44 protein-coding genes and 1 pseudogene (1 of these 45 only partly in view) are annotated in these 57,671 nt (G+C 58.3%); 29 read left to right on the top strand and 16 right to left on the bottom strand.

Annotation, left to right across the window (positions count from 1 at the left end; all coding sequences use genetic code 11):
• Together LOY70_RS17940 and LOY70_RS17935 are read right to left on the bottom strand one after the other, a co-directional pair.
• Window positions 1-7,281, bottom strand: the 5' portion of a protein-coding gene (locus tag LOY70_RS17940) for a non-ribosomal peptide synthetase (RefSeq protein ID WP_265028721.1). The gene continues 1,656 nt to the left of window position 1, outside the view; 7,281 of the gene's 8,937 nt are visible here — the first part of the coding sequence; its start codon is at window positions 7,279-7,281; its stop codon lies off the left edge, out of view.
• Between the two features lies 1 nt (window position 7,282).
• Window positions 7,283-8,266 (bottom strand): TauD/TfdA family dioxygenase, encoded by a 984-nt coding sequence (locus tag LOY70_RS17935; RefSeq protein WP_123343345.1) that lies wholly within the window; start codon window positions 8,264-8,266, stop codon window positions 7,283-7,285.
• Window positions 8,267-8,466: 200 nt separating this feature from the next.
• Between LOY70_RS17935 and LOY70_RS17930 the strand changes: the two genes are divergently transcribed.
• From LOY70_RS17930 to LOY70_RS17880, 11 genes are all read left to right on the top strand, one after another.
• Window positions 8,467-8,682, top strand: coding sequence for an MbtH family protein (locus LOY70_RS17930; protein WP_265028720.1), 216 nt, complete (start codon window positions 8,467-8,469; stop codon window positions 8,680-8,682).
• A 23-nt stretch (window positions 8,683-8,705) separates the two neighbouring features.
• Window positions 8,706-10,106 carry a diaminobutyrate--2-oxoglutarate transaminase gene (locus LOY70_RS17925; RefSeq protein ID WP_265028719.1) on the top strand — a complete coding sequence of 467 codons (1,401 nt, stop codon included), beginning with the start codon at window positions 8,706-8,708 and terminating at the stop codon, window positions 10,104-10,106.
• A 265-nt stretch (window positions 10,107-10,371) separates the two neighbouring features.
• Window positions 10,372-11,160: an alpha/beta fold hydrolase gene (locus LOY70_RS17920; RefSeq protein WP_265028718.1), complete on the top strand. Its 789-nt coding sequence runs from the start codon at window positions 10,372-10,374 to the stop codon at window positions 11,158-11,160.
• Between the two features lie 62 nt (window positions 11,161-11,222).
• Window positions 11,223-11,624, top strand: coding sequence for a PaaI family thioesterase (locus LOY70_RS17915; protein ID WP_265028717.1), 402 nt, complete (start codon window positions 11,223-11,225; stop codon window positions 11,622-11,624).
• 84 nt (window positions 11,625-11,708) lie between these two features.
• Window positions 11,709-12,698 (top strand): acyl-CoA desaturase, encoded by a 990-nt coding sequence (locus LOY70_RS17910; RefSeq protein ID WP_265028716.1) that lies wholly within the window; start codon window positions 11,709-11,711, stop codon window positions 12,696-12,698.
• Window positions 12,699-12,715: 17 nt separating this feature from the next.
• Window positions 12,716-12,991: an acyl carrier protein gene (locus tag LOY70_RS17905; RefSeq protein ID WP_265028715.1), complete on the top strand. Its 276-nt coding sequence runs from the start codon at window positions 12,716-12,718 to the stop codon at window positions 12,989-12,991.
• A complete protein-coding gene (locus LOY70_RS17900) occupies window positions 12,988-13,851 on the top strand; it encodes a class I SAM-dependent methyltransferase (protein WP_265028714.1) in 864 nt (287 codons plus the stop codon). Before LOY70_RS17905 ends, LOY70_RS17900 begins: the two co-directional genes overlap by 4 nt.
• A 25-nt stretch (window positions 13,852-13,876) precedes the next feature.
• Window positions 13,877-15,127: a cytochrome P450 gene (locus tag LOY70_RS17895; RefSeq protein WP_265028713.1), complete on the top strand. Its 1,251-nt coding sequence runs from the start codon at window positions 13,877-13,879 to the stop codon at window positions 15,125-15,127.
• A 20-nt stretch (window positions 15,128-15,147) separates the two neighbouring features.
• On the top strand, window positions 15,148-15,879 hold the full coding sequence (locus LOY70_RS17890; RefSeq protein WP_265028712.1) for a thioesterase II family protein: 732 nt from the start codon (window positions 15,148-15,150) through the stop codon (window positions 15,877-15,879).
• Complete coding sequence (locus LOY70_RS17885; protein WP_265028711.1) at window positions 15,861-17,555, top strand: fatty acyl-AMP ligase; 1,695 nt, start codon at window positions 15,861-15,863, stop codon at window positions 17,553-17,555. Before LOY70_RS17890 ends, LOY70_RS17885 begins: the two co-directional genes overlap by 19 nt.
• A 36-nt stretch (window positions 17,556-17,591) precedes the next feature.
• A complete protein-coding gene (locus LOY70_RS17880) occupies window positions 17,592-18,035 on the top strand; it encodes a PaaI family thioesterase (RefSeq protein WP_123413524.1) in 444 nt (147 codons plus the stop codon).
• 196 nt (window positions 18,036-18,231) lie between these two features.
• On the opposite strand, the gene rtcR is transcribed toward LOY70_RS17880, so the two are convergent.
• Complete coding sequence (gene rtcR / locus LOY70_RS17875) at window positions 18,232-19,860, bottom strand: RNA repair transcriptional activator RtcR (protein WP_265028710.1); 1,629 nt, start codon at window positions 19,858-19,860, stop codon at window positions 18,232-18,234.
• A gap of 204 nt (window positions 19,861-20,064) precedes the next feature.
• Here rtcR and LOY70_RS17870 point away from each other — a divergent pair, with 204 nt between their 5' ends.
• Both LOY70_RS17870 and rtcA read left to right on the top strand, forming a co-directional pair.
• Window positions 20,065-21,291 carry an RtcB family protein gene (locus LOY70_RS17870; RefSeq protein WP_265028709.1) on the top strand — a complete coding sequence of 409 codons (1,227 nt, stop codon included), beginning with the start codon at window positions 20,065-20,067 and terminating at the stop codon, window positions 21,289-21,291.
• A 4-nt stretch (window positions 21,292-21,295) separates the two neighbouring features.
• Window positions 21,296-22,327, top strand: coding sequence for an RNA 3'-terminal phosphate cyclase (gene rtcA / locus LOY70_RS17865; RefSeq protein WP_265028708.1), 1,032 nt, complete (start codon window positions 21,296-21,298; stop codon window positions 22,325-22,327).
• Between the two features lie 87 nt (window positions 22,328-22,414).
• Here rtcA and LOY70_RS17860 read toward each other — a convergent pair whose 3' ends face one another.
• Window positions 22,415-23,212: an AraC family transcriptional regulator gene (locus LOY70_RS17860; protein WP_265028707.1), complete on the bottom strand. Its 798-nt coding sequence runs from the start codon at window positions 23,210-23,212 to the stop codon at window positions 22,415-22,417.
• A 146-nt stretch (window positions 23,213-23,358) separates the two neighbouring features.
• On the opposite strand from LOY70_RS17860, the gene LOY70_RS17855 reads away from it, so the two are divergent.
• The 3 genes from LOY70_RS17855 to LOY70_RS17845 are packed head-to-tail and all read left to right on the top strand — an operon-like array spanning window position 23,359 to window position 26,432.
• Complete coding sequence (locus LOY70_RS17855; protein ID WP_265028706.1) at window positions 23,359-23,547, top strand: DUF1656 domain-containing protein; 189 nt, start codon at window positions 23,359-23,361, stop codon at window positions 23,545-23,547.
• A 12-nt stretch (window positions 23,548-23,559) separates the two neighbouring features.
• Entirely contained in the window at window positions 23,560-24,468 is a 909-nt protein-coding gene (locus tag LOY70_RS17850) for an HlyD family secretion protein (RefSeq protein ID WP_265028705.1), read from the top strand.
• Window positions 24,468-26,432, top strand: a complete 1,965-nt coding sequence (locus LOY70_RS17845) for an FUSC family protein (protein ID WP_265028704.1) — start codon at window positions 24,468-24,470, stop codon at window positions 26,430-26,432. Before LOY70_RS17850 ends, LOY70_RS17845 begins: the two co-directional genes overlap by 1 nt.
• A 17-nt stretch (window positions 26,433-26,449) precedes the next feature.
• On the opposite strand, the gene LOY70_RS17840 is transcribed toward LOY70_RS17845, so the two are convergent.
• On the bottom strand, window positions 26,450-27,697 hold the full coding sequence (locus LOY70_RS17840) for an MFS transporter (RefSeq protein WP_265028703.1): 1,248 nt from the start codon (window positions 27,695-27,697) through the stop codon (window positions 26,450-26,452).
• Window positions 27,698-27,797: 100 nt separating this feature from the next.
• Between LOY70_RS17840 and LOY70_RS17835 the strand changes: the two genes are divergently transcribed.
• Entirely contained in the window at window positions 27,798-28,775 is a 978-nt protein-coding gene (locus LOY70_RS17835; protein ID WP_265028702.1) for an AraC family transcriptional regulator, read from the top strand.
• Between the two features lie 226 nt (window positions 28,776-29,001).
• A complete protein-coding gene (gene treS, locus LOY70_RS17830) occupies window positions 29,002-31,068 on the top strand; it encodes a maltose alpha-D-glucosyltransferase (protein ID WP_265038108.1) in 2,067 nt (688 codons plus the stop codon).
• A 47-nt stretch (window positions 31,069-31,115) separates the two neighbouring features.
• Here the strand turns inward: treS and LOY70_RS17825 are convergent, their stop codons facing one another.
• Window positions 31,116-32,411, bottom strand: coding sequence for an MFS transporter (locus LOY70_RS17825; protein WP_320110204.1), 1,296 nt, complete (start codon window positions 32,409-32,411; stop codon window positions 31,116-31,118).
• A gap of 303 nt (window positions 32,412-32,714) precedes the next feature.
• On the opposite strand from LOY70_RS17825, the gene LOY70_RS17820 reads away from it, so the two are divergent.
• Window positions 32,715-33,842: an MFS transporter gene (locus LOY70_RS17820; protein ID WP_256572656.1), complete on the top strand. Its 1,128-nt coding sequence runs from the start codon at window positions 32,715-32,717 to the stop codon at window positions 33,840-33,842.
• A gap of 54 nt (window positions 33,843-33,896) precedes the next feature.
• Entirely contained in the window at window positions 33,897-34,997 is a 1,101-nt protein-coding gene (locus LOY70_RS17815; protein ID WP_320110186.1) for a LacI family DNA-binding transcriptional regulator, read from the top strand.
• 62 nt (window positions 34,998-35,059) lie between these two features.
• Here the strand turns inward: LOY70_RS17815 and LOY70_RS17810 are convergent, their stop codons facing one another.
• From LOY70_RS17810 to LOY70_RS17800, 3 genes are read right to left on the bottom strand one after another with little or no spacing between them, the layout of a single operon-like run.
• Complete coding sequence (locus LOY70_RS17810; RefSeq protein ID WP_265028699.1) at window positions 35,060-36,670, bottom strand: GMC oxidoreductase; 1,611 nt, start codon at window positions 36,668-36,670, stop codon at window positions 35,060-35,062.
• Between the two features lie 17 nt (window positions 36,671-36,687).
• Window positions 36,688-38,475, bottom strand: coding sequence for a thiamine pyrophosphate-binding protein (locus LOY70_RS17805; RefSeq protein WP_265028698.1), 1,788 nt, complete (start codon window positions 38,473-38,475; stop codon window positions 36,688-36,690).
• Window positions 38,472-39,197 (bottom strand): ThuA domain-containing protein, encoded by a 726-nt coding sequence (locus LOY70_RS17800; protein WP_265028697.1) that lies wholly within the window; start codon window positions 39,195-39,197, stop codon window positions 38,472-38,474. The genes LOY70_RS17805 and LOY70_RS17800 overlap by 4 nt, the downstream gene beginning before the upstream one ends.
• A 396-nt stretch (window positions 39,198-39,593) precedes the next feature.
• Here LOY70_RS17800 and hisD point away from each other — a divergent pair, with 396 nt between their 5' ends.
• From hisD to LOY70_RS30225, 3 genes and pseudogenes are all read left to right on the top strand, one after another.
• Window positions 39,594-40,877 carry a histidinol dehydrogenase gene (gene hisD, locus LOY70_RS17795; protein ID WP_265028696.1) on the top strand — a complete coding sequence of 428 codons (1,284 nt, stop codon included), beginning with the start codon at window positions 39,594-39,596 and terminating at the stop codon, window positions 40,875-40,877.
• Window positions 40,878-41,053: 176 nt separating this feature from the next.
• Window positions 41,054-42,310, top strand: a pseudogene (locus tag LOY70_RS30230) (HAMP domain-containing protein); the annotation flags it as partial.
• A 102-nt stretch (window positions 42,311-42,412) separates the two neighbouring features.
• Window positions 42,413-43,168, top strand: coding sequence for a methyl-accepting chemotaxis protein (locus LOY70_RS30225; protein WP_413776654.1), 756 nt, complete (start codon window positions 42,413-42,415; stop codon window positions 43,166-43,168).
• A 141-nt stretch (window positions 43,169-43,309) separates the two neighbouring features.
• Here LOY70_RS30225 and LOY70_RS17785 read toward each other — a convergent pair whose 3' ends face one another.
• The 4 genes from LOY70_RS17785 to LOY70_RS17770 all read right to left on the bottom strand — a co-directional run bounded on the left by LOY70_RS17785 (window position 43,310) and on the right by LOY70_RS17770 (window position 47,699).
• Window positions 43,310-44,389: an ABC transporter ATP-binding protein gene (locus LOY70_RS17785; protein ID WP_265028694.1), complete on the bottom strand. Its 1,080-nt coding sequence runs from the start codon at window positions 44,387-44,389 to the stop codon at window positions 43,310-43,312.
• A gap of 5 nt (window positions 44,390-44,394) precedes the next feature.
• The gene (locus tag LOY70_RS17780) at window positions 44,395-45,186 is read right to left on the bottom strand and encodes an ABC transporter permease (RefSeq protein WP_092147976.1); all 792 of its coding nucleotides are present in this window, start codon (window positions 45,184-45,186) and stop codon (window positions 44,395-44,397) included.
• A 31-nt stretch (window positions 45,187-45,217) separates the two neighbouring features.
• Window positions 45,218-46,153, bottom strand: a complete 936-nt coding sequence (locus LOY70_RS17775; protein ID WP_265028693.1) for an ABC transporter permease — start codon at window positions 46,151-46,153, stop codon at window positions 45,218-45,220.
• A gap of 205 nt (window positions 46,154-46,358) precedes the next feature.
• A complete protein-coding gene (locus LOY70_RS17770) occupies window positions 46,359-47,699 on the bottom strand; it encodes an ABC transporter substrate-binding protein (RefSeq protein WP_265028692.1) in 1,341 nt (446 codons plus the stop codon).
• A 414-nt stretch (window positions 47,700-48,113) separates the two neighbouring features.
• Here LOY70_RS17770 and LOY70_RS17765 point away from each other — a divergent pair, with 414 nt between their 5' ends.
• Both LOY70_RS17765 and LOY70_RS17760 read left to right on the top strand, forming a co-directional pair.
• The gene (locus LOY70_RS17765) at window positions 48,114-49,319 is read left to right on the top strand and encodes a thiamine pyrophosphate-dependent enzyme (RefSeq protein WP_265028691.1); all 1,206 of its coding nucleotides are present in this window, start codon (window positions 48,114-48,116) and stop codon (window positions 49,317-49,319) included.
• A 49-nt stretch (window positions 49,320-49,368) separates the two neighbouring features.
• Complete coding sequence (locus LOY70_RS17760) at window positions 49,369-49,590, top strand: twin-arginine translocase TatA/TatE family subunit (RefSeq protein WP_265038104.1); 222 nt, start codon at window positions 49,369-49,371, stop codon at window positions 49,588-49,590.
• A gap of 28 nt (window positions 49,591-49,618) precedes the next feature.
• Here the strand turns inward: LOY70_RS17760 and LOY70_RS17755 are convergent, their stop codons facing one another.
• Window positions 49,619-50,485, bottom strand: coding sequence for a helix-turn-helix domain-containing protein (locus LOY70_RS17755; RefSeq protein WP_265028690.1), 867 nt, complete (start codon window positions 50,483-50,485; stop codon window positions 49,619-49,621).
• 659 nt (window positions 50,486-51,144) lie between these two features.
• Between LOY70_RS17755 and LOY70_RS17750 the strand changes: the two genes are divergently transcribed.
• From LOY70_RS17750 to LOY70_RS17735, 4 genes are all read left to right on the top strand, one after another.
• A complete protein-coding gene (locus LOY70_RS17750; RefSeq protein ID WP_265028689.1) occupies window positions 51,145-52,194 on the top strand; it encodes a glycoside hydrolase family 3 N-terminal domain-containing protein in 1,050 nt (349 codons plus the stop codon).
• Window positions 52,181-53,203, top strand: coding sequence for a glycoside hydrolase family 3 N-terminal domain-containing protein (locus LOY70_RS17745; RefSeq protein WP_265028688.1), 1,023 nt, complete (start codon window positions 52,181-52,183; stop codon window positions 53,201-53,203). Before LOY70_RS17750 ends, LOY70_RS17745 begins: the two co-directional genes overlap by 14 nt.
• 16 nt (window positions 53,204-53,219) lie before the next feature.
• The gene (locus LOY70_RS17740) at window positions 53,220-54,104 is read left to right on the top strand and encodes a sugar phosphate isomerase/epimerase family protein (protein ID WP_265028687.1); all 885 of its coding nucleotides are present in this window, start codon (window positions 53,220-53,222) and stop codon (window positions 54,102-54,104) included.
• A 68-nt stretch (window positions 54,105-54,172) separates the two neighbouring features.
• Window positions 54,173-55,759 (top strand): GMC family oxidoreductase, encoded by a 1,587-nt coding sequence (locus tag LOY70_RS17735; protein ID WP_265028686.1) that lies wholly within the window; start codon window positions 54,173-54,175, stop codon window positions 55,757-55,759.
• A gap of 420 nt (window positions 55,760-56,179) precedes the next feature.
• On the opposite strand, the gene LOY70_RS17730 is transcribed toward LOY70_RS17735, so the two are convergent.
• On the bottom strand, window positions 56,180-56,572 hold the full coding sequence (locus LOY70_RS17730) for an ester cyclase (RefSeq protein ID WP_265028685.1): 393 nt from the start codon (window positions 56,570-56,572) through the stop codon (window positions 56,180-56,182).
• Between the two features lie 259 nt (window positions 56,573-56,831).
• Complete coding sequence (locus LOY70_RS17725) at window positions 56,832-57,602, bottom strand: alpha/beta fold hydrolase (protein WP_265028684.1); 771 nt, start codon at window positions 57,600-57,602, stop codon at window positions 56,832-56,834.
• Window positions 57,603-57,671: the final 69 nt, after the last annotated feature.

The following is a 57,671-nucleotide window of genomic DNA, read 5'->3' as shown; positions in this document are numbered from 1 at the left end:
CAGCACCATGTACAGGGTGACCCCTTCGGCCAGGGCCAGTGCCTCGAGACGTGCCAGCAGCGGCGCGGGTATTTCCAGGGCCTTGGCGGCGCCCCGCGCATCGGCTTGGGCCGGGCGCGGCCAATCGGTCGGCAGCGCGAGGACCTGCGGCGCTCCGCGCAATTGCTCCTGCCAGAAGCCCACTGCTTTATCGAGGCCTGGACCTTGCAGGCACTCACGCTGCCAGTGCGCATAGTCGGCGTATTGCACCGGCAACGGCGTCAGTTGCGCACGCATGCCGGTATGGAGCGCGGTATAGACATGGCTCAGCTCATTGATCAGTACGCCGACCGACCAGCCGTCGGCGACCATATGATGCAGGCTCAGGAACAACAGATGCTGACGCTCGTCGAGCTTGAGTACTCGCGCCCGGATCAAGGGTGCCTGTGCCAGATCGAAGGGAAGGCGCAGGTTGTCCAGGCTCTCCTGGTCGGCCACGGCCTGGCGTTGCTCGGCGTCGAGGTGGGAGACATCGCGCAGCGGCAACTCCATGTCGAGGTGCGCTGCGATCAACGAAACCGGTTCGCCGTTGATGTCCGAATAGGCGGTGCGCAGGACCTCGTGACGGTTCAGCAGCACATTGAACGTGGCGCGCAGGACGCTGATGTCCAGCGAACCTTGCAGGCTGAGGGTGGCGGCCATGTTGTAGGCCGCGGAGGGTCCGTGCAGGCGATCGATCATCCACAGGCGGTGCTGGCTCAGGGACAGGGGCATGTGCGCCTGGCGCTCGATGGGTCGCAGCTCGGGCGCGCTGGCGGTCTTGGCCGGTTGAGTCGAGAGAACGTCCAGGCACTGCGCCTGTTGCCACAGCAGCGGCGCATCGAAAACACTGCGCAGCGCCAGTTCCAGGCCGCAACGTTGGCGAATGCGGGCGATCAGGCGGGTCGCCAGGAGTGAATGCCCACCGGCTTCAAAGAAGTGACTGTTGCGCCCCAGCGCCTGGGGCGGCAGCAGCGTCGCCCATAGCTCGGCCAGCAAGTGTTCGTTGGCGCTGCGCGGGGGATCGACCTCGGCGTTGTGCAGCGTGGGAGCCGGCAAGGCCTTGCGATCGATTTTGCCATTGGCGTTCTGTGGCCAGCTGTCCATCCGCACCCACAGGGAGGGCACCATGTAAGCGGGTAAACCCTCCACGACGAACTGCGCCAACGCGGCATCGGTGAGTGCGTGTCCGTGACGACCCTGCCAGTAGCCCACCAGCATCTCGCTGCTGCCCAGCCGTTGCAGGCTGACCATGGCGCGAAGGATGTCCGGATGACGCTCCAGATGCGCTTCGATTTCCCCAGGTTCGATGCGGAAGCCGCGCAGTTTGAGCTGGAAATCCTTGCGTCCGAAATACTGCAACACGCCGTCATCGCCCCAGCGCGCCAGATCGCCGCTCAGGTAAAGACGACTGCCGGCCTCGCCGAACGGGTTGGGAATGAAGCTGGCGGCGGTGCGCGACGGGTCCGCCAGATAGCCGCGACTGACGCCGATGCCGCCGATGGCCAACTCTCCGACGACGCCGTTGGGCAGTGGTTGCAGGTCGTGGCCCAGGACGTACAGTTCGGCATTGGCGGTGGGCCGGCCGATCGCGACGCTGGTCCCTTGATCGGGTGCGGTGCGCAAGGGCTGGAAGGCCACGTCATCCGAACACTCTGCCGGACCATAGGCGTTCATCAGGGGAATGTGCGGGTAATGGCTGAACCATTGCTGCGTGGTTGCCACCGGCAGGGCTTCGCCGGTGGGCAGTACCCAGCGCAAATCCGGCAATGGCACCGGTTGGTCGGCCTGGCTTTCCAGCATCGCCTGCAACAACGCCGGGACTGGTTCGAACAGGCTGACCTGGCGCGTACGAAGGACTTGGAGCAATGCCTGGGGATCACGTACGACGCTGTCGCCGATGATCTCCACGCAAGCACCGAACAGCGGGGCGGTGAGTGCTTGCCAGACAGAAATGTCAAAGCAGGCCGGTGCGGTCTGGGCAATCACATCGTTCGGGTTCAGACCCAGGGGTTCCAGCTTGGCCAGCATGTTGTTGAGCATGCCGGCGCGCGTGACCATCACGCCTTTGGGCTGACCGGTGGAGCCCGAGGTGAACAGCACGTAGGCCAATTGGTCCTGACGTGCCGCTTGATGCGGCAGGCGCCCGAGGCTGCTCATTTCCACCAGGTCGCTCGGCGAGGCGTGCTTGCCTTGGTAGACCGAGATCAGGCGCTCTGCGTAATCGGCGGTGCAGATCACCAACGGCTGCTGCAGCCGCGCCAGTACCTGCTGCCAGCGTGCCGGCGGCTGGGACGGTTCCAGCGCTAGCCAGGCACAGCCTGCGCGCAGGGTCGCGACCATCAGGCACAACCAATCGAGGCCCCGGTCGGCGAGCAAGGCGATCGGCTGGTCAGGTTGCGCGCCCAATGCCTGAAGGCCGCGAGCCAGGACTTCCGAGCGTTGCCAGAGTTGGGCATAAGTCAGGCACTGATCAGCACAACGTGCAACCAAGCGCTCGGGGTGGAGGGCGACTTGCATGGCCACCCGTTGCTCCCAGGTGTCGTCAAGGCTGTAGTCGGCCCGATGGGTGCCCCAGTCAAGCAGGCGGGCACGCTCGTCCGTGGTCAGGATCGACAACTGTTCGAGACGGGTGTCCGGTGCGGTGTCCATGGCGAGCAGGAGCCGCCGCAGATCATTGATCAGCGCCTGCAGCGATTCGACCGGCAGGCGTCGGGCGTCGGCGCTGAAAAGCACCTCCAGGCGGCGTCCGGGCAAGGCTTCGACCGTGAGGCCGTAGCTGGTCTGTTCGAGGTTATCCATGACCTTGAGCGTCAAATCGCCCGATTGCAGTTGCCGTTCGCCCAGGGCCGGCAGGTTCTGGAACACCAGCAATGTATCGAACAGCCCAGCGCCCCGTGGGTGCTGCTGGAGGATTTCGGCCAGTGGCGTTTGCTCATGCTCGCGCATGGCGACGCTGATCGCCTGGACCTGATGCAGGTAGTCGCCCAGGGTCAATCCGGAGTCGACCTGCAAACGCAGTGGCAGCGTGTTGATGAACACGCCGAGCATCTGCCCTGCGTCCGGCAGGTCGCCCGGGCGTCCGCTGCTGGTGACACCGAACATGACATCCGGCTGGTTGTTATGGCGCGCCAGCAGCAGGCCCCAGGCCGCTTGTATCAGCGTATTGAGGGTGACCCGGTTGTTTTTCCCCAGTGCGTTCAGCCGGGTGGTCTGGGCTTCGTCCAGTTGCAGGCCGGCAGTGTAGTAGTGCGCGGCCGCCGCGCTTTCGGCGACGGCCAGGGCGGGCAGGGAGCCGGCGCCTTCGAAGCCTGCCAGGCGCTGCTGCCAGTAAGCCTGGCTCTGTGTGTCCGGTTGCGCGGCAAGCCAGTCGATGTAGTCGCGATAAGGCGGGCGACGGATGACCGCCAGGCCGTTGTAGCGGGCCAGTATTTCCTCCATCAACATCACCGAACTCCAGCCATCGGCGATCAGGTGATGGCGGCTCCACACCAGCCAGGTGCGGTGTTCGTCCAGCCGGATGAGGGCGATGCGTTGCAAGGGAGGACGCTGCGGATCGAAGCCCTGGGCACGGTCGGCCTGGCAATAATCGGCCATGGCCTGCTGGCGCTGGGGTTCGTCGAGGGTGCTCCAGTCCAGTTGTCGTACCGGCAAGTGCAGGTCGCGATAAACCCCTTGCATCGGTTCCTCCAGGCCTTGCCAGAGGATCCCGGTCCGCATCAGCGGATGCGCGGCGAAAGTATCGCGCCATGCCGCCAGGTAGCGCTCGGGGTCCAGCGGGCCTTGGAGCTCGGCTTGCAGTTGATTGACATAAACGCCGTTGCCATCTTCCAGCAGGCTATGGAACAGCAGCCCTTTTTGCAGCGGCGACAGTGGATAGGCATCTTCCAGCTCGGTCCCGGCCAGGACGTCGAGGGCTTTGCGCTCGACTGGGCTGAGGGCGAATACCGCCGGTGGGTTTTTCCCCGGCACTTGCGGGGCCGCAGCGGCCAATGGCGGTTCGCGGCGACTGAGCAGGCTGGCCAGCGCTTCGATGCGCGGGTGGGCGAAAAGCTCTTTCGGGCTGAATCGCAGGCCTTGCTTACGCGCCTTTGCAATCAACTGCAGGGCGATGATCGAGTCCCCGCCGACGGCGAAGAAATCATCGTCCCGGGCCAGGTCAGGGCGTTGCAGCACCTCGGTCCAGAGGGCGAGCAATTGCGCTTCCAGGTCCCTGAGTGGCGACTCCAGCGTGGCGGCCAGTCGTGCAATGGTGGGGTGCGCGAAGAAATGTTTCGGAGTGAACTTGAGTTGCGCCTTGCGCGCGCCGGCAATTAATTGCAGCGCCAGGATCGAGTCGCCACCCAAGGCAAAGAAGTCGTCATGGATCGACAGCGAGGGTTTGCCCAGTACCTTGCACCACAGCGTCATCAACAGCGCTTCAACTGGATCGCGAGGCGCAACCTCAAGCGTTTCTTGTCGCGCGCTCTGTTGTGGCGAGGGCAAGTTGTGTCGGTCGACTTTGCCGTTTGCAAGGCGCGGCAGTTCGCTCAGTTCGACGTACAGGCTCGGTAGCATCGGCTCGGGCAGTTGCTCGGCCAGTTGCCGACGCAGCTGTTCGCGATCCAGCCCGGTGTCCGGCACCAGATAGGCAATCAGTTTTACCGCCTCCTGGTCGCCGAGTGTCCTCGCCACCACGACGGCCTCGCGCACGCCGTCACAGGCCTTGAGGCAGGCTTCGATTTCCCCTGGCTCGACGCGAAACCCACGAATCTTGACTTGATCATCGATGCGGCCAAGGAATTCCACGGCACCGGAAGGCAGCAGCCGCGCGCGGTCACCGGTGCGATACAGGCGTTCGCCCGCGCCGCTGAACGGGTTGGGGATGAAACGCTGTGCTGTGAGACCTGGCTGCCCCAGATAGCCATCGGCAACACCCGGGCCACCGATGTAGAGCTCGCCGGCGTTGCCCAGTGGCATCGGATGCAGATAGCGATCGAGCACGTGTATATCGACATTGGCCAGTGGCGCGCCAATCGGTGCGAAACCGGAAAGGCTCTCCTCGGCGTCGTTCACAGGTTGGGTCAGGCAACCGACGGTGGTTTCGGTGGGGCCGTAATGGTTGATGATCCGGCAGCTTGGCCGCAACGCTTGCAGGCGCTTGACCAGTGTCAGGTCCAGGCCTTCACCGCCCAGCACCAGGCATTGGCGCGGGAGCAGGCGTTCTGGGGCGGCAACCGCGAGCAGGGCGTTGAGGTGCGAAGGCACGATTTTCAGGCAATCGACTGGCGCGGCGGCCAGGCTCTGCGCCAGTTCTTCAGGGTCAGCGGCCAGTTGCTCATCGATCAGGCGCAGGGTCCGGCCGGTCAGCAGCGCGCCAAACCAGGCGGTGTAGCCCAGGTCCGCAGCCACACTGGCCAAGGCCGTCAGGCTGGCGCCTTCGCTCAGCGCAAGACTGCGCATCACCCCATCGACGTAGTGAATCAGGTTGCCCTGGGTGACGCCCACGGCTTTGGGCGTGCCTGTGGAGCCGGAGGTATAGATCAGGTAGGCCAGTTGCCGAGGGTGGGCGGACCGCGGACTGATCGGCGCGCTGCCCGTGCCTTGGGTCAGGCAACGCAGGCTTTGCTCGGGGCCGATCACTACGCTGGCGGCGCTGTTATCCAGCAACTGCTGGCGGCGTGACTCAGGCAGCGCCGGGTCCAGGCATAGATAAGCCGCGCCCAGTTTCCAACTGGCCAGCATGGCCGTCATCAACGCGCGGCCCCGCGGCAGGGCCAGCGCGACAATCTGGCCAGGGCCTGTTCCGGCGCTACGCAACTGTTGAGCCAGCGCTTCGGCTGCCTGGTCCAGTTGGACGTAGGTCTGCGAGCCGTTGGCGTCGCTCAGGGCGATTCGATCAGGGTGTGTGCGTACGTGATGTTCGAAGGCTTCGACAGCGGTTGCAAAGGCAGGCTGGCTGTTCGGGCCCTGGCAGCTGGACGCCGCGGACGGTGGGCAGGCCGGCAGGTCGCTGACCCGTGCGTCGGGGAACTGCCGGGCCTGGCCGGCAAACCAGACGAAATCTTCGGCCAGGCGGGCGATACGTCGCGCATCGAACAGGTCAGTGCGAAAACGCCATTGCGCGAGCAACTGGACGCCATCGTCCTGCCAGCGCAGATTGAGGTCGTTGGCCGCGCCGCGTTGGGTGAACAGGTGTTCTTGCACGCTGTATTCAGCGAACTGGTCATCGCGGCGGCTGGGCATGTAGGTCAGCATGCAGCGAAACAATGGGCCGTTGCCGAGATGTTCCTGCATGCGCACCGATGGATAACGGCGATGGCGCAAGCCTTCACGCATTTGTTGCGCGACGTCGCGCAAGCAATCGGCCAGGGTCGGGTTGTGCTCGAAGCGCGCGCGTAGCGGCAGGCTGTTGAGGGTAAACCCCATCAGGTTCTTGTATTTGGCTTTGTGTCGATCCATGGTCGGCGTGCCGATCAGGAAGTCGTCCTGATCGCTGCAGCGATGCAGGAACACCTGGAAAAGCCCGGCCAGCAGCACAAACAGGCTGACGTTATGGGCGTCGGCCATCGCTCGCAAATGGCTGCTCTGGCGCTCATCGAGCAGGCATTCGAATTCGTCGCCTTCGTAGTTGGACGTGCGTGAGCGAGGGCGGTCCGGTGTCAGTTCCAGGGCCGAGGGCGCCCCGCTGAGTTGCCCTTGCCAGTAACTGGCCAGGGCGGCGAGTTTGCTCTCTTCGAGCATCCCGCGGTGGTCGTTCAACCACTCGAAATACAGCCCTGGTTCTGGCAGGGTCAGCGGTTCGCCCGTGGTTTGGGCATGGTAGGCGGCGAAGGTCAGCTTGAGCATCCATTCAACGCTGAGGAAGTCGCCGCTGATGTGATGCGCCGCCATGCATAAATAAAGTCGCCCCTGATTGCGCAGCAAGCGCAGGCGACAGACGTCTGCCGAGGCGAGATCGAATGGCTGGTCGGCATGCTGTTCGATCCACGCCTTGACCCCCGCCGCGTCGAGGTCGTCGAGGCACTCCCAGGTTGCATTGACCCTGATCTGCTCGGGGCGCGACATCCACAGTTGCCCCTCGACTTCCCGATAGCCGCAATGCAGCGTTTCGCAGTGTTCGACGATGCGTGCAAAGGCGGCGCACAGCGCTGCGGGGTCCAGGTCTGCTCGCAGCTCGCGCGCGGCAACCATGTTGTAGGCATGACTGCTCGGGTTGAGCTGGTGGAACTGCCATAGGGCCTGTTGGCCGGGGCTGGCCAGCTGCAAGAGGGTGGACGTCATGTCAGTTTTGCTCCTGGGCAGGTTCGGCCATGGCGACGATCACTTGTCGAGGCCCTTTGAAGCTGGCGCGCCCATGGGCAACCAGCATGTTGTCGAGCATCAGTACGTCGCCTTTTTCCCAGGGGAAATAGACGCTGTTCTCAGCCAGCACCCCGCGAATTTCCTCCAGGGCGCTTTCTTCCAGCTCGCTGCCGTCGCCGTAATAGACATTACGGGGCAGATCGAGCGGATCATCGTCGACCACCGCCATGAGGCTTTCACGGATCGCCGGGGCAAGATTGGACACGTGGAACAGGTGTGCCTGGTTGAACCAGACCCACGCCTGGGTCTTAGGATGACGGGCAACGGCCTGGCAGATCTGGCGGGTGCGCAATTCGCCGTCGTCCTTCCATTCGAACGCAATGCGATTGGCCCGGCAGTAGGCTTCAGCCACTGCGCGGTCCTCGGTGTTGAAGGCCTGCTCCCAGGACAAATCCAGGCCGTTGCCATAATTGCGCACGTACATCAGCCGTTTCTCGGTGAAGCGCTGACGCAAGGCGGGATCGAGCTGCTGGAAGATGCGACGGCTGTCGGCGATAGGCGTTTCGCCCCCTTCGACACTCGGCTGGACGCAATGGAACCAGATTTTCATGGGCCATTGCAGGGTGTAGGACTGCTCGTTGTGCAGGGGAATGGTTTGATGGGCGGGGTATTCGGTCGATGTGTAGACGCCTGGCTCGATCGCTTTGCGCGGGGTCGAGCCGAACTCATACGTCAGCAACTCATGGCCGAAACCGCGGGCAAGCGCCTGGAAGGCATGTTCCCCGAGCACATCGAACCCGCGCAGAAGCAGGGCACCGGCCTCGTGCAATTGATCCTCGACCAGCCCGTGAAGCTCGCTTAGGCAACGTGTGCGATCAAGCGGCTCAACCAGCAATGGCAACGTTTTGTGCACCAGAAGTGGGCGCACGGATAACCCTGATGACTGCTCGACGTCCCGTCCCATCTCTCGCTCCCTCATTTTTTGGTCATGTGTCGAAACGCCACTTTGTAGTGCGTTTATTGGAGGTGAGAAATACTATCCGATACCCGAGGCAGGTGTTAATAATATTTATTAACATTCGCATTATTAGTTTTTGGCTGCCAGAATCATCCGCTCTCGCAGGCCTCAGGCTATTGGCTAACGCTCGTACAAGGAGATGAAAAATGAGTTGGGATAACCCTGAAAGCGGTTTTGTCGTGGTGGTCAATCACGAGGAGCAGTATTCGATCTGGCCGGATTACAAGGCATTGCCCGAGGGCTGGCGTGCGGCCGGCCACCAGGGAAACAAGGCCCAGTGCCTGGCCTGGATCGAGGAGCAGTGGACGGACATGCGTCCACTCAGTTTGCGTACGGCCCTGCAAGCCTCCCCACAGCGCTGACCCTCGCCTATAAGGACATTCGCATGGAAAGTCTTCATCGCTGGACCGAGTCCGGCTCGATTTTTACCCTCGAGCATTTCCGCCGGCAGCCACGGCGTGAATTCACGCCGGACGATTTGCTTGAACGTCAGGCCGCACGCGAATCCAATGCGCGCTCTTATCCACGACGTATTCCTTTGGCCCTCAAGGAGGCCCACGGGCTCTACGTGCAGGACACGCGCGGCCAGGTGTTCATGGACTGTCTGGCCGGAGCCGGGACGCTGGCGCTCGGTCACAACCATCCGGTGACCATCGACGCGATGCGAGCGACACTCGATTCCGGTTTGCCCTTGCACACACTCGACCTGACCACACCGGTCAAGGATGCGTTTGTCGAGGCGCTGTTCGCGGCATTGCCGCCGGCATTCGCAGCACAAGCACGCATCCAATTCTGTGGGCCGACCGGGGCGGACGGGATTGAAGCGGCCCTCAAGCTCGCGAAGATCGCGACGGGTCGTAAAGGCATCTTCAGTTTTTCCGGTGGTTATCACGGCATGACCCAGGGCGCATTGAGCTTGATGGGCAACCTGGGGCCCAAGCAATTGCCCGGCTCGCTGATGGCGGACGTGCAGGTGTTGCCGTATCCCTATGATTACCGCTGCCCATTCGGTATCGGCGGCGAGGCGGGGATCGATGCGGGGCTGAACTACATCGAGCAATTATTGACGGACCCTGAGTCTGGAGTCCTTCCACCCGCCGCAGTGGTGGTGGAGGTGGTGCAAGGGGAAGGCGGTGTGATTCCGGCGCCGGCGCGCTGGCTTCAAGGTTTGCGCAAGCTGACCCAGCAACACGGTGTCGCGTTGATCGTCGACGAGGTCCAGACCGGCTTGGGCCGTACCGGACGGATGTTCGCGTTTGAACACGCGGGAATCGAGCCCGACATCCTGGTCCTTTCCAAAGCCATCGGTGGTGGTCTTCCTCTGGCGGTCATGGTCTACCGTGAAGCCTTGGACCTCTGGAAGCCTGGGGCCCATGCCGGTACTTTCCGCGGCAACCAGATGGCCATGGCCGCGGGCACCGCGACGTTACGCTACCTCCAGGAACAAGGCCTGGCGACCCACGCCGAGGCCATGGGCGAACGCTTGATGACTCAACTTCGGCAGCTGCAACGTGACTACCCGTGCATCGGGCAGGTTCGCGGACGTGGCCTGATGGTGGGCGTCGAAATCGTCTCGACGGCGACCGAGGGCGCACGTGTCGCACCGGCCAACGGCGTCATGGCGAAGGCTATCCAGCAGCAATGCCTGCGAGAGGGCGTCATTATTGAGTTGGGTGGGCGTCATGGGGCTGTCGTGCGGTTCTTGCCACCGTTGACGATCCAGGCGGCGGAGATCGATCTGCTGGTGGAGAAGTTCCAGATCGCGTTGGAGCATGCGCTGAGTTGATGGGCGCTGGGTCGGATAACACCGGTGCAAAGCCGGTGCTGTCCGATCGGGTGCTGGGCCCATTAATTGTCCAACCGTTTGCCCCATTGCAGCCCCTGGTTGATGCGTTGCGCAACGCAATGCTCGGACAACAACCCATTGCTCAGTAACCACGACTGCCACCCCTCTGTAGTTTCCTCGTCAGGAAACAAGTAATCCATCCAATTTGACAGGTGCGATTTCTAGGCTATTGTCAGCCGACACGTCGAATATCATGGAAGATAAAATGACCATCGCACTGATAAATGGAAGGCCGATCAGCTTTACAGACACTCTGGATGGCGATGTAGCAATAGTGCTTTCTCATGGTCTGTTCATGGATCAAAGCATGTTTGATGCTCAGGTTCGCGTTTTACGTGAGCACTATCGAGTCATCACGTGGGACCAACGAGGGCATGGACAAAATACCCCCATCACTGAGCCTTTCAGTCTCTGGGACAGTGCAGACGATCTCTCCGCTTTACTGGTCTACCTCAATATAGATAAGGCCGTTTTATTGGGTATGTCGCAAGGTGGCTACGTTAGCCTGCGAGCCGCACTGCGTTATCCCGAAAAGGTTCAAGCATTGGTTTTGATCGCTACACATGCTGGCGTGGAAGAAGAAAACCAACAAGTCGTATATTCCCAGCTTCTTAGTGCATGGCTTGAAAACTCCCTGACTGATGAAGTCGCGCAAGGCGTGTCGGGATTTATCTTGGGGGCGGATAAAGAACTGGCTGAACCCTGGATTAAGAAATGGCAAGCGATTGACAAGAGCACCCTGTGTTTCAATTTTAAGGCGCTGGCAGAACGTGACAACCTTGTTCCTGCGTTAAGTAACTTGCAGATGCCGGCACTTGTAATATGGGGTGATAAAGACAGTGCGATTACTATCGAGCAGGCCAGGCAGTTAGAGTCAGGGATTGTCGATAGCCAGTTCATGGAGGTCGTGGGTGCTGCACATTCAGTTAATATGACGCACGCCGACATGGTCAATATGAGAGTGAAGACGTTTTTAGCGGACGCACTTTTGTAGGGGGATGCTTTCGTTGTCCTGCAGATGTATAGGTGTTATTAAAATAAAAAAGGTAGCGCGAAATGGATGCTCCGCACGATTTCAAACCATTATTCAGAAGCAGCCCTTTTCTTGAGTTGCTGGGACCCTTCTATTATCGGCAAGATGCTGCAGGTTTTACCATTGGGATTCGTGTGCAGGAGAAACATACCAATGCCCGTGGACTTGCACATGGTGGCTTATTCATGACGCTGGCTGATGTAGCCCTGGGCTACAGCTCAGCTTTCTCGAAAGACCCGCCTCTCAAACTTGTAACGACGACACTGACGACTGACTTTGCCGGATCTGCCCAAATAGGTGACTGGTTGGAAGCAGTGGTGGATATTCAAAAAACCGGAAGTCGGTTGGTTTTTGCCAACAGTTATATTAGCGTTGGAAATGAGCGAGTGGTTCGAGCCAGTGCGTCTTTTCTAGTCGTTAGCTGAGGGCGAGGGCAGCGATTATTCTACGGTGTGATGCATAAGTGTCATGCATGGCCTAATTAACGATATTTCACGGAGTGATTGACGATGGACAGTGCTGTGCGCTCACCCGAAAGAGATCAGTTTTCTCAAGATAAAGCCGAACGTAAGGATGTGAAGCGCAAGGCGATAAGTAGTCCATACTTTCATCGACTTCAGCGAAAGCATTTCCTGCTATTTGATGTTCTTCCTGTGCTGGGCGTTGTTCTGGCGGGGGTATTGGCATTTTATAAGCCTGTGAGTGCACTGGATATGGGGTTGTTCATTGCCTTTTGGGCACTGACTGGGATCGGTGTCAGTGTGGGCTATCATCGATACTTTACTCACCGCTCGTTCAAGGCCAAGCCGGCAGTTGGGGTTGTCCTGACAATACTGGGTTCCATGGCTGGGCAGGGGGCCCTGTTGTCTTGGGTGGCCATGCATCGGCGTCACCACGAGTTGAGCGATCAACCAGGCGACCCGCATTCACCCAATCTGCATGGCTCCGGATTTGCTGGCATTATCAAGGGCCTGGCGCACTCTCACTTTCTGTGGATGAAGGAACACGATTACCCCAACGTTGCCTATTACGCTCCGGATTTGATTCGAGATCCACTCATTGCTAAAACGGCACGTCATTACTACACGTGGGTCTTGCTTGGGCTGCTAGCGCCAGCACTACTGGGCGGGCTGCTTAGTCAATCTTTATGGGGCGCGTTGAGCGGCTTCCTTTGGGGAGGGGCTGTCCGCATGTTTGTCGTGGGTCACATCATTTGGTCCATCAACTCCATACTGCATCGATTCGGTACTCGGCCCTATCAATCCAAAGATTACAGTCGCAATGGAGGCCTATTCGGGTTAGTTACTTTCGGAGAGTCATGGCACAACAATCACCATGCGTTTCCCGAGTCTCCCTCATTTGGATTGCAATGGTCAGTATTCGATCCTGGGTACTGGGTTATCCGGGGCTTGTGCTTGACCGGGGCGGCGTGGGATTTACGAGTTCCTACCTTACAACGAAGGATGAGTCGTAGAAAAAGAAGTGTACAGCCCCTCTAATAAGGAAATCTTGAATCATGACCGCATATGAATCTATTTCGTTGGAAAAAGACGCCGTCGTCCAGTGGTGTAAGGATCAGATAAGCGAGCTTCTCAATGCTCCCGGGATAAAAATCGATGAAAATAAAGATTTCAGTGAGTTGGGACTCGACTCCTCCCTGGCAGTTTCTTTGTTGATCGAAATCGAACAAAGATACGGCGTGGAAATATCAGCAGAGGAATTGTTCGATAATCCTAATATCAGTGCCGTGACTGGGTTGATCGTGGGCAGGAACAGGACGTCGGGAAAATGAACACACTAACAACCAAGCATCGACTGGAAGAGGAGTCGAAAGCGATACGTCACCACTATGATGTGGGTAATGACTTTTATGAGTTGTGGCTGGATCCGACACTTTCCTATTCTTGTGCCGTATGGGCTGGTAGTGAAACGCTGGAGAGTGCGCAGGTAAGAAAAATAGCCTATCACCTTGAGGCCATTGATGCGCAAAATCTACAGTCGGTACTTGATATCGGCTGTGGATGGGGGGGCGTGCTTGGCACGCTGGAGAATATGCCAAACATCAACCGCGCCGTAGGACTGACGCTGAGTGATCAGCAAGCGGCTTATATACAGAGTCAGTCATATTTGAAGGTAGGTGTGGAGGTAAAAAACTGGCAAGAGTTCGTCCCCACAACACCCTTTGATGGGATCATTTCCATTGGCGCCTTTGAGCACTTCGCCTCTCCTTCAGATAGTATTGAAGAGAAGATAGCAATCTATCGAAAATTCTTTCTTTCCTGCCGAGACTGGTTGAAGCCCGGAGGGCGGCTTTCGTTGCAAACAATTGCTTATGGTTCCATGGCCAGAGAACAAGCCAGTGCTTTTTTCAATGAAGAGATATTCCCCAATGCGGACCTGCCCACATTGGCGGAAATAGCTCAGGCGGCGGAGGGGATTTTTGAAATTCAACGTGTCGACAATGGTCGGCTGGATTATGCGAAAACGTGTGAAGAGTGGTATCACCGCTTGTCCGCTAATAAGGTAGTTGCTGCGGAGCGTGTTGGCGATGCAGTGGTTACCCGTTATCTACGCTACCTGAAAATGTCGGCTTATGGTTTTCAGTTCGGGAAAATTCAGTTGCTGAGACTCCAACTTCAAGCTGTCCGATAATTAATCTGATGGAGGGAACCTCACGATGTCTGATGGTGCTCAAGGTCAAATGTTGGGATCTGCTAAATTAAGCAATTTGCCTCGCTTCAACCCTTTTTCCGCTGAATTTCGTGAGACGCCCTATGGCGTTTACCGCCAGTTACGTGAACTGAATCCCTTGCACAAGGTGTTGGGTATGTGGGTTGTTACCCGGCACGCTGATGTCATGAGTGTTCTGCGTGATCGTAGCTGCAATGCAAGTATTATTCCGAAGCTGGTTGATAATCAGGCCGCTAAATTTGGTCGCGATAACGCACCGTTTCAGCGGTTGGCCTACAAATCCATAGTATTCACCGAAAATCCCGATCATCATCGTCTGAGAAAGTTGATGAACATCGCGTTCTCGCCGTCGGCAATTGATCAGTTGCAAAGTTCTATAGAAAACATTATTCAGGACTTGCTGCGGGACGCCTATCAACAAGGAGGTATGGACATCATCGCCGGCTTGGCCCAACCCACGCCGCTACGGGTCATGTGCCAATGGATCGGGCTGCCTGCTGAAATGCATTCGACCATCGATGCCTGGACCCATGCCATCCGTTTCCTGTTAGAGCCTGGGCTGATGGTCAAGGACGATTTTGAAAGAGTCAGTACCGTTCTTGATGAATATATGGAATACCTCTCCAGTGTCATTGTTGAACGCAAGAATAACCCAAGGCAAGACTTGATCAGTCAGCTGCTTGACTTGCAGATCGACGGTGATCGCTTGACTCATGAGGAGCTGATTTTCGTCTGCATCATGTGCTTTGTTGCTGGAAACGAAACCACCAAAAGCTTGATTGGCAATGGCATAAATGCCTTGCTGGAGCATCCTGGGCAATACCGCTTGCTCTTGGAGCGGCCGCAGCTAATTCCCTGCTGTGTACAAGAGGTTTTGCGCTTCGAGACACCCCTTCAACATACTAAACGCTTCGCGACAAAAGAGTTGCTCCTGGATGGGCAGGTTATTAAAGAAGGGGATCAGATTTTGCTGTGTCTGGGGTCGGCCAACAGGGATGAACGCTTTTTTCCTGATGCTGACCGCTTTGATATCGAGCGTCAGACAAAGGGGCATTTAGCATTTGGCTACGGTATGCATGGTTGCTTGGGTGCATTGTTAGCCGAGCGCCAAATGCAGGCGGTACTTTCACAATTGGTTAAAGGGCCTGGCTTGACCCCCGGTCATAATAAACCGACTTGGCAAGCCGGCAGTTTTATCGTTCGAAGCTTGTCGTCTCTCGATGTTCAGTTTCTCTGAAGCCCCCGAGATAAGGTGAAATGCATACACAAAACATCTCCCTGATATGTTTTCCCCACGCAGGTGGCAGTAATGCGACTTATAATGGCTGGGGGGGCTGCCTCTCAGAAACCATTCGAAGGATCAAACCAAGATGCTTCGATGGGCCTGCCCAAAGGGCCCGGTTTACTGATGTCGGCAGCTTGTCTGCTCATATCGCCGAACAGCTCAGTCATGAGAATCAGCCACTCGCCTTGTATGGCCATAGCATGGGGGCAGTATTGGCTTATGAAGTCGCTCGCGAGCTTTCAATTCGCAATACTGCTCAAGTGGCGCATCTATTTGTCTCGGGTAGACGCGCACCACAGTTGGCAGCACGCTTGGCGCCGATCCACGACCTATCGGACCAAGCCTTTCTGAATGAGTTATTGGCTTATGGCGGTATTCCGGACGCCATCGGCACTAACAGTCGGCTGTTGAATACGCTTATACCGATCATTCGTAGTGATTTGGCCCTGTTGGAAGCTTATCAATTCCGTCCTATGCATACGTTGACATGTCCTATTAGCGCTATCTATGCCACTCATGATCCTGTGGTTGAAAGTGGCGAGCTAATGGCGTGGAAGGAGAGGACTACCGGGGACTTCAACTTCCATGAGTTGAGCGGCAACCACTTTTTCCACTGTTTCCGGCCGCAAGAATTAATCGACATAATTCATCACTCACTGAGTGCATCAGGCACCAAGAGGATTGAATGCAAAAATTTCGTTTGATGACGGACTGCTTAGACAGCCATAGCGAGCGTTACCCGGACAAGCCGGCCTATATTTTTCTTTCTGAAAAATTATTGATGGAAAAAGAACTGACCTTCGCACAGTTGAGAGCTGAGGCGAGGCAGTTTGCTGGTCGTCTGGCAGAGAGAACCCGACGCGGCGATAGAGCGTTATTAATATTTCCGGCAGGGCTTGATTTCATCGTCGCTTTTTTTGGCTGTCTGTACGCGGGAGTGGTTGCTGTGCCCCTCTGTCCACCTAATAAAAAACGCTCGCAACGCACGCTACAAGGCATCATCGATGATTGCTCCCCACGTTTGATCATTACTCTAAAGGCCCTCAGCAGCTCTCTTAAGGATCAAGATTATCGAGAGTCGTTGTCATGGCTTGAGGTGGACGACAAGGAAGGGGGGCAATCTTCGTCCCTCCCTGACTATCCGGTAGTCGACGCTGAGCATTTGGCGTTTATTCAATATACGTCAGGTTCCACATCCACCCCTAAAGGTGTCATGGTGTCGCATGCAAATATTGTTGCGAACCAGGCAATGATTCGCGATGCGTTCGGTCATGACGAAGCTTCTACCGTCGTAGGGTGGGTTCCGCATTATCACGACCAAGGTCTCATCGGGAATATTTTCCAGCCGATGTTTGTCGGTGCAACCAGTATTCTGATGTCACCCGTAACATTCATGCGCTGGCCATTACGCTGGCTTCAAGCAATATCTATTTATCAGGCGCATACAAGCGGTGGGCCCAATTTTGCTTTTGGTGCATGTATTAAAGCCCTTGAGCGAGAACCGGATATCGAGCTGAATCTGAGTACTTGGCAAGTGGCATTCAATGGTGCCGAACCCATCCGTATCGACACAATGAGTGAGTTTCAAGCTGCATTCAAGCGATACGGTTTTAGTAGGGAGGCTGTGTATCCCTGTTATGGCTTGGCCGAATGCACGTTACAAGCGTCAGGAGGCGTCAAAGGATCGGGCCTGATTACCCTGACCGTGGACAGGCAGGCGCTGCGTGATGGAAAGATTCTGTTGACGGATGCCGCCTCCTGTCAAGCATTGGTGAGTTCGGGTAAGGCATTGCCAGGGACAAACATAAAAATTGTTGATCCGGTAACTCGAATAGCTCGCCCGCCGTTGGAGATTGGCGAGATCTGGATAGCGGGTCCCCATGTTGCTGGAGGGTACTGGAATCAGGAAACTATCACCGCAGATGCCTTCGCCAATCGTTTATCAGGAGACATTCAACCGCCTTATTTACGTACCGGAGACCTTGGATTTATTCACCAAGGAGAGTTATATGTAACTGGTCGAATAAAGGACATGGTGATTATCCGTGGCAGGAACTATTACCCACATGATATCGAGCATAATGTTTCGGGCGCTCATCATAGTTTGGAAGATTCGGCGTGCGCGGTGTTTTCCCTGTTGGATGCTGAAGATAAACTGATTATTGTTCAAGAAGTGCGAAGGGAATGGAGAAAGAAAATCGTGGAGGAAGAAATAGTCTCAATCATCCGCCAAGCGGTGGTTGTAAATAACGAAATTACTCCCCATGACATTGTTTTGTTAAAGCCTGGAAAACTACTGAAAACCAGTAGTGGCAAGATCATGCGAAATGCAATCCGCACTCAATACGTAGAGAAAAAACTTGAACGATGGCTAGGTTAGTGTCGTTCGCAACTGCAGATATAAAGGAAGAATACCATGGAAGATTTCGTTGCAAGCAATCCTGACTTTGACAAGCACGTCCAAGGCGCAGTGCTCAGTATGCCAGCGGCAAAACTACTGGGGTTTCATTATAATTATTTGAAACCAGGTCATTGTGAAATTGAACAACCAGCGCGCAAGGAACTCACTCAGCACAATGGCTACTTTCAAGGTGGCATCATCGGAGCGTTGGCAGATTTTGCGGGAGGTTCGGCCGCCGGGACCTTGCTGCCGCCAGGCTGGATAAATATGACTACAGATTTCACCGTCAAGCTCATTGCCCCGGCTGATGGCGAAAAATTATTGGCTAGGGGAAGAGTCATCAACGCATCGAACAGCACTACGGTTGCGGCTGCCGATTTGTTTGCCGTAAAACAAGGCAAGGAAACCCTCTGCGCCACTGCGCTGGTTACTATGCGAAATATCCCCTTGAAAGTATGATTCGCCCGTCCTCCAGCGCCGCGCCGCGCGGCACTGGCCTTGCGCAGGCCCTCGACGGCACTCGCACGCTGCTCAGGCGCGCTGTGTGGAAACGACCTGTTCGATCAACATGGACGGTTGAGCCACATCTATGTCGATGAGGGAAGCCAACACAGTCTGTCGGTTAACTGAGGCGCGGGCGTACCGAGCTGACTTATCAATTTCCCCCATGATGATGCACTAGAAGCCCATGGATTTGGTTCCAGGTGATGCCGAATCGAGCCAAAAATTTTCGAATTCTATCGGAATCGTTACTCGATGCTTTGGCTGATCTGCTCTGTGAAAAGAGCTTGCGACCGGCATCCGCCTGACTTGCCGCTGTGCTGCATACCTTCAAGACCGATTCCAATTGAAGGCGATCAAACAAATCGATTTCAAGGCCGGCTTTTGCCAAGTGCTCGGACAAGGGGTCGGAGGCGATCGGTGTCCGCCAATCCAGGCGCAGTCGTTCCAGTTCATCCTCCACAAGCGTCATGTCGATGCGGCCGCTATCAGCCAGTGTGGCCATCCGGGTGATCGAAGCAGAAAGCTGTCGGAAGTTTCCTGGCCAGGCGGCGTCCCTGGCGGTAGCAAAGGAAAGATATCGGTGCCGAGCTTCAGTGTTGAAGCGGACCATGTGGCCGTGGTCTCGGGCATATCGCTGCAATTCGAAATCGATGTTCGGCTCGATATCCTCGCGCCGGCTGGCCAGTCCGGGCAGCACAAAAGTCCAAATGTTAATCCTGGCCAACAGATCTTCGCGGAACAGGCCTTCAATAACGCGCTCGTGCAGGTCTCGATTGGTGCCCGTTATGAGCGTGAAGTCAGACTCGACCTCCTTGTCAGACCCCATCGGCAAGAACTTCTTCTCCTCGATTGCTTTCAGGAGCATCGCTTGCTCATCGAGCGGTAACTCTCCGATCTCGTCGAGGAACAAGACACCCTTGTGAGCCGAGCGCAGCAAGCCCTCACGAGCCTGTTGAGCACCGGTGAACGCGCCTTTCGTATGACCGAACAACGTCGACATGGCGGTATCACCGCGCAATGTGGCGCAGTTCACCTCGACGAACGGACCATCGATTTGGTGGCGACCCCGTTTGAGCTCGTAGATCTGTCGCGCGAGAAAAGACTTGCCTGCCCCAGTAGGACCGCTAATCAAAATCGGCGCCCGGGATCGCACGGCGACCCGTTCGATTTGTTCTATCGTCCGATTGAAAGCCGCGTTGCGGGTCGCAATGCCGGACTTGAGCAGTTCTGTACCTTCCAGGCGCTCAGCTTGGAATCGCTTCGCGATCTGGTCGTAGCGCTGAAGATCGAGGTCGGTGATAACGTGTTTGCCTGTCGGTGCCGATTCATCATCCCGCAAGCCGCTTGGTTGCGTCTGTATCAGCTTGGCAGGGACGTGCCGGGATTCGGCCAGCAGGAACCAGACGATTTGCTGGACGTGGGTGCCCGTTGTGATGTGAACGAGATAGTCCTCGCCCTCTGTGTCAAATGGGTAGCCTGCTGCGAAATCATGTAATGCGGCGTAAACCTCTTCGAAATCCCAGGCGTTTCGCATCGCCATGGTATGCAGGCGAACCTCGGTCTCTGGCGAGACCTGGGCAATGTCAGCCGCTACTTTCAAGGCAAGATCGGTGTCCCGGCGCGCTTCACTGTGAATCAGCTCCAGGCGATCAATCACCAGGTCGGGCTGTTGGCAAAGCGAGAGGGTGGGGCGCCATTTGTTCCAGCGCTGTTCACCCTTGCCGACGCGGTCGAGCTTTGACCCAAGAATTCCAATGGCGACTGTCTTTTTGACCTGCATTGCCGAATATCTCATAAGATAGATAACGATAACTGAGTATAGGTTCTCAGCCTGGTAGTGCATAGCTTGAGGTATCAAGATTCAGCGGCGTTTGAATTAAAGTCCTTTAATATCAGTACAGTAGTGAATTTTTGTCGTTCAACCGTAGAATTGGCACACCGCTCGCTATAGAGCTCCCAAACAGAAATCAGAGGAGCAAAAACAATGACCACTCAAACCTTCGAGCTGCTTGAAGTCGAAAGCGGCAAGCCCATCAAAATGTGGACCCAAGGCGTCCCTGTTGAGCCAGAGGCTAAGCAACAACTGATGAACACCGCGCAGATGCCGTTCGTGTTCAAGCACATGGCTGTCATGCCCGACGTTCATTTAGGAAAGGGCTCGACCATCGGGAGCGTGATTCCTACCAAGGGCGCGGTCATCCCCGCTGCCGTCGGGGTCGATCTCGGCTGCGGCATGTCGGCTGTCCGCACTTCGCTACGCGCCAGCGACCTTCCCGATAATCTGTTCGGCCTGCGTTCTGCAATCGAGAAGGCGGTTCCGCACGGACGCACCTCGGGGCGTAGCGGCCGTGATAAAGGGGCTTGGGAGACCGCGCCGGCGATTGTTGATCAGGCCTGGTCAGCGCTTGAGGGGCGTTTCAACCTCATCACCGAAAAGCATCCTGGCCTTGAAAAGTCCAACAACCGCAAACACCTCGGAACGCTGGGTACAGGGAACCACTTCGTCGAGGTGTGCCTGGACGAAGCCGACCATGTGTGGGTGATGCTTCATACCGGCTCCCGTGGTGTAGGAAACATGATCGGTACCTATTTCATCGAGAAGGCCCGCGAGGAAATGCGCAAGCACATGGTGAACCTGCCTGACCGGGACCTGGCCTACCTGCGGGAAGGAACGTCCAGCTTCGATGACTACGTCGAGGCTGTTGAGTGGGCTCAGGATTTTGCCAAGCAGAACCGCGCGGTCATGATGCTCGCCGTGTTGGACGCCGTACGGTCGATCATTACCAAGCCCTTTGAGTCGCGGCTAATCGCCGTTGACTGTCACCACAACTACGTGGAGCGGGGCACCTACTTTGGGGAGGACATTCTTCTCACGCGTAAAGGGGCTGTCTCGGCAAAAAAAGGGCAGATGGGGATTATTCCGGGGTCGATGGGCGCCAAGAGTTTCATCGTACGAGGCCTGGGAAACGAGGAAGCATTTTGCAGTTGTTCACACGGTGCGGGTCGGGTGATGAGCCGTACCAAGGCGAAGGCATTGTTTACGGTTGCGGACCAGGTGCGGGCGACCGCCCATGTCGAGTGCCGTAAGGACGCGGCGGTCATCGACGAGATCCCAATGGCTTACAAGGACATTGATGCGGTAATGGCTGCCCAGCGCGATCTGGTTGAAGTGGTCCATACCTTGCGCCAAGTCGTATGCGTGAAGGGGTGAAATGATGGGTCAGGATCTCATTCTGATCGATGGTACCGATGGCGGAGGGCAGGTGCTTCGTACCGCCCTAAGTCTCTCCATGATCACCGGCCAGGCATTCCGGATGACCGGGATACGCGGCAAGCGCTCCCGTCCCGGATTGTTGCGCCAACACTTGACCGCCGTACGAGCAGCGGCTGAGATTTGCGGCGCTGAAACCCTTGGAGCGGAACTCAATTCGACAGCGATCGAGTTCCGGCCTGGGGACGTAAAGGCAGGGGAGTATTCATTCGCGATCGGAACGGCAGGTAGCACGATGCTGGTTTTGCAGACCCTGCTGCCTGCGCTGTTGCAGGCTCATGGGCCGAGTACCGTCAGGATTACCGGCGGAACGCATAATCCGGCGGCACCGCCCTTCGAGTTCATAGAACAGGCGTGGCTGCCTTTGATACGGCGTATGGGTGCTCAGGTGGAATTGACGCTGCTCAATCATGGTTTTGTTCCCTGCGGAGGGGGCTTGATCGAAGCCATTGTTCGACCTTCGACCCTCAAACCACTGGAACTGGACGGGGGGCAGGAGCCCGCCACCATCGTTTCGGCTGGAGCGCTGGTTTCAGGCATTCCTGTCTCGATAGGGAACCGAGAACTCGATCGACTCTCGGCAAGGCTGAAGATTGAACGACGCGACCTGTCTGTAACCGATCTGGGTGACCAGGCGGGCCCCGGTAATGTGGTGTCGATCACTGCCACGAAAGCTGGCGTTACCGAGGTGTTCGCCAGCATTGGACAAGCGCGTGTGCGCGCAGAGCAAGTCGCTGACGCGGCGGTAGACGAATTCACGGCGTGGACTCAGTCGAATGCAACTGTTGGTAATCGCCTGGCGGATCAGTTGATGTTGCCGATGGCCATTGCCGGCGCTGGCAAACTGACAACGGAGCGTCTGAGCAATCACATCCGAACGAACGCTGCGGTGATTCAGCAGTTCATCGCTGTTGATGTGCGTTTCACTCAACTGTGCGATCAGGGAAACGTTGTTGTTGAGTTTCATGCGGGTTAGGTTGCCAGGGTATGACGGCAGTGGAGTCGGTTTCAGCTCGGTCGGAACGGCGCATGGTTTCCAGCGCTAGGGGCCCATCATTACCGCTCATTGCCGTAGCGTGGTATTGCGCAGGTAACGTGCCGGTGAGGTGCCCAATGTCTTGCGAAACATCGTGATGAACGAGCTGACTGACTCGTAGCCGAGCGCTTCAGCGGTTCTCTGCACCGACTGCCCCTCGGCCAGGCTTTGCAGCGCGACGATGATCTGCCATTGCTTGCGCCATTGACCGAAGGTAAGCCCGGTTTCGCTTTTTATCAGTCGGGCCAGCGAGCGTTCGCTCATGGCCACATGCCGTGCCCAACTCGCCATGGTGGCGCGGTTGGAAGGCTCTTGCGCCAGCGCCCGGGCGATTGTGCGAAGCTGGTTTGATGCGGGCAACGGCAGGTAAAGCTGTTCCGTGGGCGCCAGCTCAAGCTCTTCGAGCAGCACGTTGGCCAGCCGTGCAATGCGCGAATTGGCGGGATAATCCTGTGCCTGGCCACTCAGGTGGAGGATGAGCTCCAGGATCAGTGGCGACAGCGCCAGCGTACAGCAGCGATCTGGCAGCGACGCGGCGCCGGGTTCCACGAACAAAAAACACACCTGCCCGTTGGCCGTGACGCGGTTGCTATGGGCGACCCCTCCCGGAATCCAGACGCCGAACCCTGACGGGACCATCCACACACCGTCTTCCACCGTACACACAATGCCTCCGCAATAAGCCACGACCAGTTGCCCCTTGCGGTGTTTGTGTTCGGCGGACTCACTGTCGTTGCGCTGGGTTTCCAGCATCAGGGCTACGGCAGGTTGCGACAGGTTGTCGTACTCGAATTGATCGACGTGGAAACGGTGGATTTCGGCCATGGCGTGTCGTCGGTGTTTGTCTGAATTTGATTATATTTTGGCAGTGTACTCAATATCGGCAGCAGTGGTAGTCCCTTAGCATCATCAACAAGCCCCCCTTCAGTACGCGGGCGAATGCTAGAACCCTCCGAACCCCGGTGCTTGCCATGCTCAGCGAAATCTCCATTGCCAACCTCTACGTTCCTCCCTTGTTGATCTACCTGGGTGCATCGGTCCTGGCCTACAAACTCATTGAACGCCTGGCCCGGCGTTGGCTGGACAAGACGTGGCACCCGGCGCTGGCGCGTTTTTGTGTCTCGCTTATCGTCGTGTCGGCGATGGTCGTCAATTGCTGAGTGAGGCCGGCCATGTCTATCGTCAAAATCCTCAAACCTGCCGCCACCCTGGGGCTTGGCGTGCTGGCCCTGGTGTTCTGCCTGCAACTTTGGCGGGCCTATGTCTTGGCGCCCTGGACGCGGGACGGACGGGTGAGCGCGCAGGTCATCCGCATTGCGCCAGAGGTTAGCGGCCAAATCGATCAGTTGTCGGTCAACGACAACCAATGGGTCGCCAAGGGCGATTTGCTGTATCGCATCGATGCGCGTGCTTATCGATTGGTCCTGCAACAGCGTGCGGCGGAGTTCGCCGAAGCGCGCAGTGTGTTCGAGCAGCGCAGTGCACAATTCAAGCGGCGATCCCAATTGGCCGACGCCATCGCCCGGGAAGAGATTGACAACGCGGCGCGTGACTTGGCTGTGGCCCAAGCGCGCCTGGACGCGGCACGCAGCCAGTTAGCCCAGGCGCAGCTAGATCTGGACCGCACGACGATTCGTTCGCCGGTGGACGGCTACGTCACTCAACTGCGGCTACAGCCCGGCGACTACGCGGAGGCTGGCAATACCAACCTATTCGTGGTCGATGGCCATAGTTTCTGGATCACGGGTTATTTCGAAGAGACCAAGCTGCCGGGTGTGCGCATCGGCGCGCCGGTGTCGATCAAGCTGATGGGGTTTGCCCCGCTGCTGGATGGCCATGTAGCAAGCATGGGCAGGGGCATCGCCGACGCAAATGAACTGCGCAACGACAGCGGTTTGCCTCAGGTGAGCCCGACCTTCAGTTGGATTCGGTTGGCACAGCGCGTACCCGTGCGCATCGAGCTGGACAAGGTGCCAGACGGGGTGGAGTTGGCGGCAGGCATGACCGCCAGTGTCGAAGTGACGCAGCCGGACGCCGCGCCGCGCTGGCGACTCACCCAATGGCTACAGGCGTTCATGTGATGACTCGCCTGGCGACACGCCTATTCGCGGCCATCCCCTTGCCCTGGACGCCCACCACCTTTCCCTACGTGCTGCGCAGTCTCTTGGCGGCGGGGCTGGCGCTGTGGCTCGGTTTCCAGTTGCATCTGGAATCGCCGTTCTCGGGGGCATCCACCGTGTTGTTGCTGGTGCAGCCCATCCAAGGGGCGGTGCTGGGCAAGGGCTTTTACCGGATGCTGGGAACCCTGGTAGGCATGGTCGCGGCTTTCGTGCTGACAGGGCTGTTCGCTCAACAGATGCTGCTGTTCATACTCGGCATCGGTATGTGGCTGGGCCTGTGCGTCAGTGCAATGAGCGTCTTGCGCCATTACCAAGCCACGGCGGCAGTGGTGGCGGGCTATACGGTCTGCCTGGCGTTGGGCCCTGCCATCGTCGCGCCTGAACAGGGCTTCGATCACATCATCACCCGTGGCACGGCGGTGGCGCTCGGGGTGCTTAGCTTGAGCCTGGTCGTAACGCTGTTCAGTTCCAAGACGATGGAGAAGAACGTTCGAAGCTCGCTGGTGGATGTCTGTGTCCGCAGCGCTCGGCTGCTCGCAGCGAGACTCTCTGGCGAGCAACCTGCGGAGCTGGCGACGCAACGTCATCAGCTCGCGATAGATATCGGTAAAGTGGATGACCAACTGGGGATAGGGCGGGGGGAATCGTCGCTGATTCGCTCCCGGCAGTTGGCGATTCAGGCCGGTCTGGCGCATTTGCAGTCCGCTGTGCTCGATGTGCACAGCGACGATTCATACCCTGGAATAGATCCCACGTTGCTCGCCGGAACAAGCACGGCATTGCGGCAACTGAGTGAACGGATGAATGACAGCGGCAGCGACTTTCTCGCCGCTGCCGATACGGTGAGGCAACTGCGCAGTTTGGCGGATGATTTCGCTGACTCAAACCACCTCTCGCGGTTGCTCAGTGAACGCTTGGACGAACAACTGTCGGATTTGGGCGAGGCCTTGCTGAACTTCTCCAGCCTTGATCACGCTCGCCGTGAGCAGGTACGTGTCGTGGGATATCACCGCAATTATGCTGATGCGGCGCGAAACGGCATCAGGGCGCTGCTCGCCACGTTGGCCGCGGGTGCGGTCTGGTATCTGAGCGGTTGGGATCAAGGGCCCGCGCTACTGGCGGTCCTGGGCCCATGTTGCACACTGCTGGCGCCGTCCCCCGCGCCTGCCCAAGGCATCGCCAGCTTTATTCGGGGCACGCTCTACGCCATTTTGGCGGCAGCGTTGTGCAAATTCCTGCTGATGCCACCGATCAACGGCTTCCCTTTGTTACTCCTGGTACTGGCAGCGTTCTGGTCGTTCGGGATCCATGCGACGAGCCAACCGCGCTACGCCCTGCAAGGAATTGCCTACCTGATCGGGTTCAATACCTTGGTGGGCACCGGCGATACCGCCTCTTACAACTTCGTCGATTTCGCCAATCAAGCACTGGCCTGGATCGTTGCAATGCTCGTCTGCCTATTAGCGTTCCAGGTCTTGCCGAAAGATCCCGCTAAACATGTTCGGGCATTGAAACATTCACTCCACAAGGGCACACGCCGGCTACTTCGCCATGGGAGCCATATCGATCACCCTAAATGGCAAGCGAAACAACAGTCCCGACTCGTCGCGTTGAAAAGTTTGCTTGGCGCTGACAATCCGCAGGATTACCAAGCGGGTTATTTGTCGCTGCAACTGAGTAAACAATTGAGCCGGCTACAGCGTAACGCGAGCGGTATCGATCCTGAATCGCCCGTCGCCCAATGCGCGCAAACCGGCGCCCGGCGGATCGCTCGATATGCCCATCATCCGGCGATCAGTGCTGCCCAGGCCCGGCGCACATCAAGGTCGATGAGGCGGCTCGGGGCACATCATCTAGCGATCTGTTACCAGGACTTGGCTTGGCTGTTGGAGCAATACGCGAACGTTGCGCGTTCCCCTTGTTGACTCGCAGCAATTCGATTTCATAGCGCAAGTCGCGAATGTCCTGAGAGTTCGCCTCCAGCAGGCTTCGGCAACTCCACTCGAACACGAAGCGCAATCATCAGGGCCGCCAGCAGCATCACCGCGCCTGCGATGATGAAGACGCCCATTACGCCGCCAAAGCCGAAGACCAACCCACCGAGCGCAGCTCCCGCGGCGATTGACGACTGCACCGCGGCGACGACCATCCCGCCTGCGGTTTCGGCTTGATCCGGAACCGCGCGTGCCACCCAATTCGACCAGGCAACCGGCACTCCGCCGAAAGCCAGGCCCCAGAGGGCGACTGCAAGGGCCAGTCCCGGCGCCTGGAGAGGAAGCGAGATCATGGCAAACGCGGCCACGGCCACCAAGGCCGGCATAAGGATCAATGTCAGGCGCAAGCTACGCTCCATCAGCCAACCCGCCACGAGTGTGCCGACGAAATTGGCGGCGCCGAAGCCCAATAGCATTAAAGCCAGGCCATCGGTGTCGATGGGTACAACGCTTTCAAGTGCCGGACGGATGTAGGTGAACAGTGCGTATTGACCTGTGTGTGCGAGCACGCATCCGAGCATACCAATAGCAATGCCAGGACGGCGGAGCAATTCCAGCACGGAGGCTGTGCGTGCCATTTTCCGAGGCGCCATGCGGGGTAGGGTGAACCATTGGAAGATCAACGTCAGCACGCCGACCGCCGCTGCCGCGTAAAAGGCACTGCGCCAGCCGAAGAGACCGCCCAAGTAGCTGCCCAGCGGAACGGAAACCACTGTTCCCACGGCGATGCCGCTGAAGATGATGGACAGCGCCCGGGGCACCCATTTCGCCGGTACCAGCCGCATGGCCACGGCAGCCGCCATGCTCCAGAACCCACCCAACGCAATGCCAAGCAGCACTCGCATCAACAACAAGACCACCAGACTCGATGACATGGCCACCAGCAAGTTGGAGGCAATCATCAGCGCGGAGAAACCGAGCAAGACGGTGCGTCGGTCAAGCGTGCGGGTAAGACCTGGCACCAAGAGCCCGGCAAACAACGCAACCACGGCGGTGACGGTCACGGCCTGTCCGGCCAGCGCTTCGGAGACGCTCAAATCCGAAGCCATCGGCGTTAGCAAACTGGCTGGAAGGTATTCAGCCGTCAGCAGGCCAAAGACCCCCATGGCCAGGGAAAAAACCGCCGTCCATGCCGGGGTCGTCGGCTCCGCTCCAGTAACGCTGCCAGGTGCGGCATCAAGCGCATTGCTAATCATCTCAAGCATCCTTGGAAAGTGTTCGTGAGACACACTCTAGGGCTGAGCGTCAGGATGATCTATGATGCTGGCTCTTAGTCTTTTGATCGAAACCCCTGACATGACTGAATCAGCACAATTCGCCCTGTCTTCTGAACTGATGAGCGAACTGCTCACGGGGATGCGACTACGCGGTGTCCAGTACCGCCGTATTCAAACGGGGCCGAGCTTTGGCTTGGGTTTCGAACACAAATCGGCCCATGCCTACTTTCATTATCTGGCGGTGGGTACGGCCATCCTGCGTACAGGTGATGACGCGATACATCACCTCTCGGCAGGTGACGCAGTATTGGTGCCGCAAGGCCATGGGCACGAACTGCTATCCGCCCTGGATGCCACGGTCCAGCCTATCGACCAACTTGATGCCGCCCCCTTGGGCGAGGCTGTCAGCGGGGTGAACACTTGTCCGAGCACACTTTCCACGCCCAGTGCGATCCTGTTCTATGGCTGCATGGAGTTCGACCTTGGCGGCATGCGGGCGTTAGGCAAGCTGATGCCGAATGTCATGGTGGCGGACACCGGTGGTCAACGTTATCCAGGGCTGGGGGCGATACTCGATTCAATCAAGCGTGAGATCTGCGCTGGACGCATCGGGTATGCCGGGATCATGGCGCGGCTTGCGGAAGTCGCTGCCTCCTTGTTCGTTCGAGGCTGGGTCGAGCAGGGTTCGGAAAGTGCGCAAGGGCTCATGGCCGCGCTGCGCGATCCGCGCCTGGCACGCTCTATCCTTGCCCTGCATCGCCAACCCGGGCGCGAGTGGACGGTGGCCGAGCTGGCGGCCGAATCCCATGTTTCGCGCTCCGTGTTCGCCCAACGGTTCCAAGCCACCATTGGCGTACCTCCATTGCGATACGCCACCGAACTGCGGATGCGGATCGCCAGCCAATGGCTGACGCAGGACAACCTGTCGATCGATGCTGTCGCACAACGCTTGGGCTATACCTCACAAGCGGCATTCAGCCGTGCATTCAAGCGCATCAATGGCCTGCCACCAGGGGCCAGTCGACAGGCACATCGAAGCAGTGAGCCCGTGGAATGAACGGCGCCAGGTAGGTCCGGCCGAACTGCAATGGCATTGACGATGACCCTGCCGCTGCTTGTTTTGCAGCCGATCGAGCTTCGCTCTGACCTGGCCGATTGTGCCTCGCAGCTTTCTCCTGATTCGATGCAACGAATGTCGCGTGGTGGCCTCATATGAAAACGAGCGGCGCCTCGGTTGGAGAGGGGCGACTGCGGTTTTTTCCATGACGGAGGTGATTGTGTCCATGACGGCAGCCGAGAAAAATCATGTCGACTGGCTGGTCGAACAATCGATGCTCAATGCTGCGAGGAAGCGCGCCAAGCTCTACTCGGGCCAGGGCCGAATGTGGCAGCAGCCCTATGCGCATACTCGGCCTCGCGACGCCTCGGCATTGGCTTCGGTGTGGTTCACCGCGTACCCGGCCTCCATCGTTACCGGCGAAAATGGCACTGTGCTTGAAGCGCTGGGGGATGAAACCTTATGGCATGCGCTGTCGAGAATCGGTATCCAGGGCATCCACAATGGCCCTTTGAAAAGGTCCGGTGGCCTTTCGGGCACTGACTACACACCTACGATTGACGGCAATTTTGACCGCATCAGTTTCGAGCTCGACCCGCAATTGGGCACCGAGGCGCAGTTGCAAGCATTGACCCGAATGGCCGCCGCGCACAATGCGGTCGTCATCGAGGATGTCATCCCGTCTCATACCGGCAAAGGCGCGGATTTTCGTTTGGCCGAAATGGCGTATGAAGATTATCCGGGGCTCTACCACATGGTGGAAATCCGCGAGGAAGATTGGCCGCTGCTGCCCGACATTGCCGAGGGGCGTGATGCGCAGAACCTCACTCCGCAGCAGGTCGACATCCTGCGGGACAAGCATTACATCGTCGGGCAGTTGCAACGGGTGATCTTCTTCGAACCAGGGGTCAAGGAAACCGATTGGAGTGCGACACCGGTGGTGATGGGCGTTGACGGTAAGCCGCGTCGTTGGGTCTACCTGCATTACTTCAAGGAAGGGCAACCTTCGCTGAACTGGCTGGACCCGACCTTTGCCGCTCAGCAGATGGTCATTGGGGACGCGCTGCATGCCATCGATGTCTCGGGGGCGAAAATCCTCCGTCTGGATGCCAACGGATTTCTTGGCGTCGAGCGCAAACTCGAGGGTACCGCCTGGTCCGAAAGCCATCCGCTATCGATCACCGGAAACCAGTTGCTCGCTGGAGCGATTCGCAAGGCCGGCGGCTTCAGTTTCCAGGAACTGAACCTGACCGTGGACGATATCGCCGCCATGTCCCACGGAGGGGCGGATCTCTCCTACGACTTCATCACCCGACCCGCCTACCAGCACGCCTTGCTGATGGGCGATGCCGAATTCCTGCGCTTGATGCTGCGGCAGATGCACACCCTCGGCATCGATCCGGGCTCGCTGATTCATGCGTTGCAGAATCATGATGAATTGACCCTGGAATTGGTGCACTTCTGGACCCTGCACGCGCACGATACTTACCTCTATCAGGGCCAGACCTTTCCCGGCAGCATCCTGCGCGAGCACATCCGCGAGCAGATGTACGAACGCCTCACTGGCGAGCATGCGCCCTACAATCTGAAATTCGTCACCAACGGCGTGTCCTGCACCACCGCGAGCATCATCACCGCAGCGCTGGGAATCCGTGATCTCGACGCCATTACAACGGCAGACATCCAACAGATTCGCCAGGTTCATCTGCTGCTGGTGATGTACAACGCCATGCAACCCGGCGTGTTCGCATTGTCTGGCTGGGACTTGGTCGGCGCATTGCCGTTGCCGGCCGAACAGGTCGAGCATCTGATGGGCGACGGCGACACGCGCTGGATTCATCGCGGTGCCTACGATCTGGTGGATCTCAACCCTGATGCGGCATTCTCGGCCGGCCAGATGCCACGTCCGAAGACCTTGTACGGCAGCTTGCCAAGCCAGTTGAAAGATCCGGACTCGTTCGTCTCGCAGTTGCGCAAAATCCTCGCTGCGCGCCGTGCCTATGACATCGCCGCCAGTCGCCAGATACTGATTCCGGACGTCGAGCATCCGGGACTGCTGATCATGGTTCACGAATTGCCGGCCGGCAAAGGTACGCAAATCACTGCGCTGAACTTCGGTTCGACCCCGATCACTGAAACCCTGCACCTGCCCAATATCGCACCGGGGCCGGTGGTCGACATCATTAATGAACGGGTCGAAGGTGACCTGACGCCTGAAGGCGAATTCACCATTACGCTGGATGCGTTCGAGGGGTTGGCGCTGCGGGTGGTGAGCAGCTCACCGATGATCTAGGGCTCGGCAGGTCGAGGTGGTTGATCGCTCAACCACCTCCCGGGGTTTCAAACGCTAGAGGCGCTCTTGTTCAATGCCGCGCCGGTTTTGCGCGCATCATGTTGTTGGGGCGTGACAACTTTGGGTGCGCGCATCAACAGTGGGCCAAAGGTCGCCAGGATAGCGAGCATGATCAGCGGGAAAAACATCAGCTTGCTCAAGCCGAAGTTACTGACGATGACGGTGATGGCGGCGGGGCCCATAAGCATTCCGGAGAAGCCGATGCAATTGACGATGCCGATGTTGCGGCCTGCATGTTTCGGGTCCCTGCGCCCCGCGGCGGAGATCATCAGGGGCGCGATGCAAGACAGACCGAGGCCGAACAATGCGAAACCGACGATGCCGGTCAAGGCGGTGCCGCCAACGAGGGTGATGATCATGCCAAGGACGCACACTGCGCCGCATCCGAACACCACCCGTGCGTTCCCAAACGCCGCGGCCAATCGATCACCGAACAGCCGTCCGACGAACGCCGCGCCGACAAAGATGGAGACTGCCATGCCGGCCATTGAGGTGCTCGTCGAGAGCTCACGACGAATGTACTCCTGACCCCAGTCGGCAATCGCATTTTCCCCCATCATGCTGCCCAGCAGCAGGACGCCCAGGCCAATCATCACCAGCAGCGTTTTGGTCGATGGTCGCTTGCCGGCCTCGTCAGGCAGGTGTGCGCTGGCTTGCCAATCGCTGGTTGACGGCAGCGGGACGTCATTTTTGCCGAGCAACCATCGACTGAAAAAACAGCCCACGATGAACAGCGCCACGCCAAGCAGGGTGTAGGGCACTTGCACGCTGTCGGTGTAGATGCCGGTCAACCAGCTGCACACCATCCCCAACAGAAAGCCGCCCAGCGAATAGAACGCGTGGAAGCCAGACATGATTGAGCGCTGGTAGAAGCGTTCGACTTGAACGCCATGGGCATTCAGGGCGGTGTCCAGTGCCCCGCGCAGGAGCCCAAGGACCACGCCGAAGCACAGCGCGAACCAGAAGCCGCTGACGAACCCCAGCGGGATGATGGAGAGTGGATAGGCGAGTGCGCATACCGTAATTACCGGCTTTGCACCAAAGTTATCCAGGAAGCGGCCCACCCATAACGCGCCTGCCGCGGAACCCACACCGATCCCGAGTGCAATCAAGCCGAAGTTCGAATCCCCCGACTCGCCGGTAAAACCCAGCTGCGCCCTGAAAACGCTTACGCCTGTCGACCAGATGTACATCATGGCGCCGATCATCATGAAACCCAGGAACGTCGCGATGCGTGCCTTGCGTATACGGCTGGGTATGGGTGTTCTTTGAAGGTTGTTCATCAGGCTGCGCCGTCCCTTTTGTTTTTGTGAGGGTGTTCGTCTGCATGAAAACGAGTCTTTATGAGTTATACGTATAACTCGGCTAAAAATAACATCGCCAGCCCACGGCTTGTCAACCAGTTTGCGATCCATGGCCAGTCTCCTGTGGAATTTGCTCCAACTTTGTGCAAAGTGAAGCAGCACTGCTTTGTGTCGGCGCATTGGCTAATCGATTATTTTAGGTTATACGTATAACTTTCATGCCTGAACGGAGAGGTTTGCGTGTCGTCTCAAGAATGGGAAATGCCTTGCGCCTCCCCGGCTATGGCGGTTTATCGGCTGACGTTCCTCATGTCGGGCCTGTGCATGGGCGCCTGGGCGCCGCTGGTTCCCTATGCTCGCACTCGGGCCGGAGTCGACGACGGTGCGTTGGGTTTGCTGTTGCTGTGCCTTGGCCTGGGCTCACTGGTGATGATGCCGCTTGCCGGTGTCCTGAACGCGAGGAAGGGCTGCCGATTTACCATGCACATCGGCATCGCATTGGTATTGCTGACGTTGCCGATGCTGGCGACGACTCATTCGTTCGCCGGCTTGATGGTCGCCTTGACCGTGTTCGGCGCTGGGTGTGGCGCGGTGGATGTGACGATGAACGTTCAAGGGGTGATGGTCGAGCGTGCCACCGGCCGATCGTTGATGTCCGGTTTCCATGGCTTGTTCAGCCTGGGTACGATTGTCAGTGCCGCAGGCATGACCGCACTGTTATGGCTCGGCGCTACGCCATTACTGGCGAGCAGCGCGGTGATGGCGGCACTGGTTGCCTTTGTCCTGACTGCCGGCCGTCAGATGCTGGGACGAAGCGGTGAGGAGGGCAGTCCGATATTTGTCAGGCCTGACCGCAAGGTTTTGCTGCTGGGCACACTCTGCCTGCTCGCCTTTCTCGCTGAAGGGGCGATTCTCGACTGGAGCGCGGTCTTTCTCACCGAGGAACGCGGGGTTGAGCACTCCATTGCCGGTCTGGGGTACGCAACGTTTGCGGTGATGATGGCCTTGGGGCGCCTGAACGGTGACCGGATTGTGCTGAAGCTGGGCTCGCGGGTAGCGCTCATCGGCGGTGGCTTGATCGTCGTCCTGGGCTTTTTGATGGTCGTACTGATCACAAACTGGTGGTTGAACCTGGTGGGGTTCGCGGTCATCGGTGCCGGCTTGGCAAACATTGCCCCGGTCTATCTGTCACTGGCCGGCGCGCAACGGGCCATGCCCGGCGAGTTGGCCATCGCCGCGGCAACCAGCCTTGGCTACCTCGGTATCTTGATGGGCCCTGCGGTCATCGGTTTTGTCGCGCACTCCACCAGCCTGTCTGTCGCACTGCTCGCTGTTGCCTCATCCATGATTGCGGTGATGATCAGTGCGACTCGACTGATACCGAAGGTTTGCGCTCAACGGTTACACTGAGCTCATGTTTTCATAACCTCCCATGAGGTTCTCAAAAAAATCGGGAAGCAAGCGATGGCATCCGTTTCAATGAAAGATGTAGCACTGGCGGCGGGGGTGTCTCAGCCTGCGGTGTCCTACGCCTACAATCGTCCCTCCAAACTGTCGCAAGCGCAGCGCGAGCATATCCTCGAGGTCGCGGCGTCCCTGGGCTATCCGGGGCCGAACGTGCTGGGGCGAAGCCTGCGCTCGGGCAAGATCGGTGCGATCGGGTTGATGATGATGGACAAATTGTCCCTGGCGTTCGCCGACCCGTGCACCATTGCCCTGTTGCGTGGGATCAGTGAAGTCGGCGAGTTGGAAAATGTCGCACTGACGTTGTTTCCCCTGAATAACAACCGGCTCGTCGGCCGGACCCAGGCAGAGAGTCACGGCAGCCTTGCCTTGCGCGGCCTGGTGGATGGTCTGATCATTTCGACACTGCCGGACGATCACCCGGCGGTATTGGCGGTGGTGAAACAGAACATTCCGTTCGTGGTGATCGATTCGCCGCTGGTGGAAGATTCTTTCTTCGTCGGGATCGACGATCGAGGCGCCGCCCAGACTCAGATGCAACATCTGCTGGACCTGGGACATCGCAAGATCGGCATCATCATCGACCGGCTCAATCCTGACGGTTATCGCGGGCCGATTGACCAGCAACGCTTCAAGAGTGCCAGTGAGCGCATCGTCAGGGAGCGTCTGACCGGGTATGTGGAAGCGGCGGGCAGGGCTGGCCTGGCATTTGAGGACCTGTGCATCATCGAGGCCGGTGGGCTGGATTCCACGTCCGGGCAAGCGGCAGCGTTTACGCTGTTGACCTCCAACGATGTCACGGCGGTCGTGGCTTGCTCGGATGTCATGGCCATCGCTTGCATGAAAACCGCACATGCGCTCAACCGTAAAGTCCCGCAAGCGCTTTCCGTGATCGGCTTTGATGATATTCCCGAGGCTGTTCAGCTTGGCTTGACCACCATTGGCCAGCCGATGGTGGAGAAGGGCCTGTATGCCGCACGGATGTTGACAGAGCAGCTGAATGCTCCGGCAGGCTCGCGACTCGAACCGGAACGGAAAATCTTTTCCACGAAACTCATCGTGCGGACTTCGACGCAGCAGGTACAGCCGACCGATGCTTGAGAGGTTGCGCCAAGGCCGCAGTGTAGAAGTACCCTGCGGCTGTTTTCAGGTGGGTTTGCCGGTCAACCCGGCAGGCGCTTGAAACTGGCTGCAACCCGCAAAGCATTGGCAGCGATGGTCAGCGCCGGATTGACCGCAGCCGAAGAGGGGAAGAATGAGCTGTCGACCACCCAGACGTTGTCCAGGTCATGCAGCTTGCAGTTCACATCCAGCACGCTTGAGGCGGGATCCTTGCCCATGACGGCGGTACCGCATTGGTGCGAGTTGGTGGCGATGCCCATCCGTGCCCTGAGAATCAAGGGATAACCTGCCTGACGCATGACTTTACTGGTTTTGCTGACCAGGCCTTCATGGGCTTTGAGGTTGTTCGGCGTCCAGAACACTTTGATCGCATCCCGTTGCCTGTCGTAGATGACCCGGTTGTCCTGTGTCGGTAGATCTTCCGAGGTCAGGTACAAGTCGACGCTATGGTCCGTAATGTACCGTGAGGCGAATTTTGGAAGCCATGGGCGCATGGCGCTGATCATCGGCTCGCGGATCTTCCCCAGCATCTGCACATTGCCAAGCGGATACGGATTTTGCGGACTGGCGCGGTACCAGTCGTTGAGGGCGAGGGTCTTTTGAAAGGTCACCTTGTTTTTGCGCCGCGGGTCTACTGCGAGCATGAACGTGCTGTTATGCACCATGTAGTTGCGACCCACTTGCCCCGAGCTATTGCCCAAGCCCTCAGGGTGATGCTCGTTCGCTGATTTGAGCAGCAGGGCGGCGGTGTTCACCGCTCCGCACGCTAGGACGAATCGTTTCGCACGAAGTGTCACGTCGCGACCACCGCTGAGCCCATGGGCCTCTGTCACCGTCCGACCGTCCGCGCCTGTTCTCAGTTGTTTGATCAGGGTACGGGTCAACAATTTGATGTTCGGGCTGCGCAGGGCCGGCCTCAAGGCGCTGACTTCAGCATCGGCCTTGGCGTCCACCAGGCAAGGATATCCATCGCAGGTCGAACACAATACACAATCACCGCCGTCGCCATAATCCACGGCCGCAGGCATCACGAACGGCTTGAGCCCTGAACGGCGCATGCTTTGCTCCAGTGGCACCAGCGCCGGGTCATGTTTGAGCGCAGGCTGGGGAAAAGGGCCCGAGCGCCAGGGGTCGCTGGGGTCCGAGCCCGCCGAGCCGTGAACCCGATAGAGTTTTTCGGCTTCGGCGTACCAGGGTTCCAGGTCGGCGTAACGGATGGGCCATGCCGGGGACACGCCTTCGGCATGCTGAATTTCGGCAAAATCCTCTTCACGGAACCGGGGCAGCATGGCGCCATAGAATTTGGTGTTGCCACCCACGTAATAAAAGACCCCGGGGGAAAAGGGCTGGTTGGATTTATCCAGCCACTGCTCGGCATTGCGATAGCGGCCTTCGGCGAACACCGATTCGGCGCTCCAGTTCTGTATTTCACGGGGCAGGAAATCTCCCCGTTCGACGATAACGATGTCCAGCCCGCTATCGCGCAGGGCATGGGCAAAGGTCGAACCGCCCATGCCCGAGCCAATGATCACTACGTCACAGTTGATATTGCCATCTGCATCAGGTGTCACCACGTCGAGGGCGCGCTGATGGCGCGGCGCCCCCGGTTGTGGATTCAGCTTTGCATGATGCGAAATCAATGCATCACTCATTTAAGCCGCTCCAGGTTTTACAGGTGTTGTTCGGAGTTCCGGATTTGCCAGTACTCGTCCTGACGTTCGTCGGTGATGTACTCAGGAATCGGGAAGTCCCACCAGCCTGGGACCCAAGGGCCTGCGGCGTCGCGATCGGTCGGGATTTCGATCAGCACCGGCACGTTCAGGTCCAGGGCTTCCTGAAGGGTCGGCTCGAGATCCTCAGGGCGCTCCACACGATAGGATTTCAGGCCGAAGGCTTCGCCGACGGCTTTGAAATCCGGGCTGTAGGGCGTGCCGTCCGGATGGTTGAACTCGGTGCCGATATGGCGGCTGGTTTGCTTGCGCTGGCCACCACGGATCGACATGTACCCGGCGTTGTTCTGGATCATGAACACAACAGGGATGTTGTTGGTCACGCAGATCGCAATTTCCTGGGAGGTCATCAGGAAATCGCCGTCGCCCAGGATGCATACAACCGGTTGGTTCGGCGCCGCTAGCTTGGCCCCGATAGCCGCCGGGACGGCCCAGCCCATGGAAGAGAATCCGCCAGAGGTCAGGTGGGTGCGCGGGGTATAGACAGGAAAGGTCTGTTTGACTGCCCCTTGGGTGTTGCCGGACCCGACCACCACGATGGTGTCACGGGGGAAAACCTTGCGCAGCGCGCCCAACGGACGTTGAGAGGTAAACGGGAAACGGTCGGAGTCACGGCGGCCGGCCAGTTTGGTTTCCCATTCCTCTTGATAGCCGCGCAGGTCGCTCATGTACGCCTGGCGATCCACCGTCTGGCCTTTCAAGCCTTCCACGATATGGGCCAGCGCGTACTTGGCGTCGGCACAAATGCCCACGGTCACCGGGTAGTTCTTGCCGATCTCGTGCGGGTCGATGTCGATGTGGATCAATTTCGATGGCGGAATTGCAAAGGTCACACCCTTGGCATAGCTGGAGGACGACCAGTCGGTAAAGCGGCAACCCACAGCGATAATGACATCGGCGGTGGAGGCCACTTTGTTGCCGCACATCGTGCCGGTTTGACCGACGCTGCCGGCGAACAGCGGATGATCCTCCGGGAAGCCGCTTTTACCGTTCCAGGTCGTGACCACGGGTATTTTCCAGGCTTCGGCCAGGGCAAGCACTTCGGCGCTTGCCTCACCCGTGATGACGCCGCCGCCGATCACCAGCACCGGGCGTTTGCACGCCTTCAATTCCTCAACCGCGCGGGCCGTAGCCGCCGGGTCCGGGAAACACTTGCCGATGGGGGTGCGTTCTTCCAGGGTGTGCAGGGTCACGTCAGCCGCTTCGGCCTGAACGTCCATCGGTATTTCAAGATGAACCGGACCCGGGCGACCAGTGACCATCGCGCTCCAGGCACGGTGCATCATGAAGGGTAGCTCTTCGACGCGGGTGGCGACCCAGTGGCGCTTGGTGACAGCCTCGGCGATTTTGGGGAAGTCGTTGTCGGTATAGCGTTCCAGCTCTTGCAACAAGCCATGGCCGCGCATGTGCGTGGGTGGCCCGCCGGTGATCAGCATCAGGCTGGTGGAGTCGGTGAAGGCCGTGGCCATGCCGATCACGGTGTTGGCGGCGCCGGCACCGATGGAAGTGACGGCGGCCATCGGCTTGCCAGACACCCGGTAGTAACCATCCGCGAGATGAACCGCACTCTGTTCGTGGAAGACCTGGATGAATTTGAGTTTCGAGTCTTCTTCGAGGAAGGCGTCGGTGAGGGTCCAGATCCCGTGGCCCGGGATGCCAGCGACGTATTCGACGCCGTAGTTTTTCAGGGTTTGGGCCACGATCTGGCTGCCGGTCAATTTAGTCATGACAGGACTCCTTGGGTTGATGGAAGTGCGGTGGATACGGTGGATTTACCGGTGCTTGCCGTGCGCCCACGGGTTGCCCAGTTCAGGCCCTGTTTGGTCAGGCGGCGGATGTTCGGGTCGGCCAGATTGCTGGTGTCGTGTCCGATCGAGTGATAGAACACTCGGCCTTCGCCCCACTGACGAACCCAGGCGACCGGGCTGCGATGGCCCTTGATCCAGGGGAATGGGTTGCCGTCGAACGTGGTTTCGGCCAGCACATGAATGTTCGGGTCAACCTGCATGTAGTACTGCTCGGACCGAACCTCGAAATCCTCGACGCCCTGCGTGACCTCATGGGTGCGATCAATGATGTTGACCTGGTAAGGATGGGGAAACCCTTCGCCCATCGGGTGCTCAAGAAACGAGCCGCCCAGTACCCAGTGGTACTTGAGGCTGGCGCGAAATGCCGCGCCGGCACCGTGCCAACCCACCAGCCCGGTGCCGCTTTCGATCGCTTCGAGCAGGCGGTTCTCCTGTGAAGCGGTTAGCGTTTCCGTGGTGACCGCATTGTTCCAGCCGATCACGATCAGGTCGTAACCGGTCAAGTCCCTGTCCAATGTGAAGATGTCGGTCGACTCTTCAACGTCGAAATCCAGCTCCTGGAAAACGGTCCGTGCCCATGCCGCGATTTCGTAGGGGAAATGGCCGGGCCAGCCACCGTACAGATACAAGACTCGACTCACGGTTGATCACCTCTTTAGGTTGGGTGTGATTATTAAGTTATACGTATAACCGCTTATTTAAGCTATCACTCAAAACCGAGGTGTCAATCCCTTGATCGCTTTTTTAATGTGCAAGCCTAAAGATTGCTTGTGGTTAAGACGTGCATCGACGATTCAGCAAGGCTTCCGGGCGAATTCGCTCGGGAGATTTTTTATGATAGGAGGTTATACGAATAACAGCGTGGCCGTGCTAGAGCGGTCAGCGCTTGCACGAGTGCTTCAGCATTGCGTCTATCCTGCGTCAGATCGCGTCATCAATAGGTAGGCTGCGAAATTGCCCGGGGCAGGGGGGTAGGAAAAGATGGATGCCAGTGCGAGTGCATGCCGCGTGCATCAAGAACTACCTGGAGCAAATTGATGATTCGTTATCTGAAAAAAAGTAAGCCTGTCGAAGCTCAAGCCGAAATCGCTGCCCAAGTCCGCGATACGGTCGAGCAGATCATCGCCAATGTCGCCAAGAACGGAGACGTCGCCGTTCGGGAATACTCGAAGCAGTTCGATAAGTGGGACCCGGTCTCTTTCCGTCTGAGCGATGAAGAAGTCGCCGCGTGTGTGGCAAGTCTGTCGGAGCAGGAAATCGGTGACATCACCTTTGCCCAGGCGCAAGTCCGCCGCTTTGCCGAAGTGCAAAAAGCCTCGATGCATGATGTGGAAGTCGAAACCCTGCCGGGCGTGATCCTGGGCCATCGCAATATTCCGGTGAACTCCGTGGCCTGCTACATCCCCGGTGGAAAATACCCGCTGCTGGCGTCGGCGCACATGAGTGTGCTGACCGCCAAGGTGGCGGGGGTGAAACGCGTGGTCGCCGCGGCGCCGCCGTTTGACGGCAAGCCGCATCCGGCCATCGTGACGGCCATGTACCTGGCGGGTGCGGATGAGATTTATTGCGTTGGCGGTGTACAAGCGATCTCCGCGTTTGCACTGGGGACCGACACCTTCAAGCCGGTCGACATGATCGTCGGGCCAGGCAATGCGTTTGTTGCGGAAGCCAAGCGTCAACTGTTCGGTAAGATCGGCATCGACTTGATCGCCGGCCCGACCGAAACCCTGGTGATTGCCGATGACAGCAGCGATGTGGAAATCATTGCCGCCGACTTGCTCGGCCAGGCTGAACATGGCGTCAACTCCCCAGCCGTATTCTTGACCAACAGCCCGGAACTGGCAGAAACCCTGCCGGCGGAAATCGAGCGTCAGTTGGCCATTTTGCCCACTGCCCCCGTCGCCTCGGTCGCCTGGCGTGACTATGGTGAAATCATTCTTTGCGACACCGTGGACGAGATGGTCCAGGAGGCCGACCGGATTGCTTCCGAACACGTGCAAGTCATGACCCGCGACCCGCTCTATTTCCTTGAGCACATGACCAACTACGGCGCGCTGTTTCTCGGAGAGCGGACCAACGTCTCCTATGGCGACAAGGTGATCGGCACCAACCACACCCTGCCTACCACCGGCACCGCGCGTTATACCGGCGGGCTGTGGGTGGGCAAGTTCATCAAGACCTGCACCTATCAACGCGTCCTGACGGATGAGGCCTCGGTGCTGGTCGGTGAATACTGCTCGCGTCTGTGCGGTATGGAAGGTTTCGCCGGGCACAAGGAACAGGCCGATATCCGCATTCGTCGTTACAAGCAATCCGCCTGAGGGCGGCCAGTCAGTTATTGCACTTGGCGAGCGGACAGCGAGGAAGGGGTCGTTTCTCGGTGTAGCTGGTCACGCTTACCGTCTTTCCAAGTGTTTTCAGGCTCCCCATTCGGGGAGCTTTTTTTTGAGCCGTGGAAAAAACGCTTGTTCCAGGCTTGAATCAGAGGAGCGGTGCGATGGGTAGCTTATCGATCAAAACGAGAATTACGCTGGCCGCCGGAGGGTGTCTGTTTGCGATGGTGCTCTGTCTGGTGGGTTTTTCGATCCATCAGATGCGCGATACATCGGCCATGGTCAGTCAGTCCAGCACGGAATCGTTGTCTCTGGCGTCCATGCGGTACCTGGAGGCGACGGGGTCTCTGCAGGCCAGTGGCATCGAGCAGCGATTTCGTAGCAGCATGATGTTCACCCGTTCCCTGGCGACCCAGATTGTCATGATGCGCCGTCAGGCCCGTCAAAATGGCTTGGCGCCGATGCAGCTGCGTGGCGATCTGTACCGGCTGATACGCGCCCAGGTCGCGACTACGCCGGAGATACTCGGGGTCGGCGTCTCATTCGAGCCCAATGCACTGGACGGTGCCGACGCGAGCGCTATCAACGGCGCCGACTTCTCCGGCAATGCCGTCGGCCGCTTCGGGGTGTACGTGTCTTCGATGCAAAACTTCATCCTCGAAGAGAAGGAAATGCAGGATGACGGGGATCCTGCAAAAGAATGGTGGAACTGTCCGAAGAAAACCCGCAAGCCTTGCCTGATCGAGCCGTATTCCTTCCTGCTGAACGATGTACCCACCCTGACCTCCAGCATCGCGATACCGTTGATGGACGGCGGAAAACTCATCGGCGTGGTCAGTATCGATCTGCCGTTGAGCAGCTTGCAAAACATTGCGCAAAAAGCCAGTGCATCGCTCTTCGAGGGGCAAGGACAATTGACCTTTGTCAGCGCTGGCGGTGCTGTCATGGGCCGGAGCGGCGATCCCGCCTCGTTGGGGAAAACCATCAAGGATATTTTCCCGCAACAGGCGGCGGATATGTTCGAGGGGGCGAAGTCGGGCAAAGTCCTGGCAATCGATAGGGCCGGTGACACTCGCGTCATGCTTGTCGTGCCATTTTCACCCATCCCCAATTCGAACCATTGGATGACCGTCATAGAAGTGCCGCGCGCCACGTTGATGGCCTCGGTTGCGGCGTTGCAGCAAGTCCTGGAGCAATCGAATCGGACGTCGGTGATGGTGCAGGTGGCCACCGGGATTGGCGTCACCGTGGCGGGGATATTGCTGATGGGGTGGTTGGCGGTGAGTGTCACCCGGCCCATCCGCCGGGTGTCCGCGATGCTGGAAAACATCGCCAACGGCGAGGGCGATCTGACCCAGCGACTGAGCGCCGAGCGCCGCGATGAAATGGGCGTGCTGGTGGGTGGGTTCAATCGCTTCCTCGATAAGCTGCAGCCCATCATTGCCCAAGTCAGCCAGAGCGTCCTGGACACGCGCTCCACCGCTGACCAGGCGTCTTCGATCGCCAGCCAGACCAGCAGTGGCATGCAGCAGCAACTGCTGGAAGTCGAACAAGTCGCGACGGCCGCTCATGAAATGAGCGCAACCTCCCAAGAGGTGGCGCGAAGTGCGTCCATGGCGGCGACTGCCGCGCGAAATGGTGATGCCGCTGTGCGCTCTTGCAAAAGCACCATCGAGACCGCTGCGCATTCCATCCAGTCGTTGGCGGCGCACATGAGCGGCGCCATGAACGGGGTGCGCCAACTCGCCGACAGCAGTGAGGAAATTGGCAGTGTGCTCGATGTGATCCGCACCATTGCCCAGCAGACCAATCTGTTGGCGCTGAATGCCGCGATCGAGGCGGCAAGGGCTGGAGAGACCGGGCGGGGCTTTGCCGTAGTGGCCGACGAGGTTCGCCATCTGGCCCAGCGCACCCAGGACTCCGTGAGTGAAATCCAGGGTGTCATCGAGAGCCTACAGAGCGGCACACGCGAGGTGGTGAATGCCATGCAGAGCCAGCATCGCCAGGCCAATGCCAGTGCCGAGCAAGCCCTGGAGGCTGTCGACGCGTTGGCCAATGTCAGCCAAAGCATCGAGATCATGACGGGCATGAACCTGCAAATTGCCAGTGCGGCCGAAGAGCAGAGCGCAGTGTCCGAAGAGGTGAACCGTAACGTTTCGGCCATCAGGGATGTAACGGGTGAGTTGGTGGGGCAGGCGGATCGATCGGCCCGGATCAGCCACTCCTTGAACGATCTTGCGAACCAGCAACAGAGGCTGATGAATAACTTCAAGGTCTAGGGAAACTGAAAGGCGCTGCGATTGCTGATCAAAAAAAACGCCGGATCATGGGCTTGTTCAAAAGCGCATGATCCGGCGTCGACGTTACGGTTGAACCCGGTGCTGAGTTGGCAGCGGTGGTTGTTCCCGCTCCATCGCCCGTCAGGCTGGAATCACCACGAAGCTCTCTGGTTTGCAGGTGAGCGCGACCTCGGCTCCGGGTGGCAGGGCATGGCTGCCCGGGGTAGGCAGTTGTTGGCACTTGAGGTCCAGGGTGCCGCCGGCCACCGCCACGCGGTAAATGACGCGGTTACCGATGAACGATGTGTCTTTGACTTTTCCGGCGAATGCCCCGTCGGCCAACGACGTGCCTTGAGCGGCTTCAAGGCCGATGGTTTCGGGACGGATCGACACATTGACCGGCCCGGCCCCCAGGTTGTTGCCGGCCGCGTGCGCGTAGCGACCGAATGGCAGGTCAACATAGCCGTTGCGGGTGTCGCCCAACCCATAGGTGCCGGCGACGATGTTGGTGTCACCGAAAAACTTCGCGGCGAACAACGTGCGCGGCGACCAATACATCTCTTGTGGCCCACCGATCTGCTCGATGCCGCCCTTGTTCAACAGCACGACACGGTCGGACAGGATCATCGCCTCGTCCTGGTCGTGGGTCACATACACGAAGGTGGTCGATGTCTCTTCGTGGATTCGCTTGATCTCGTTAAGCATGTGGTGGCGAATCTTCAAGTCCAGTGCCGCCAACGGCTCGTCGAGCAGCAACACGGCGGGACGATTCACCAATGCCCGGGCCAGCGCGACGCGTTGTGCCTGGCCGCCACTGAGCTCGGAGATCCAGCGATTCTTGAAACCTTCCAGTTGAACCAGTTCGAGTGCCTTGGTCACTTCACGCTTGATTTCATCCTTGGGTTTTTTCTTCAGGCGCAGCCCGAAAGCCACGTTGTCGAAAACATCAAGGTGAGGAAACAGCGCGTACTTCTGGAACACCATGTTGACGGGGCGGTGTTCAGGCGCCAGGGACGTGGAGTCCTTGCCATCGATCACGACTTTGCCGGTGGTGGGCTCTTCGAAGCCCGCGATGATGCGCATCAGTGTGGTCTTGCCGCAGCCGCTTGGGCCCAACAAAGTGAGGATTTCGTTGCGTTTTACGGTCAGGTCGACTTTGCCAAGGGCGGTCAGGTTGCCGTAGCTCTTGGAGATTCCGGTCAGTTCAATGCTATTGGTCATGGCGATTACTCTGCAGTTTCAGCACGTTCAAGTTCGAGACGACGACGGCGCAAGGTCATGACCAAGCCGGCGGTGACGATGATGGCGATGGTCACGACCAGCATGAATACCGAGGCGGCATTGATGGTGGGGCTGACGGCGCGACGCATCATCGAAAGAATCATGAGTGGCAGCGTGGTATCGCTGCCGGTGACGAAAACGGTGATCAGGAATTCGTCCATCGAAAGCGCGACCGCGAGGATCGCGGCGCCCGCAATGGTCGGCCCGATGATGGGCAGCGTCACCAGCCAGAACGCCTTGAGTGGGCTGGCGCCCAGGTCTCGCGCCGCTTCCTCGAACGACAGATCGAAGTACTCCAGGCGTGAACGCACGGACTCGACGAAGAATGGGAAAGTGAACAGCGTATGGCCGATCACGACGGTCAGCAGCGAGCGGGGCAAGCCGATCAACGAGAAGAAAATCACCAGCGCGATCCCCAGGAACAGACCGGGGAGGGCGATTGGGGCGAAGTTCATGAAGGCAAAGGCAGACTTGACCCGACCTTTCATGCGCATCAACGCCAGTGCTGAGAACGTGCCCAGCAGCGTGGTGAGCATGGCCGAACCCGCGGCGACGATCGCGCTATTGGTCAAGGCGGTCATGAAGTCCGAACTGCTGAACAGCGCCTCATACCATTGGGTGGAGAAGCCTTCGAACGGGAACGACAGCGAGGCTGACGAATGAAAGCTGAACAACGCGATGATCGCGATGGGCGCGTAGAGGAAAAGCATGTAAACGTAAGTGAATAGTCTGATCATGGCGGTCACCTTGCATTTTTATTGGCGGTGTTCAGTCGTGGTAGCGTTTGCCCGGCGCCAGGTTGGCGGCTCGCAACACGCCCAGCAGCAGCCCATACACCAACATGAAGACCACCAGCAGCAGGTACGCCATCGCCGCTCCCAGCGGCCAGTTGCCGACCGAACGGAACTGGTTGGCGATCACCAGGCCGGTGGTCATGGCGTCCCTGCCGCCCAGCATCTGGGGGGTGACGTAATCACTGGCAGCGAGGACGAAGGTGAACATGAACGAGCTGACGATGCTCTTGTGCGCCATCGGCATGATCACTCGCCACAAAATAGTGGTACCGCTGGCGCCCAGGTCCGCGGCGGCTTCCAGGTAATCCTTCTTGATATCGCGCAAGCCCGATACCAGCAGCAGAAGGGTGAAGGGCAGCATGATGTGGACCAGGGTCAACACCACCGAAAACTTGCTGAACACCAGCCAGTCCAGGGGCGTATCGACCAGCCCGAGGTGCAGCAGCGTGGAATTGATCACGCCGTTGGTGCCCAGGATCGAGCGCCATGCGTAGACCCGCACCAGATAGCTGGAGAACCACGAGATCAGGGCCAGGTACAGCACGGCGTTGGAGCGCGTCCGATAAACAATGTAATAGGCGACCGGGGCGCTGATGATCGTTGATAGCACCGCGGTCCAGAAACCGTTTTGCAGGGCGATCCACAACGAATCGTAGAACCCATTGGCACTGAGGGCTTTTGCATAGTTGGCCAGCGTTGCGGCAGGCTCCATGCTGAAGGGTCTGGCGGTCCAGAAACTCGCGACGAGCAGCAGCGCCGAAGGAATCAGGAAGAACACCACCAGGAAGAACATCGGGGGGGATGCGAGCAAGTACCCACCCAGGATTTTCTTGTCGATTTTCACCGGCTTACCCACCTTCGAATCCCTGGCATCGAGAAGGATGGGCTCGCTGTTGTTGACTACGTTCATGATGATTGTGCCTTTGCTTTTTGTTTCGATAACGAGAGCGTCCTGGCGAGCGCATACACGCTAGACGAGTGCTCTTCTGAACCTTGCGAACGGCGTCGACAGGCCACGAAGCGCCATCGAACAGAGAAGCGCGTGATCGCAAACACGCACTTCGGGTAAGCGTCCGTTCAAGCAGGTCTTTGAGTCGGACGAATTGATCCCAGCCCTAGAACGAGCCTTTGAAATTCGCCCACTGATCGATCCATTCGGCATACGTCACATACTTATCGGAGCTCAGAGGTGGCTGGCCGTAGAGTTTCGACTTCTCAAAAAAACTGTCCAGATTCGCGTAGTCAAAGGTGTTTCGAAGGTCTGTCGGAAGCAGTGGCACGGCTTTCGTGTTGACCACGCCGGAGAACATGGTGGTCGCCATTTTGGCCTGGGTTTGCGCTTCGAGCGTCTTGTCGATGAACTCCAGTGCCAGCGGTATGTCCTTGGCCGTTTTCGGGATGAACAGCGCATCGCACCAAAGGGCCGCGCCTTCTTTGGGGACCGACAAAGCGGTTTCCACGCCACGCTTTTTGGTCTCGCTCGGCGTGTTGGCTGACGCTGAGAACACCGCATCCACTTCGCCTGACACCAGCAGAGAAACCGCGTCCCCCGAAGAGGCGGCAAAAACCCGGCATTGATCACGGTACGGCTTGAGTTTCTCGAACGCGTCGTCGAACTCGGCGCGCGTCAGGTTGGGAAATTTGTCGCCATAGCCGGCAATGATCGCGATGAGCGACCAATTCGATGTCCCGTCATCGACGAAGGTCAGCTTGCCCTTCAATTTCGGGTCGAGCAGATCTTTGTATTCAGCAGGTTTCTTGACCGCTTTCGGGTTGTAGATGATGGTGTTCATGCCCCACAGCAGGGGCACGCCCCATTGCTTGCCATCCCAGTACCAGCGGCTGCCTTTGTAGAACAGCGGGAGGATATTTTCCGCTGAGTAGTTGGGGATCCTCGAGGTGTCGATCTCCTTGAGCAACCCCATTTCCTGGTAGATGGTCTCGTAGCCCAACGCGTACATGGTCAAGTCAAGCTGCACGGGATCGGAGCCGGCCAAGCGGGCCGTAATGTCGTCCTGGTTGCTGGCATAGCTGGAACGGACGGTAATGCCACGCTGCTTGCGCCATTCGGCCAGTTCGGCGTCACCGGTTTCACCTTCCCAGCCAAGGATTTCCAGGTGCCCACCCGCGGCGGCAAATGCGCTGGGCATGAACGAGCCCATGTACAACCCGGCGGCGGAGGCGGCAGCCCCTAGCAAAAATGTGCGGCGCTTCAAGCTGATCGAATCCAGATCAATGCCGGTGAGTCCATAACCCGTCTCTGTGTCTTTTTTCATTTCGAGTTCCTGCCTGGGTGGTTTTTGTGAAAACGATTGGGCGACTTGCAGTGGCTCTGGCCCGGCTGGTTCTCCGGGCAGATCCTTTTGTATGCAGTCCTGTAGATCGGCAGTGTTATGGCCAGCATTGTTTCCATGAGCTGGGGAGGTTGGCGGTGCTGACATGCCCGTTGAGAACATCGCGCACTGGGTCTCCACTGGTCCGATTGACTCTTCCTTGGCTGGGCGGCGCCGCTTTACTGAAGGTTGCAGGTAAAGGCTTGAAGCGGCGCGCCCAGCGCTTGATAGGCTCGGCTTGTTGTTTTCATGGATCGAGTATCGGCCTGGCAGGCAGGGCACTCAATTTCGCAGCGCCTATAAAAGCGACGCACTATGACGCATCGAAGTGACCTAATCGGCGCAGCTGACGTGCCATGACACGTATGCTTCTTGAGCAGGCGAGGGATGCGGGGCATCTGCGTCAACGTGCGTCTCTTTTGCCCGCGGTGCGAAATTGAGCGGTGCCAGGTGTGGGCGAATACTCCCGTGGCGATCCTGAAAAGGGCGGAGGTGCATTCGCCCTTCACGCCTGCGCTTGATTGATTGGAGTGTCTTGTGAAACTCACGGGTGGGCAGATTGTTGCGAAAGCGCTGAAAGCGAATGGTGTCGACTATGTGGCCGGCATACCGGGTGACGGCTCATGGTCCCTGGTAGAAGCGCTGCTGACAGCCGGCACGGATGTCCCTTTCATTCAAGTCATGCTGGAGCCAAGCGGTGTTCATCTTGCCGACGGATATTTTCGCGCCTGCGGTCGGCCGATGGCTGTTTTGCTGGCGGGCCCGCTGGGTATTTCGACGGCGCTGGGTGCAATCGCCGATGCGTCGGCGCAATCATCAGCCATGCTGGTCATCAGCGCAGACGACGCTAAGTGCGATGATGACAGGCTGGTAACCGCCTCCGGCGGCGTCACGAAAGAACACCGGCGCGTCTCGCAGATCGAACAGTTGCCGCAGGCCCTGCGTCAGTCCTTCGATACGATGTTCAGTGGACGCGTAGGTCCGGCCAGTCTGAATATCCCGGCGGCCGTCCAGGACGTTTCGATTGACGTCAGCCTGGCACCCGCCACCTTGCGCGCCAACAGCGAAGTACCGCGGGCAGGTTCACGGCTGAACATAGTCGCTTTGCCTCAGGGGGCGGCGGCGGGCGGGCTCGACGACAGCGCCAGTGACGTCTCGCCCTTGACGGTCCACAGGCCTTTGGCTGCGTTGCGCTCGATCCTGGAGGAGGAGGCCATCCTGGTGGTCGGTGCCGGACCCCTTCAGGCCATCGCCCGCCAGGTGTTTCCCCTCTACCATCCGGGCACCCGCCTGTGCGCCGCCAATGTCGGCGCACAGGGTTGGGCGGTGCCCGCGGCGATTGGCGCGAAGCTCGCCATGCCGGCGCGCCAGGTGGTGTGCGCCGTGGGCGGTGGCGATTTCTTGCAGTCGATGCAGGAAATGGCCGTGTGCGTGATGCACAGCATTCCCGTGGTATTCCTGGTGTTCAACAACAGTGGCGGGGTGTCAGTGGGCGACGTGCAAACCCCTGCGCTGGAGCAGCACCGTACCGGTGAGTTCAACCTGCCGGATGGCAAACCTTATTCGCCCGACTTCGCCGGTATTGCCAGGAATTTTGGCCTTGATGCCTGGCGGGTGGAGCACGCCTCGCAACTCGATTCGACGTTTACCAGGGCGCTCAATAGCAAGGGGCCGTCGTTGGTGGAGGTGATGATTGCACGGGATTCTCGTGCGAATAACGACGCATGCGGGAACCATGGCTGACCTGTTGCAGGACGGCCTCACATCAAAACTTCTGAAGAGGGATCACGCGATGGGTATTTTGGACTGGAAGCACTGGATCGTCATTTTGGTGGTGGTAGTGCTGGTCTTCGGCACTAAAAAACTGAAAAACCTGGGGGCCGATGTTGGCGAATCGATCAAGGGGTTTCGCAAAGCCATGAATGACGATGAAGAGCCCACGCCGGCGCCCTTGCATCAAGCTGATGCTGCGGATGCACCCAGGACCCTCGACGGGCAGCGTCGTCAGGTCTGACTATTGACGAGGCGGTTGTCCCGCCGCCTCAGTCCTGGCCGCCCCACACGATAGTCGCGTTGTCACCGGTCATGTATTCGCGCACTTCCAGCGGCAGCGACTGATCGCTGGGCAGCACGACAGTTGCATTGCGCAAGTGGTGCTTGCGGATCTTGCCTTTGTCCACGAGCCCCAGTGCCATGCGAGTGGAGAAGGGTTGGCGGAATGAGGATGACGCCACCCCGGTGACCAGGCCGAAGAGGAACCGGATCGGTCGGCGATGCTGCGGCGTCAGAATGGAAAACGTCATCTCGTTACGCTGCTTGCCTTCGAAGTCCACCAGGAACAGACGGTCGCCGAGAAGCAGACAAAAACCGTGATACGTGAACGAGTAGCCGATCTTTCCGCTGCCATCGAGCAAGGGGAAGCGTTCTACCGTGACGTACTGGACCATGGAGTCGGCGCGATACAGGCACGTGACTGAACGCAGGATTCTTCCCTTGTAGATCGAAGAGTTGTGGTAGCGGTAATAGACGCCCAGATAGTCTTCAAGCAAGTCGGCGGATTGTTTTGCCAATGGCAGGAAATGATTGAACTGCGCCGAGGCACGCAAGGCCGTCGGTAATTCGTTTTCATACCCCTCGTAGAGTTTCTTGAACTCCGCAGGTGGCCGGAAAAGATCTTCGGCTTCCATCATGAAGTAACGGCTGATCTTCTGAAGAATCTTTTGGGAAGGTACGTGCTGGCCCACCAGGTACTTGTTGAACTGCTGGCGATTGACATCGACCTTGCGACACATGTCCGCGACCGACCGGCAGGACTCCACCAATGTGCTGAGATTTTTTTGCACGTTTGCCTGTAAGTCGCTACGAACCTGCTGGCGCTCGGGGTGCGAGGTGGCGGCAGTTAAAGACATGGGAGGCGTGTCTCCTCGGCTGGGCATCGTGGTCTCGATCTGGTCAGTTCGGATGAGGTGGTGGTTATAGCGGTTATCAGTGGTTATGGGGTAACCCTGAAATAACCTGCTTAAACTCAATCACTTGAATATCTTTTGAAAGGCTCAAGCAGGTTTCATGCCGTTACATGGGCGTTCAGTTACAAGTATCAAGCATTGCTGATTGCGTCAGATTGTAAGCGGTACCAGGGCTTGCTCGACAGTCATCGTCGCTCCTGAAAACACGTCGCTTCTGCAGACCTTGGCTAACTGGCCGGGAAACGGCCAAGTTACTCTCGGCCCCAGGCAGTAACACATTGATTTCTGCGGAGTAACACCAGGGTCGAAAGTTTGCGCGAGACGCTAATGATCTTCGCCAAATTGACACTTTTCCGGTGAGTTGCTTCGGTCTGCGTCAGGTTTCGCTGTAGTGCGAAATGGAGAAACAAACCCTCGCCATCGATACTCGCCTCGGTGCATTTGCCATTGCTGGTCCCCGGCAATGCCCGATGAGTACCAACCATCGGAGTCTTCGAGCTGTATCGAGCGTGCTCGACTTTGATCGGTTTCATGCGTGGCACTGCGCCACGTGTCAATGAAGTTGGGCTTTGTGCTCAGAATAACGGTGTTGAGGAAAAACGATGTCCAGCGAACTGCATAGAGCTGCATATTCGGTACTGCTTCCTGCGTTCGGCGATTTGAGCCTAAACGACAATGTTCGGCGTTATCTGAGCCGAGGTGGCGTGTCTATTTTGCTGGGGGAAACCCGGGAAGAATATGTCGGCCGGGACATGAGTCCGGCGCGAAAGAGCACCGAGTCCCAGGCTGATTTTGTCAACATCGCTCGAGATGCGACGTCATTGGCCGGTGCGCCGGTGCTGATCGCAGTGGATCAGGAACTCGGCGGTATCGAACGCCTCCACCAATTGGTCCCGGCAGTCGCGTCCAGGGAACAGCTCAAGGGTCTGGGCACACAGGACATCGAGCAGCGCTGCTTTGAGATGGCCCGCGTGGCGCGCGGCCTGGGCGTTAATCTGTTCCTGGCGCCGATCGTCGATGTCGTCACCGGCGCCAATCCTTGGCTGCACAACCGACATCTGGGCGCCGACCCCGTTGAAGTGAGCCGGGTGTCCTGCGCCTTTATCCGCGGGGTGCAGCGCGCGGGTGTCATCGCTACCGCCAAGCACTTTCCCGGTCACTACGTCACCGAGGCTGATCCGGCAATTGCTGAAGCCACCGTGCCCGGGCCACTGGAATTGCTTCAAGACAACCTTGATGTATTCAAGGATGTCATCGCCACCGGTGTGCTAGCGGTGATGCCAGGGCCTGCTGTTTTTCCGGCGATAGACCCTGATCATTGCGCATCGACCTCATCCAAGGTCATCGGGGTTTTGCGTGACCCCCTCGGATTCGATGGTTTGATCATTTCAGATGACCTGGATGCGGTGTCCATCCTCAGAGGCAACTCGATCACGGACACCGCTGTTGCTTCGCTGGCGGCCGGCGCGCACCTGTTACTCGTGTCCAGTGAATCGGGCCTTGATGCCATTGCTGAAGCCATTGTGGCGGCTGTCCACGATGGAGTGCTCGACCGCCAGATTCTGCTCGACGCGGCCTCGAAGGTGCGTGAACTGGCTGCGGCCCATAACACCCCTACAACTCAACGCGGGGTTGACCATGAGCTCGATTGAAAGCAAGGCCTACAGCGTGCTGTTTCCGGTCCTGCTCGATCTGGAAATGAATGACGATGTGCGCAAATTCCTGGGCAGCGGCGGGCGCAGCCTGCTGTTTGGCGAGACCGCGCAGGAATATGTCAGCGGCAAAATGAGCGCGAGCCGCCTGGCCTCGGAGACGCTGGAAAAGTGGCAGGGGTTTACCGCTGCGGCAATTGAGTTGAGCGGGCCGCTACTGTTGGCGGCAGATGCTGATATCTCTGCCGTCCACCGTCTACAGGGCATCGCGCCTGCGCTTCCCGAACCCGAACGGGCCAGGGCCATGGATGTGGCTGATCTTGAAGAGGCGTGTTTCCACGTTGCAACGGCAGTCCGAAAGGCCGGTGTGAATTTGCTGCTGTCGCCGACCGCCGACGTGCTGGGTGGCACCAATGTATGGCTTCAGGGGCGGACGCTCTCCGATGACGTGGACCGGGCCGCGGCCATGGTGGGTGCCTATGTGCGTGGTGTGCGGCGTGCCGGGATGGCCAGCACACTGAAGCACTTCCCCGGACATCCCGTGTTGCTGTGCCAACCGTCGATCGAGGAGGCGGTGGTGACCGCGTCGCTGGAGCAACTGCGCGGCTACTGGCCTGCGTTTCAAGCCGGGGTGAACGCAGGCGCGGACGCGGTGATGATGGGGCCAGCCATTTTCACGGCCTGCGAACCACCCGTTGCGGCCTCCGTGTCGCCTGGGTTGATCGGTCTGTTGCGACATGAACTGGGGTTCAAGGGGTTGGTCATGACCATCGATCTGGACCATCGCTCCACGATCGGCAACTCATCCCTCGGCGAGGTGACGGTGGCGGCGCTGAATGCCGGGGCGGATCTGTTGTTGCTTTCCGCGAAGGCGGTGCTGGAGATTCCGCAGATCGTTCGCGCGATTGTAGATGCCGTAGCTGCGGGCACCTTGGCGCAGGAACGCCTGGATGCCGCTGCGCTGGCCGTCTCGGCATTGGCCAATCGCCTGGCAAGTTTTAGTTCGTAACGCCTGGAGCTCCCCCATGAATACTCAAAAAAACGTCTTGGCCCTGCATTCCACAGTCGCAAAACATTCGACGTTGGCGATGGACATCGATATTGCGACAACGGTTGGTTTCGATGCATTGGAGATCTATGGCGGCAAGCTGGAGGCGTATTTAGCGGCTGGTTATTCCGAGCAGGAGCTCAAAGCGTTGCTCAAGGATATGCCTGTCACAGGGATAGGTTACCTGAGGGATATCGAACGCCAGGGGGCCGAGCGCGATGATCTGCTGAAGGAAGCGGAACGGCTTTTCCAGTTGGCCAACTGGGTCGGCGCCAAAGGTGTTCAAGTGCTCACCGGGCCTATCAATGTCCAGGCGGTGATCGATTACCAGCAGCACGGCAGGAGCGCTCACTACAGCGGTCTGTTGGGTTTCGGCGAGGCCGAACAGTATGGGTTGACCGCCAAGAATCTTGCAGTGCTGGCTGATCTGGCCAAGCAGTATGGCGTGCTTCTTTATCTCGAAGCGTTGTCCTGGACGCCATTGAATACGCTGGACCATCAACTGCAGCTGATTGATCGCACTGAGCGCGACAACGTCAAAATGGTGATCGATTACTGGCATTGCTTTACGTCCGGCGTTAAGCCGCAAGACATCGCGCGGATGAACAAAGACCTCATTTATGGCGTGCACGTATGCGACTCGCTGCCGTTCGAAGGGGGAATCCCCAACGAAGAAATACTGCGGGATGTACCGACGGGCAGCGGCATATTGAATCTGCTTGAGTGGACGTCCGCAGTGAGGGCCACCGGTTACGACGGATGGTGGAGCTGTGAGCTGTTTTGCAAAAAACAGCAGCAGCAGAACAGTTATGAGGTCGCGAAAGATTTGAAGACGCTTCTGACCCGACTCGTTGGGTTGTAACGCAGCGTTTGACCACATTCAAAACTTCCCTTTTTCAATATGCACTTCATAAAAGGTCTTAAGTCGTCATGGTGGATTTCATCGTAATCGGCGGTGGCTCGACAGGCTGCACGGTGGCATCGAGACTCAGCGAAGATGCCGGCGCGTCTGTGGTTCTTTTCGAAGAAGGGCCACGCGATCGCAACCCCTACATTCATATTCCCGGGGCCTACTACAAAACCGCCCAAGGTCCGCTGCTCAAGCGGTACGCGTGGGAGCCCACCGAAGACCAACGCCGCGTCGAAACACCGACCATGGTCCAGGCCAGCGTGTTGGGGGGCGGGAGTTCGGTCAATGCGATGATTTATATACGCGGCGTCCCCGCCGATTACGACGGCTGGGTCGAGCAGGGGGCCGCAGGGTGGGCTTATGAAGACGTATTGCCGTACTTCAAAAAAGCCGAGGATAACGAGCGCTTCTGTAACGACGTCCATGGCGTCGGCGGACCATTAGGGGTGTCCGACCCCATCAACATTCACCCGCTGACCAAAGTCTGGCTGCGTGCTTGCCAGCAATACGGGCTGCCGTACAACGAGGATTTCAACTCCGGCAAACCTGAGGGCTGCGGGCTTTATCAAATCACCGCCAAAAACGGTTTTCGAAGCAGTGCGGCAGTGGCCTACCTGGCCCCTGCCAAGTCACGCCAAAACCTGCAGGTGAAGACCGGTTGTCGGGTCATCCGGATTCTGACCCAGGGTAACAAAGCCATTGGCGTTGAATACATCGAGAATGGCGTGAGCCACACCCTGCACGCCGAAAAAGAGATCGTGTTATCGGCCGGCGCCATCAACTCGCCCCGATTATTGATGTTGTCAGGTATCGGTCCTGCCGCGCAGCTTGGCAAACACGGCATCAAGGTCGTCAAGGATCTGCCCGGCGTAGGTCAGAACCTTCAGGACCATATCGAAGTGTCGCTCGTCTATGAGCTGACGGGGCCCCACAGCTACGACAAGTACAAAAAGTGGCATTGGAAAATGATGGCGGGCTTGCAGTACGCCCTGTTCAGGCAAGGCCCGGCGGCCTCCAACTTGATTGAAGGCGGCGCTTTCTGGTGGGCAGACAAGGCGGCAACCAATCCCGACATTCAATACTTCATGGTCGTCGGCGCGGGCATCGAGGAGGGGGTGGATTCTGTTCCCGGGGGCAACGGTTGCACCTTGAACCTGGGCCAGATCCGTCCCAGGTCCAGAGGGTACGTCGAACTGTTTTCAGCGGACCCGCTGGCGCCCCCACGCATCGTGCCCAACTACTTCTCTGACCCTTATGACATTGAGAGCCTGGTTGATGGTTGCCTGGTGGGTGAAGAGATCATGTCCCAAGCCGCTTTCAAGCCTTACCTTGCAAGGCGCCATGTTCCGGATGAGGCTGTGAAGTCTCGAGAAGCGATGAAGAAATTCTGCCACGAAGAAGCCCATGCGGCGCTGCATCCTTCCGGGACCTGCCGCATGGGGGTGGATGAACAATCCGTTGTCGCTCCGGATCTCAAGGTGCACGGCATCGAAGGGCTGCGGGTTGCGGATGCGTCCATCATGCCCACATTGATCTCAGGCAACCCTAATTCGGTGTGCATCATGATTGGCGAAAAAGCGGCCGACATGATCAGGAACGGCCAATAGGTCGATATTCAGTAGGACCCTTTATCAAGGCGCGACGGTGACAAGTGCACAGCCGCGCCTTTTTGGTTCATGAAGAGCTACCGATCAACCACAATGTGCAACAAGTACTCAACGCCAACAGCAAAATCCCGCTGAACATTTTTGCCTTGAGCCCAAGTGAAGGCGTCGTTTCAATGGGCTTGGCCCTAGAATCAAAAGGCTTCAAGCGGAGTCTGGTTAGCTGGCCTGTCGCATAAAACACGCTATGCATGGCATGTACCCCTTGTGAGTCGTTTCTGCTCAAGTAGAGGCGGACCCGTGCCTCTTTTGGGGTGGGAGCAATCGGCATGCCATGGTTGGAACGGGCTCGTCTGAGTGGAGCAACGTCCTTTTGTCTTGCGGTGCGTAGGCCGAGGATAACCTGCAGCCTTGAGGCATCCGCTACGCTGCTCGGAGCTGGGCTTCGATCGCTGCCTTGTCGATGACCGACCAGACCTCGCGGATTTTGCCGTCCTCGAACCCGTAGAAGACGTTTTCGGCGAAGCAGATGCGTGCCCCATTCACCGCCAGGCCCAGGAACTCCCCAACCGGCGTGCAATTGAAGGCCAGGCGAGCCGCCAACTTAGGTGAGTCGATCACCAGGAATTCAATGGCGAAGCGCAAGTCGGGAATAGCCCGATAATCTGCTTCCAGCATGCTTCGATAGCCGTGCAACCCTAATGGTCTCGCGTTGTGAACTACATCCGGGTGCACAAAACGACCCAGGTTTTCCCAGTCCTGTGCGTTGAGGCAGGCGATGTAGTCGCTATAAAGATCGGCGAGGTTCGAGGTCATTGGGGCTGATTCTCCTTTGCATGGCTGTTCTTTGCGATCCTAGGCCCTATGGTCACGTCTCATCAAGGCAGTGGGTTGAACAGAAAGTCACTGGCGCCGGTATAGACAGTGGTCATCACATCGCCGAAGAGGCGCCGGTCGAGTTGGCTTGCGCATTGGAGGCTTTTTTCGCCGGGCGATGAGGGCCGGTGAAAAGCTCAATGTGACCCCGGCAACGGCAAAAGGCCCGCATGTGCGGGCCTCGTGTTGCCAATTGCATTTATTGCGCAGCTTTCTCGATCAGGTTAGCCACCACTTTCGGGTTGGACACCATCACCACATGGGAGGCGCCTTTAACCACGACGGTCTGCTTGGAATACGCACGCTCCGCCATGAACGCCATGGCCTGCGGGGGAATGTTCTTATCCTTGTCGCCGTACACGAACCAGGACGGAATGGTTTTCCAGGCAGGATCCGTGGCGGCTTCGTTCAGCGCGGCGACGGTGATGGGGCGTTGGCCGGCCGCCATCAGGCGAGCTTCAGCCTCAGGCACATCGGCTGCGAACTGGTCGTGGAATTTATCCTGCTGGATGTAGAGATCCTTGCCGCCATCAGCCAGCTCGACCGGGGCCGACAAGGCCGAGGCCAGGGTTCCGCCCGGGAATCGTCCAGACAGCTCTGCCGCGGTCTCGCCTGCTTCCGGGGTGAAAGCAGCCACATACACCAGGCCCTTCACGTTCTGATTGCCGTACGCCGCTTCGCTGATCACCGCACCGCCATAGGAATGGCCGACCAGAACCACGGGTGTCTTGATGTTCTTGACGATGCTTGCCACCGATTGTGCATCACTGCTGACGCCACGCAGCGGGTTCGCGGCCGCGATGACCGGATAGCCGTCTTTTTCCAGAATCTTGACTACGCCGTTCCAGCTCGACGAGTCGGCGAAAGCGCCATGGACCAAGACCACAGTGGGTTTGACGTCAGCAGCATTTGCAAAACCGGTGGCTGCGAAAGCGGTGGCGAAGGCCAGGCCGGAAAGAATCTTTTTCATGAGTAACTACCTGTAAGAGAAGAAAAGGGCGATTGCCAGGTTGGGTTTCTGTGTTGCGCGGTAACTATT

The organism is Pseudomonas sp. B21-054 (assembly GCF_026016345.1).
GTDB lineage: Bacteria > Pseudomonadota > Gammaproteobacteria > Pseudomonadales > Pseudomonadaceae > Aquipseudomonas.
Note: the sequence above shows the minus strand (reverse complement) of the source record. Positions and strands in the feature narration are given on the sequence as shown.

Bases quoted from the DNA above. Each gene is read 5' to 3' on its own strand.
- LOY70_RS17935 (WP_123343345.1), bottom strand. From the start codon at position 8,266: ATGGGACGGGACGTCGAGCAGTCATCAGGGTTATCCGTGCGCCCACTT.
- LOY70_RS17930 (WP_265028720.1), top strand. From the start codon at position 8,467: ATGAGTTGGGATAACCCTGAAAGCGGTTTTGTCGTGGTGGTCAATCAC.
- LOY70_RS17925 (WP_265028719.1), top strand. From the start codon at position 8,706: ATGGAAAGTCTTCATCGCTGGACCGAGTCCGGCTCGATTTTTACCCTC.
- LOY70_RS17920 (WP_265028718.1), top strand. From the start codon at position 10,372: ATGACCATCGCACTGATAAATGGAAGGCCGATCAGCTTTACAGACACT.
- LOY70_RS17915 (WP_265028717.1), top strand. From the start codon at position 11,223: ATGGATGCTCCGCACGATTTCAAACCATTATTCAGAAGCAGCCCTTTT.
- LOY70_RS17910 (WP_265028716.1), top strand. From the start codon at position 11,709: ATGGACAGTGCTGTGCGCTCACCCGAAAGAGATCAGTTTTCTCAAGAT.
- LOY70_RS17905 (WP_265028715.1), top strand. From the start codon at position 12,716: ATGACCGCATATGAATCTATTTCGTTGGAAAAAGACGCCGTCGTCCAG.
- LOY70_RS17900 (WP_265028714.1), top strand. From the start codon at position 12,988: ATGAACACACTAACAACCAAGCATCGACTGGAAGAGGAGTCGAAAGCG.
- LOY70_RS17895 (WP_265028713.1), top strand. From the start codon at position 13,877: ATGTCTGATGGTGCTCAAGGTCAAATGTTGGGATCTGCTAAATTAAGC.
- LOY70_RS17890 (WP_265028712.1), top strand. From the start codon at position 15,148: ATGCATACACAAAACATCTCCCTGATATGTTTTCCCCACGCAGGTGGC.
- LOY70_RS17885 (WP_265028711.1), top strand. From the start codon at position 15,861: ATGCAAAAATTTCGTTTGATGACGGACTGCTTAGACAGCCATAGCGAG.
- LOY70_RS17880 (WP_123413524.1), top strand. From the start codon at position 17,592: ATGGAAGATTTCGTTGCAAGCAATCCTGACTTTGACAAGCACGTCCAA.
- rtcR (WP_265028710.1), bottom strand. From the start codon at position 19,860: ATGCAGGTCAAAAAGACAGTCGCCATTGGAATTCTTGGGTCAAAGCTC.
- LOY70_RS17870 (WP_265028709.1), top strand. From the start codon at position 20,065: ATGACCACTCAAACCTTCGAGCTGCTTGAAGTCGAAAGCGGCAAGCCC.
- rtcA (WP_265028708.1), top strand. From the start codon at position 21,296: ATGGGTCAGGATCTCATTCTGATCGATGGTACCGATGGCGGAGGGCAG.
- LOY70_RS17860 (WP_265028707.1), bottom strand. From the start codon at position 23,212: ATGGCCGAAATCCACCGTTTCCACGTCGATCAATTCGAGTACGACAAC.
- LOY70_RS17855 (WP_265028706.1), top strand. From the start codon at position 23,359: ATGCTCAGCGAAATCTCCATTGCCAACCTCTACGTTCCTCCCTTGTTG.
- LOY70_RS17850 (WP_265028705.1), top strand. From the start codon at position 23,560: ATGTCTATCGTCAAAATCCTCAAACCTGCCGCCACCCTGGGGCTTGGC.
- LOY70_RS17845 (WP_265028704.1), top strand. From the start codon at position 24,468: ATGACTCGCCTGGCGACACGCCTATTCGCGGCCATCCCCTTGCCCTGG.
- LOY70_RS17840 (WP_265028703.1), bottom strand. From the start codon at position 27,697: ATGATTAGCAATGCGCTTGATGCCGCACCTGGCAGCGTTACTGGAGCG.
- LOY70_RS17835 (WP_265028702.1), top strand. From the start codon at position 27,798: ATGACTGAATCAGCACAATTCGCCCTGTCTTCTGAACTGATGAGCGAA.
- treS (WP_265038108.1), top strand. From the start codon at position 29,002: ATGACGGCAGCCGAGAAAAATCATGTCGACTGGCTGGTCGAACAATCG.
- LOY70_RS17825 (WP_320110204.1), bottom strand. From the start codon at position 32,411: ATGAACAACCTTCAAAGAACACCCATACCCAGCCGTATACGCAAGGCA.
- LOY70_RS17820 (WP_256572656.1), top strand. From the start codon at position 32,715: ATGGCGGTTTATCGGCTGACGTTCCTCATGTCGGGCCTGTGCATGGGC.
- LOY70_RS17815 (WP_320110186.1), top strand. From the start codon at position 33,897: ATGGCATCCGTTTCAATGAAAGATGTAGCACTGGCGGCGGGGGTGTCT.
- LOY70_RS17810 (WP_265028699.1), bottom strand. From the start codon at position 36,670: ATGAGTGATGCATTGATTTCGCATCATGCAAAGCTGAATCCACAACCG.
- LOY70_RS17805 (WP_265028698.1), bottom strand. From the start codon at position 38,475: ATGACTAAATTGACCGGCAGCCAGATCGTGGCCCAAACCCTGAAAAAC.
- hisD (WP_265028696.1), top strand. From the start codon at position 39,594: ATGATTCGTTATCTGAAAAAAAGTAAGCCTGTCGAAGCTCAAGCCGAA.
- LOY70_RS30225 (WP_413776654.1), top strand. From the start codon at position 42,413: ATGCAGCAGCAACTGCTGGAAGTCGAACAAGTCGCGACGGCCGCTCAT.
- LOY70_RS17785 (WP_265028694.1), bottom strand. From the start codon at position 44,389: ATGACCAATAGCATTGAACTGACCGGAATCTCCAAGAGCTACGGCAAC.
- LOY70_RS17780 (WP_092147976.1), bottom strand. From the start codon at position 45,186: ATGATCAGACTATTCACTTACGTTTACATGCTTTTCCTCTACGCGCCC.
- LOY70_RS17775 (WP_265028693.1), bottom strand. From the start codon at position 46,153: ATGAACGTAGTCAACAACAGCGAGCCCATCCTTCTCGATGCCAGGGAT.
- LOY70_RS17770 (WP_265028692.1), bottom strand. From the start codon at position 47,699: ATGTTCTCAACGGGCATGTCAGCACCGCCAACCTCCCCAGCTCATGGA.
- LOY70_RS17760 (WP_265038104.1), top strand. From the start codon at position 49,369: ATGGGTATTTTGGACTGGAAGCACTGGATCGTCATTTTGGTGGTGGTA.
- LOY70_RS17755 (WP_265028690.1), bottom strand. From the start codon at position 50,485: ATGTCTTTAACTGCCGCCACCTCGCACCCCGAGCGCCAGCAGGTTCGT.
- LOY70_RS17750 (WP_265028689.1), top strand. From the start codon at position 51,145: ATGTCCAGCGAACTGCATAGAGCTGCATATTCGGTACTGCTTCCTGCG.
- LOY70_RS17745 (WP_265028688.1), top strand. From the start codon at position 52,181: ATGAGCTCGATTGAAAGCAAGGCCTACAGCGTGCTGTTTCCGGTCCTG.
- LOY70_RS17740 (WP_265028687.1), top strand. From the start codon at position 53,220: ATGAATACTCAAAAAAACGTCTTGGCCCTGCATTCCACAGTCGCAAAA.
- LOY70_RS17735 (WP_265028686.1), top strand. From the start codon at position 54,173: ATGGTGGATTTCATCGTAATCGGCGGTGGCTCGACAGGCTGCACGGTG.
- LOY70_RS17730 (WP_265028685.1), bottom strand. From the start codon at position 56,572: ATGACCTCGAACCTCGCCGATCTTTATAGCGACTACATCGCCTGCCTC.
- LOY70_RS17725 (WP_265028684.1), bottom strand. From the start codon at position 57,602: ATGAAAAAGATTCTTTCCGGCCTGGCCTTCGCCACCGCTTTCGCAGCC.